At 45.7% G+C, this 57,671-nt stretch carries 54 protein-coding genes (1 of these 54 running past the window's edge); 34 read left to right on the forward strand and 20 right to left on the reverse strand.

What is annotated here, in order from left to right:
* Both R7M72_RS00910 and R7M72_RS00915 read left to right on the forward strand, forming a co-directional pair.
* Window positions 1–36: the final stretch of a hypothetical protein gene (locus tag R7M72_RS00910; RefSeq protein WP_228010135.1), read on the forward strand. It extends 402 nt beyond the left edge of the window; 36 of the gene's 438 nt are visible here — the last part of the coding sequence; its start codon lies off the left edge, out of view; its stop codon occupies window positions 34–36.
* A 251-nt stretch (window positions 37–287) separates the two neighbouring features.
* The gene (locus R7M72_RS00915) at window positions 288–698 is read left to right on the forward strand and encodes a hypothetical protein (RefSeq protein ID WP_262634413.1); all 411 of its coding nucleotides are present in this window, start codon (window positions 288–290) and stop codon (window positions 696–698) included.
* Window positions 699–812: 114 nt separating this feature from the next.
* Here R7M72_RS00915 and R7M72_RS00920 read toward each other — a convergent pair whose 3' ends face one another.
* Window positions 813–1,949, reverse strand: a complete 1,137-nt coding sequence (locus R7M72_RS00920) for a multidrug effflux MFS transporter (protein ID WP_053304701.1) — start codon at window positions 1,947–1,949, stop codon at window positions 813–815.
* A 99-nt stretch (window positions 1,950–2,048) separates the two neighbouring features.
* Between R7M72_RS00920 and R7M72_RS00925 the strand changes: the two genes are divergently transcribed.
* A complete protein-coding gene (locus R7M72_RS00925) occupies window positions 2,049–2,822 on the forward strand; it encodes an AraC family transcriptional regulator (RefSeq protein ID WP_053304702.1) in 774 nt (257 codons plus the stop codon).
* 90 nt (window positions 2,823–2,912) lie between these two features.
* On the opposite strand, the gene R7M72_RS00930 is transcribed toward R7M72_RS00925, so the two are convergent.
* Window positions 2,913–3,821: a LysR family transcriptional regulator gene (locus R7M72_RS00930; protein WP_005373334.1), complete on the reverse strand. Its 909-nt coding sequence runs from the start codon at window positions 3,819–3,821 to the stop codon at window positions 2,913–2,915.
* Window positions 3,822–3,956: 135 nt separating this feature from the next.
* Here R7M72_RS00930 and R7M72_RS00935 point away from each other — a divergent pair, with 135 nt between their 5' ends.
* The 9 genes from R7M72_RS00935 (at window position 3,957) to mnhG (ending at window position 12,023) form a co-directional block, all read left to right on the forward strand.
* Entirely contained in the window at window positions 3,957–4,676 is a 720-nt protein-coding gene (locus tag R7M72_RS00935) for an SDR family oxidoreductase (RefSeq protein WP_053307575.1), read from the forward strand.
* 393 nt (window positions 4,677–5,069) lie between these two features.
* Window positions 5,070–6,005 (forward strand): universal stress protein, encoded by a 936-nt coding sequence (locus tag R7M72_RS00940; RefSeq protein ID WP_318055990.1) that lies wholly within the window; start codon window positions 5,070–5,072, stop codon window positions 6,003–6,005.
* Between the two features lie 109 nt (window positions 6,006–6,114).
* On the forward strand, window positions 6,115–6,306 hold the full coding sequence (locus tag R7M72_RS00945) for a hypothetical protein (protein ID WP_005373328.1): 192 nt from the start codon (window positions 6,115–6,117) through the stop codon (window positions 6,304–6,306).
* Window positions 6,307–6,470: 164 nt separating this feature from the next.
* A complete protein-coding gene (gene mbhE, locus R7M72_RS00950) occupies window positions 6,471–9,140 on the forward strand; it encodes a hydrogen gas-evolving membrane-bound hydrogenase subunit E (protein ID WP_104980549.1) in 2,670 nt (889 codons plus the stop codon).
* Window positions 9,140–9,493 (forward strand): Na+/H+ antiporter subunit C, encoded by a 354-nt coding sequence (locus R7M72_RS00955; protein WP_104980551.1) that lies wholly within the window; start codon window positions 9,140–9,142, stop codon window positions 9,491–9,493. The genes mbhE and R7M72_RS00955 overlap by 1 nt, the downstream gene beginning before the upstream one ends.
* Window positions 9,490–10,986 (forward strand): Na+/H+ antiporter subunit D, encoded by a 1,497-nt coding sequence (locus R7M72_RS00960; RefSeq protein ID WP_258649760.1) that lies wholly within the window; start codon window positions 9,490–9,492, stop codon window positions 10,984–10,986. The genes R7M72_RS00955 and R7M72_RS00960 overlap by 4 nt, the downstream gene beginning before the upstream one ends.
* Window positions 10,983–11,459 carry a Na+/H+ antiporter subunit E gene (locus R7M72_RS00965; RefSeq protein ID WP_005373320.1) on the forward strand — a complete coding sequence of 159 codons (477 nt, stop codon included), beginning with the start codon at window positions 10,983–10,985 and terminating at the stop codon, window positions 11,457–11,459. Before R7M72_RS00960 ends, R7M72_RS00965 begins: the two co-directional genes overlap by 4 nt.
* A complete protein-coding gene (locus tag R7M72_RS00970; RefSeq protein ID WP_005373317.1) occupies window positions 11,452–11,730 on the forward strand; it encodes a cation:proton antiporter in 279 nt (92 codons plus the stop codon). Before R7M72_RS00965 ends, R7M72_RS00970 begins: the two co-directional genes overlap by 8 nt.
* A complete protein-coding gene (gene mnhG, locus R7M72_RS00975) occupies window positions 11,730–12,023 on the forward strand; it encodes a monovalent cation/H(+) antiporter subunit G (RefSeq protein WP_005373314.1) in 294 nt (97 codons plus the stop codon). The genes R7M72_RS00970 and mnhG overlap by 1 nt, the downstream gene beginning before the upstream one ends.
* A gap of 19 nt (window positions 12,024–12,042) precedes the next feature.
* Here mnhG and R7M72_RS00980 read toward each other — a convergent pair whose 3' ends face one another.
* Entirely contained in the window at window positions 12,043–12,750 is a 708-nt protein-coding gene (locus R7M72_RS00980) for a GntR family transcriptional regulator (protein ID WP_005373312.1), read from the reverse strand.
* A gap of 180 nt (window positions 12,751–12,930) precedes the next feature.
* On the opposite strand from R7M72_RS00980, the gene R7M72_RS00985 reads away from it, so the two are divergent.
* Both R7M72_RS00985 and R7M72_RS00990 read left to right on the forward strand, forming a co-directional pair.
* Window positions 12,931–14,259 (forward strand): 6-phospho-alpha-glucosidase, encoded by a 1,329-nt coding sequence (locus R7M72_RS00985; protein WP_170890155.1) that lies wholly within the window; start codon window positions 12,931–12,933, stop codon window positions 14,257–14,259.
* Between the two features lie 55 nt (window positions 14,260–14,314).
* Window positions 14,315–15,865, forward strand: a complete 1,551-nt coding sequence (locus tag R7M72_RS00990) for an alpha-glucoside-specific PTS transporter subunit IIBC (RefSeq protein ID WP_258649756.1) — start codon at window positions 14,315–14,317, stop codon at window positions 15,863–15,865.
* Window positions 15,866–16,043: 178 nt separating this feature from the next.
* On the opposite strand, the gene R7M72_RS00995 is transcribed toward R7M72_RS00990, so the two are convergent.
* The 3 genes from R7M72_RS00995 to R7M72_RS01005 all read right to left on the reverse strand — a co-directional run bounded on the left by R7M72_RS00995 (window position 16,044) and on the right by R7M72_RS01005 (window position 19,836).
* Window positions 16,044–18,074, reverse strand: a complete 2,031-nt coding sequence (locus R7M72_RS00995) for an acetoacetate--CoA ligase (protein WP_258649743.1) — start codon at window positions 18,072–18,074, stop codon at window positions 16,044–16,046.
* 86 nt (window positions 18,075–18,160) lie between these two features.
* Complete coding sequence (locus tag R7M72_RS01000) at window positions 18,161–19,087, reverse strand: electron transfer flavoprotein subunit alpha/FixB family protein (protein WP_054574671.1); 927 nt, start codon at window positions 19,085–19,087, stop codon at window positions 18,161–18,163.
* Complete coding sequence (locus tag R7M72_RS01005) at window positions 19,084–19,836, reverse strand: electron transfer flavoprotein subunit beta/FixA family protein (protein WP_005386149.1); 753 nt, start codon at window positions 19,834–19,836, stop codon at window positions 19,084–19,086. The genes R7M72_RS01000 and R7M72_RS01005 overlap by 4 nt, the downstream gene beginning before the upstream one ends.
* A gap of 156 nt (window positions 19,837–19,992) precedes the next feature.
* Here R7M72_RS01005 and R7M72_RS01010 point away from each other — a divergent pair, with 156 nt between their 5' ends.
* The 9 genes from R7M72_RS01010 (at window position 19,993) to R7M72_RS01050 (ending at window position 30,734) form a co-directional block, all read left to right on the forward strand.
* Window positions 19,993–21,630 (forward strand): electron transfer flavoprotein-ubiquinone oxidoreductase, encoded by a 1,638-nt coding sequence (locus R7M72_RS01010; RefSeq protein WP_053304706.1) that lies wholly within the window; start codon window positions 19,993–19,995, stop codon window positions 21,628–21,630.
* A gap of 242 nt (window positions 21,631–21,872) precedes the next feature.
* Window positions 21,873–22,673 (forward strand): ABC transporter ATP-binding protein, encoded by an 801-nt coding sequence (locus tag R7M72_RS01015; RefSeq protein WP_005373297.1) that lies wholly within the window; start codon window positions 21,873–21,875, stop codon window positions 22,671–22,673.
* A complete protein-coding gene (locus tag R7M72_RS01020) occupies window positions 22,673–24,625 on the forward strand; it encodes a long-chain fatty acid--CoA ligase (RefSeq protein ID WP_005382741.1) in 1,953 nt (650 codons plus the stop codon). The genes R7M72_RS01015 and R7M72_RS01020 overlap by 1 nt, the downstream gene beginning before the upstream one ends.
* Entirely contained in the window at window positions 24,625–25,518 is an 894-nt protein-coding gene (locus R7M72_RS01025) for a branched-chain amino acid ABC transporter permease (protein ID WP_005373295.1), read from the forward strand. Before R7M72_RS01020 ends, R7M72_RS01025 begins: the two co-directional genes overlap by 1 nt.
* An 11-nt stretch (window positions 25,519–25,529) precedes the next feature.
* A complete protein-coding gene (locus R7M72_RS01030) occupies window positions 25,530–26,597 on the forward strand; it encodes a branched-chain amino acid ABC transporter permease (protein WP_005382737.1) in 1,068 nt (355 codons plus the stop codon).
* Window positions 26,598–26,642: 45 nt separating this feature from the next.
* Window positions 26,643–27,887, forward strand: a complete 1,245-nt coding sequence (locus R7M72_RS01035) for an ABC transporter substrate-binding protein (RefSeq protein ID WP_033906430.1) — start codon at window positions 26,643–26,645, stop codon at window positions 27,885–27,887.
* Window positions 27,888–27,967: 80 nt separating this feature from the next.
* Window positions 27,968–28,789, forward strand: a complete 822-nt coding sequence (locus R7M72_RS01040; protein WP_005373283.1) for an ABC transporter ATP-binding protein — start codon at window positions 27,968–27,970, stop codon at window positions 28,787–28,789.
* Between the two features lie 9 nt (window positions 28,790–28,798).
* Window positions 28,799–30,001 (forward strand): phenylacetate--CoA ligase family protein, encoded by a 1,203-nt coding sequence (locus R7M72_RS01045; RefSeq protein WP_053349213.1) that lies wholly within the window; start codon window positions 28,799–28,801, stop codon window positions 29,999–30,001.
* 136 nt (window positions 30,002–30,137) lie between these two features.
* Window positions 30,138–30,734, forward strand: a complete 597-nt coding sequence (locus R7M72_RS01050; protein ID WP_047101308.1) for a methyltransferase domain-containing protein — start codon at window positions 30,138–30,140, stop codon at window positions 30,732–30,734.
* 288 nt (window positions 30,735–31,022) lie between these two features.
* Here the strand turns inward: R7M72_RS01050 and R7M72_RS01055 are convergent, their stop codons facing one another.
* Genes R7M72_RS01055 through budA form a run of 3 tightly spaced genes read right to left on the reverse strand, consistent with a single transcriptional unit; the run spans window position 31,023 to window position 34,296 of the window.
* Entirely contained in the window at window positions 31,023–31,781 is a 759-nt protein-coding gene (locus R7M72_RS01055) for an SDR family NAD(P)-dependent oxidoreductase (RefSeq protein WP_047101310.1), read from the reverse strand.
* Complete coding sequence (gene alsS / locus R7M72_RS01060) at window positions 31,778–33,481, reverse strand: acetolactate synthase AlsS (RefSeq protein WP_047101312.1); 1,704 nt, start codon at window positions 33,479–33,481, stop codon at window positions 31,778–31,780. The genes R7M72_RS01055 and alsS overlap by 4 nt, the downstream gene beginning before the upstream one ends.
* Before the next feature lie 29 nt (window positions 33,482–33,510).
* The gene (budA, locus tag R7M72_RS01065) at window positions 33,511–34,296 is read right to left on the reverse strand and encodes an acetolactate decarboxylase (RefSeq protein ID WP_047101315.1); all 786 of its coding nucleotides are present in this window, start codon (window positions 34,294–34,296) and stop codon (window positions 33,511–33,513) included.
* A gap of 97 nt (window positions 34,297–34,393) precedes the next feature.
* Between budA and R7M72_RS01070 the strand changes: the two genes are divergently transcribed.
* Together R7M72_RS01070 and R7M72_RS01075 are read left to right on the forward strand one after the other, a co-directional pair.
* Entirely contained in the window at window positions 34,394–35,275 is an 882-nt protein-coding gene (locus tag R7M72_RS01070) for a LysR family transcriptional regulator (protein WP_318055991.1), read from the forward strand.
* 178 nt (window positions 35,276–35,453) lie between these two features.
* The gene (locus R7M72_RS01075) at window positions 35,454–36,209 is read left to right on the forward strand and encodes a PhzF family phenazine biosynthesis protein (RefSeq protein WP_047101324.1); all 756 of its coding nucleotides are present in this window, start codon (window positions 35,454–35,456) and stop codon (window positions 36,207–36,209) included.
* 69 nt (window positions 36,210–36,278) lie between these two features.
* Here R7M72_RS01075 and R7M72_RS01080 read toward each other — a convergent pair whose 3' ends face one another.
* Genes R7M72_RS01080 through R7M72_RS01090 form a run of 3 tightly spaced genes read right to left on the reverse strand, consistent with a single transcriptional unit; the run spans window position 36,279 to window position 38,828 of the window.
* Window positions 36,279–36,407 carry a DUF2474 domain-containing protein gene (locus R7M72_RS01080; protein WP_005373267.1) on the reverse strand — a complete coding sequence of 43 codons (129 nt, stop codon included), beginning with the start codon at window positions 36,405–36,407 and terminating at the stop codon, window positions 36,279–36,281.
* A gap of 20 nt (window positions 36,408–36,427) precedes the next feature.
* The gene (gene cydB, locus R7M72_RS01085) at window positions 36,428–37,435 is read right to left on the reverse strand and encodes a cytochrome d ubiquinol oxidase subunit II (RefSeq protein ID WP_047101326.1); all 1,008 of its coding nucleotides are present in this window, start codon (window positions 37,433–37,435) and stop codon (window positions 36,428–36,430) included.
* A gap of 28 nt (window positions 37,436–37,463) precedes the next feature.
* Entirely contained in the window at window positions 37,464–38,828 is a 1,365-nt protein-coding gene (locus R7M72_RS01090) for a cytochrome ubiquinol oxidase subunit I (RefSeq protein WP_005373264.1), read from the reverse strand.
* Between the two features lie 136 nt (window positions 38,829–38,964).
* Here R7M72_RS01090 and R7M72_RS01095 point away from each other — a divergent pair, with 136 nt between their 5' ends.
* On the forward strand, window positions 38,965–40,398 hold the full coding sequence (locus tag R7M72_RS01095; RefSeq protein ID WP_080960072.1) for a PLP-dependent aminotransferase family protein: 1,434 nt from the start codon (window positions 38,965–38,967) through the stop codon (window positions 40,396–40,398).
* 22 nt (window positions 40,399–40,420) lie between these two features.
* Here R7M72_RS01095 and R7M72_RS01100 read toward each other — a convergent pair whose 3' ends face one another.
* A complete protein-coding gene (locus R7M72_RS01100) occupies window positions 40,421–40,753 on the reverse strand; it encodes a hypothetical protein (protein WP_235429160.1) in 333 nt (110 codons plus the stop codon).
* Between the two features lie 399 nt (window positions 40,754–41,152).
* Between R7M72_RS01100 and R7M72_RS01105 the strand changes: the two genes are divergently transcribed.
* A complete protein-coding gene (locus R7M72_RS01105; RefSeq protein WP_047101328.1) occupies window positions 41,153–42,019 on the forward strand; it encodes a mechanosensitive ion channel family protein in 867 nt (288 codons plus the stop codon).
* A 98-nt stretch (window positions 42,020–42,117) separates the two neighbouring features.
* Here the strand turns inward: R7M72_RS01105 and R7M72_RS01110 are convergent, their stop codons facing one another.
* The 7 genes from R7M72_RS01110 to R7M72_RS01140 form a co-directional block, all read right to left on the reverse strand.
* On the reverse strand, window positions 42,118–42,438 hold the full coding sequence (locus R7M72_RS01110) for a DUF1840 domain-containing protein (RefSeq protein ID WP_005373256.1): 321 nt from the start codon (window positions 42,436–42,438) through the stop codon (window positions 42,118–42,120).
* A gap of 173 nt (window positions 42,439–42,611) precedes the next feature.
* Window positions 42,612–43,514, reverse strand: coding sequence for a hydroxymethylglutaryl-CoA lyase (locus tag R7M72_RS01115; RefSeq protein WP_005382683.1), 903 nt, complete (start codon window positions 43,512–43,514; stop codon window positions 42,612–42,614).
* A complete protein-coding gene (locus R7M72_RS01120; protein WP_047101330.1) occupies window positions 43,495–45,543 on the reverse strand; it encodes an acetyl/propionyl/methylcrotonyl-CoA carboxylase subunit alpha in 2,049 nt (682 codons plus the stop codon). The genes R7M72_RS01115 and R7M72_RS01120 overlap by 20 nt, the downstream gene beginning before the upstream one ends.
* Complete coding sequence (locus R7M72_RS01125) at window positions 45,536–46,318, reverse strand: enoyl-CoA hydratase-related protein (RefSeq protein ID WP_047101332.1); 783 nt, start codon at window positions 46,316–46,318, stop codon at window positions 45,536–45,538. The genes R7M72_RS01120 and R7M72_RS01125 overlap by 8 nt, the downstream gene beginning before the upstream one ends.
* 105 nt (window positions 46,319–46,423) lie before the next feature.
* Complete coding sequence (locus R7M72_RS01130; RefSeq protein WP_047101334.1) at window positions 46,424–48,031, reverse strand: carboxyl transferase domain-containing protein; 1,608 nt, start codon at window positions 48,029–48,031, stop codon at window positions 46,424–46,426.
* Between the two features lie 114 nt (window positions 48,032–48,145).
* Window positions 48,146–49,315 (reverse strand): isovaleryl-CoA dehydrogenase, encoded by a 1,170-nt coding sequence (locus R7M72_RS01135; RefSeq protein ID WP_213967560.1) that lies wholly within the window; start codon window positions 49,313–49,315, stop codon window positions 48,146–48,148.
* Window positions 49,316–49,360: 45 nt separating this feature from the next.
* Window positions 49,361–49,747, reverse strand: coding sequence for a MerR family transcriptional regulator (locus R7M72_RS01140; protein ID WP_005373242.1), 387 nt, complete (start codon window positions 49,745–49,747; stop codon window positions 49,361–49,363).
* 209 nt (window positions 49,748–49,956) lie between these two features.
* On the opposite strand from R7M72_RS01140, the gene R7M72_RS01145 reads away from it, so the two are divergent.
* From R7M72_RS01145 to R7M72_RS01175, 7 genes are all read left to right on the forward strand, one after another.
* The gene (locus tag R7M72_RS01145; protein WP_005382666.1) at window positions 49,957–51,135 is read left to right on the forward strand and encodes a thiolase family protein; all 1,179 of its coding nucleotides are present in this window, start codon (window positions 49,957–49,959) and stop codon (window positions 51,133–51,135) included.
* Between the two features lie 70 nt (window positions 51,136–51,205).
* On the forward strand, window positions 51,206–52,699 hold the full coding sequence (locus tag R7M72_RS01150; RefSeq protein ID WP_005382664.1) for a CoA-acylating methylmalonate-semialdehyde dehydrogenase: 1,494 nt from the start codon (window positions 51,206–51,208) through the stop codon (window positions 52,697–52,699).
* 93 nt (window positions 52,700–52,792) lie between these two features.
* Entirely contained in the window at window positions 52,793–53,947 is a 1,155-nt protein-coding gene (locus tag R7M72_RS01155; RefSeq protein ID WP_005373226.1) for an acyl-CoA dehydrogenase family protein, read from the forward strand.
* 49 nt (window positions 53,948–53,996) lie between these two features.
* Window positions 53,997–54,773: an enoyl-CoA hydratase gene (locus tag R7M72_RS01160; protein WP_064354701.1), complete on the forward strand. Its 777-nt coding sequence runs from the start codon at window positions 53,997–53,999 to the stop codon at window positions 54,771–54,773.
* Between the two features lie 10 nt (window positions 54,774–54,783).
* Complete coding sequence (locus R7M72_RS01165; protein WP_213913555.1) at window positions 54,784–55,914, forward strand: enoyl-CoA hydratase/isomerase family protein; 1,131 nt, start codon at window positions 54,784–54,786, stop codon at window positions 55,912–55,914.
* A 19-nt stretch (window positions 55,915–55,933) separates the two neighbouring features.
* Window positions 55,934–56,830: a 3-hydroxyisobutyrate dehydrogenase gene (mmsB, locus tag R7M72_RS01170; RefSeq protein WP_064354703.1), complete on the forward strand. Its 897-nt coding sequence runs from the start codon at window positions 55,934–55,936 to the stop codon at window positions 56,828–56,830.
* Window positions 56,831–56,839: 9 nt separating this feature from the next.
* On the forward strand, window positions 56,840–57,598 hold the full coding sequence (locus R7M72_RS01175) for an SDR family oxidoreductase (protein ID WP_005373217.1): 759 nt from the start codon (window positions 56,840–56,842) through the stop codon (window positions 57,596–57,598).
* Window positions 57,599–57,671 lie beyond the last annotated feature (73 nt).

Below are 57,671 nucleotides of genomic sequence, written 5' to 3' on the forward strand. Positions count from 1 at the left end.
TGGTATGATACAACAGCTCCGTTTGGGCGTTATTAGAATAATTGCTTTTCCTTAACTGTAGAAGTGATGCAGGTGAGCCAAAAACGAACGTAAAACAAAGAATTAAGAGTATGTTCTGTGATTCCATCGCAAAAATTACAACTAACTTTTCCAATCTTTTGACGATAAAGTTGGCAGTGAACACGCTTATCAAAGATAAGTTATTGCTTTTATTATTTAAAAATAAAGTATATTCTCATCCTTTTTTTAGATGGTAAGTGTTGAATAATTATACAGTGGTTAGGTAAATGAATAAAATAACTAAACTCACTTTGGCTTTGTCCGTATTGACATCTGTTGTTGGGTGTCAACTGGTCTCAAATACGCCGATGCAATCGACAGCAACGAAGGAAATAATTGAAAAAGCAAAGGCAGAGTTTGATGGACAACGTTTTTATAAGTTGAATGAATATGATGAAGAAATCAACGTTTCAGATGACGGGGTCATTACCTTCAAGTCTTACTTACCACGCAGCGGCGGTTATGAATGGGTACCAATTGTTATACGCGATACTAGTTTTCGTGTTTCTTGCGATTATTTCAGTGAATATGTTGAAGCTGGAATGGTTGTTCAGGTTCAGTTTGTAGGTAAACGCGGGCGCATTGAAAATTACGACAAGCAACGTTGTGAAGAGTTTGGCGAGCCAACATGGCAATAAGATCTATGGATAATTAAAGCGCCGACAGGCGCTTTTTATTTACGTTTGAGTTAACCGTTAGAAAAGATGTAGACCAATCTTCGGAAGATTAGGCAAGCAATGCGTAGTATCTGGTCACAAGTTGGTATGAACTTGCCTTTTAGAAAACGCTAATAAAATCGCTAAACAGCTACATGCTAATAGAACGACACCTAAGTTTTGTGCTGTTCCAGCCATCGCTAGTCCCGTCCCGATCATGATGTAGTACATGAGCCCAAATAAAGCGCCTGCGCTACCTACCTGTTGTTTATAATCAACGAGTGCGTCACTGAGTATATTGGGTATCGCAATCCCATAAGACATGACGACTAACACCATTGGAGCAACAAACCAGATTGATTGGCTCAGAATCAACACACCGACTGATCCCAAACTAAGCAATACTGCTGAGAGCCAAAGTAGTTGGCTTTTTCGAACATTTTTAGACACTAGGGATTTGTTTAAATAACTCCCAAGCAGAGTGCCTAACCCCAGTACCATGCCACTGTATCCAAATTGTTCGGAGTTATACCCAAGTGCTGAGAAAGTAAATGCGCCAAGCTGGTAATAAGAAAATAGAGCAATGTTATACAAAGCAACCAATAATCCTGAGCGCCAAATTCGCGCGTCTCTTACCATTTCCCAGCTAAGTTGATGCAACCGCACTGGTGTCTGTTCCTTCTGTGTTTCAGGAAGCTTAATAACGTTATAAGCGAGTAATACTAACGCGATTAAAAACAAGGCAAAAAACACATAACGGTATCCACCGAACGCTGTAAGCTGCCCACCTAATAGCATGCCAACTACCGGGCTGATTGATATGCCCATCCCCATTAAGCTGAAGACTTTACTCAGTTCTTGGCCGTCAAACGCGTCACGAAGCATGGTCTGTGTGACAACGGATCCTACCGCGATACCAAATGCGCTTAGGGCTCGCGCGGTCATGACAACAGCAAAGCTTTCGGTTTGAGTTGCGAGTAAAGATGCGCAACCATAGATAAAGAGCCCAATAAGCATGGTGGGCCTTCTTCCCAGTTTATCTGCGAGAACTCCCCAAACTACAACGCCAATGGCAAAAGCTAGGAAGTAAATCGACAATGTTTGGGCTGCTTGTGCGTGGTTTACATCAAATGAAAGAGCGATTGAGCTCAGCGCTGGGCTATAAATAGTTTCTACAATTTGCGGAAACATCAACATAACCAGCATGAGCCATAAAGAGGGCTTAGTATTCATATTGTTACCCATCGTTAATGAAGTTGGCGGGCAGTATAAATGAGGCTATGATTGATCTAATAACAACATAAAAACCAAATACATCAACATTCGGACAAAATGGCGCTTATTAACGAAAAAACACAATTTGATGCAGACAAGATTACTAATTATGTAGTGGGAATTGCTGCTGATATTGGCAAGCACGACTCAGGTATGCATATGCACAAGAAAGGGCAGTTATTGTACGCACCTCAAGGTTGTATGAGTTTTGCTCTGGAAGACTCGATTTGTATTTTGCCACCGACAAAGGCGGTTTGGATCCCACCTAATACGCCGCATCGCGCACTAATGACGAATGTGGTGGCGTATCGATCTTTGTATTTTGATTGTGAGGAGTTTGCCTGTCCGAGTAAGATCACGATGATAGAAGTGAATAATTTGCTCCAAGCTCTTATTGATAAAATGTCATTTTGGGAGTGGGATAAGCCTAGCAGCGAGATGGTAAATACGACGGCGCTTTTTTGGGAGGAGTTTTATGCTGCGAAACGTTATTCGTTTCAGTTGCCTTTGCCATCGCATCGGCGCTTAACAACGTTTCGTCGAGAGTTGGTTGAACCTTCATTTCTGGCTCCTTCGCTTACTACTCTTGCAAGCAAAGTTGGGGCAAGCACCAAGACGGTAACACGATTATTTAAGTCGGAAACGGGAATGAATTATCAAGATTGGCGGCAACAGTGGAGGCTTTTAAAGGCAGTTGAATTGTTATCAACGGGCATGCCAGTCAGCGCAGCTGCCGATTGGCTGGAGTTTTCGTCAGACAGTGCTTTTATTGCATTTTTCAAAAAGCAAACTGGACAAACACCTCTGACGTTTATGAAAACCAAACCTTAAGCGTCAAAATGCTCACACTCTTTCTAGAACAATCCCCAGGTTCACAGGCTCAGCCTATAAAGCATACATAGACAGGTACCAACGTGCAGGTTACTTGTCTTTACTCTGCAGTTTGCGAAAGTATTGCGTAGTAAAATCAACAAAGGCTCGGATGCGTTTTGGTTGATGTCGGTCGTGATGATAAAGGAGTGAAAATTCCACACTCGGAATGCTCCAATTGGTAAACACTTCTTTTAGCTTGCCTGTCTGGAGTTCTTGTTGACAATAAAGTGCTGGCACACGGATGATGCCATTTCCCGCCAAGGCTGCTTTTATCATTACTCTGCCACTCTTACATCGTAACTGTCCACGTATCTGGTGTTCCGTTGACTGCTTTGTATTCGTGTTCTCAAATGCCCACCGTGTCACACTACCTGTCAAACAAACGTGTTTTTCTAAGTCCTTTGGATGCGAAGGATAGCCATATGTTTCTAAATAGTTTGGGCTTGCGTATGTCCCCATTTCCACATCGATCAGTTTGCGAGCGATAAAGTTGGAGTCGTCTAACTTTCCCATTCGAAAAGCGATATCGAATTCATCTGCGATTAAATCGACACGATGGCTACTAAAATCTAAGTTAATGCTCACTTGTGGGTGTTGGATTAGAAATTGAGCAACGATATCTGCGACAACGTCTTCTCCTAAATAGCCCCCCACACAGTTGATACGAATGTCACCTCTTAAGTCTTCTACATCATCAACCACTGCCATAACAGCTTGATCAATATTGTGAAGGGCAGTTTCACACTGTTTATACAGAACCTTGCCTGCTTCGGTGAGGTTCAGTGTTCGAGTGGTCCTTTGTAGCAAAGTGACACCAATCTGTTGCTCCAGATTTGTTATTTGACGTGAAACGTGTGAGCGAGAAACGCCAAGTTGCTCTGCTGCTTTCGTGAAGTTTCCTAGTTGAGCGATTAGGACGAAAGAGCGAATATCTGCAAGGTTGATGTGTGTTTGCATGATGACTTCTTCATAATTCAAAAAAGTATTGTTGCAGTATAACAACAGTGTTTCAACTAGGTCGGTATATATCAACAAACAAAGTTTTCTTAAACTTACCGCCACTGATGTAAACCGTTCGATTAAGGATTCAAAATGAAAAAGTTAATTGTTATTACAGGCGCTAGTTCAGGCATTGGTGAAGCGATTGCACGTCACTTCAGTGACCAGGGCCATGCTCTTCTTTTGTTAGCAAGACGTGTAGAACGTTTGGAAGCATTAAACTTACCAAATACGCTTTGTGAAAAGGTAGATGTGACCGACAAAGCTTCTTTCGAGGCTGCAATAGAGAAAGCTGAAGCGTTGTATGGTCCGGTAGATGCACTTGTAAATAACGCAGGCGTTATGCTTCTCGGTCAGATAGATACTCAGGAAGCATCGGAGTGGAAGCGCATGTTTGATGTGAACGTAATTGGCTTGCTCAATGGCATGCAGTCCGTCCTAGCACCTATGAAAGCACGTAACAGTGGTACGATCATTAACATCAGCTCTATTGCGGGCAAGAAAACATTCCCTGATCATGCTGCTTATTGCGGTACCAAATTTGCGGTTCATGCTATTTCTGAAAACGTACGTGAAGAAGTTGCGTCATCGAATGTTCGCGTTACGACGATTGCACCTGGTGCAGTGGAAACGGAATTACTTTCACATACAACGTCTCAAGATATTAAAGATGGTTATGACGCCTGGAAGGTGGATATGGGCGGCGTGTTGGCAGCAGACGACATTGCACGAGCAGTGCTGTTTGCTTATCAGCAACCGCAAGGTGTATGTGTTCGTGAAATTGCTTTGGCACCGACAAAACAACAACCTTAACATTGAGTTACGGCGATTTTAGGTCACTAAAGCCGTAAAACTTTGCATATCGATTCGTGATTGAGATGGCATCTTTAAACTAAGTTGCGTGAAAATTTAGGTCATCCATTTAAATCCGGACACTAAGTGTGTTATTGCTTATACCCAAGTTACTCAAGGTGAGAAAAAACTTTGAGTAATTTGGGTTTTTATTTGGTCTCAATTTTAGGTAGCGGAATTTATTTAGGTCGAAGGCGATAGTTGTGAAGAAAGGAGAGTGTGACGTAAAACAAAATGAAGCAATATCCGTCTCTTAATGAGAATTGATTTCATCAACGTCACAAGCCGTTACAATTATCCGTTAGGTATTATACTTTGTGGATGGTTAATATTTAACCAAACAAGGAGGTGTGTATGAAACGATTCGCAAACATACTTTTTGCAACACAAGGATTGCCAGGCCATAGTGACGCCCTCGAACAAGCGATGAGGATTGCATCTAGCAACAAAGTGCCTGTCTCAGGGCTAATAGCGTGTCCTGATTTCCCAACAGACATGATCCAGTATCAGCAAAGTTATGAGCAATCGCTGCAAGACTCCCTCAAACAAAGTATTCACGAATACAGACAGAAGCTGGGACTCTCTGAAGAGGATCTCGCATTTCCTCTTACTGTGAAAAGCAGTGAAAAGCCCGCTGTCTGTATTATTAAAGAAGCATTAGCTGATAACAAAGATCTCATCATCAAAGAAGCTGAACCGCTCGGTGAAGGTGCTGAGGGTTTCAAAGCTATTGATATGACTCTGTTACGAAAATGCCCTTGTCCGCTTTGGTTGCACCGACCAATTGATAAGCCAAGAGATAAGCGCCGTGTTGCTGTGGCTATCGACCCATTAACGGCAAGCGATGAACAGCACTCATTAGCCGTGCGTTTACTCGAATTATCGCGTTCGATAGCCGACACCTGCGATAGTCGTTTACACGTGATTTCTTGCTGGGAGTATTACTTAGAAAACTACCTTAATGGTAACGCTTGGATTCAAGTCGATGATGCTGAGTTGAAACATGAACTCGACAAAGCAAAAGCCGATCATAAACAAGCTCTGCAACAGCTGTTGGAGGAGTCTGGGATTACAGGTGAAATTGTGATTCACCACCTGCATGGAAAACCCGACGAAAAGATTCCAGATTACGTAGAGAGTATTGAGGTAGACGTGCTGGTAATGGGAACCTTAGCGAGAACTGGTATATCTGGCTATGTCATTGGTAATACGGCTGAAAATATTTTGCAATCGATTAACTGTAGTTTGGTCGCTCTTAAGCCCGATGGTTTTGTCTCACCGATTCAGTAATTGGGGTGTAACAAAGTTGGGTTTAAGTGATGTTTTAGGTAAAGGAGGGAGATGGATCTCTAGAACATGGAATTATCAATGTATCAATAAGTTATCAGAGGAGAGTGACATGAAAAACCTATGCCCGAAATGCCACACAGAAATGATAGAACGTTCGAATGTTTATGTTTGTCCGAGAAATGATATCGGTGACTGCACCTACGATGCATTCGAGTTAGCTGATGACGATAATCCATATACATTCAGCCAAGAACACGTAAGTAGTGACCTACGTTCTTATGCCGTAGCAGACAGCAAATAGCGGTTTGTATCGGCGTTCCTCTAAGTAGCACTCAGTGATTACTGTTTGCTACTTTTCCCTTGGTTTCATGATCGTTTTTGAAGCGCTTGGGCTAAAACAATACAGTGGAGTTTGTCATTTGCGCCGGATAGGGCGTATCTTCTTATAATAACGAATGGGCTGCGATGTTGAATAACATAACGGGTAAAGAAAACCTACCGAAAAACCTAGATAATCAGTTGGTCTTACTGATTTTCCCTGCGCTGCCAGTTTTAATCTTCTCTTTTCTCTTCTATATCTATACTCCTGCAGGCGTGAGCTGGAATGCGGAATGGATACCAAGCCTCGATATCAACCTTAGCTTTAGATTAGATGGTCTTTCATTTCTTTTTGCGGGACTGATCAGTGGGATTGGCGCACTGATTCAAATCTACGCTTTGGCTTATTTACGAGAAAGTGATAGCCGGTTTTCCTTTCATTTGTATCTAACCCTATTCATGCTTGCCATGCTAGGGATTGTGATGAGCGATAACATTCTGTTGTTATTTGTTTTCTGGGAACTCACCACCATCACTTCTTACTTACTGATCGGGTTTAATCACGAAAATAAAACGTCTCGGAAAAACGCCTTGCAGTCGCTGATTGTTACCGGTGCTGGTGGACTAGCGTTGCTAGCTGGTCTTATCTTGCTGGGAGCAATGGCTGGGAGTTATGAGCTAAATACCATTATCGAGCAGGCAGACACTATTGCGCAGCATGAATGGTTTATCCCATCTCTAGTGCTCATACTACTCGGTGCATTTACTAAATCTGCGCAATTCCCGTTTCATTTTTGGCTACCTAACGCGATGGCAGCTCCCACTCCGGTCAGTGCGTATTTACACTCGGCAACAATGGTAAAGGCAGGCATTTACCTATTAGCACGTTTATCGCCAGTTTATGCCCACAGCGAGATCTGGTTTTATGCTTTAGTCATCACTGGGAGTATCACGGCCATTTGGTGCACATTTGTCGCATTAAAACAAACTGACTTGAAGCTGATGCTAGCCTACAGCACGAATGTTGCTTTGGGTAAATTAACATTATTACTAGGTATGGGCACAGATTTGGCCGTTAGTGCGGTATTGATGTTTATTCTCGCTCACTCTTTCTATAAAGCTGCGCTGTTTATGGTGGTGGGTAATATCGACAAAGCGACAGGAACACGAGATATTGATCAATTGTACGGTCTGAAGTCAGTTCTCGTCATCAGCATGGTTGCGGGGAGTTTGGCTGCATTGTCTAAAGCGGGGTTCCCGCCGTTGTTAGGCTTTTTGAGCAAAGAATACATGTACAAATCCGCAGTAGAGCTCAATAACTGGATCGCCTTTGTACTTTTAATCGTGAATATACTGATGGTCGCGCTAACCATTATGCTTATTGCGAGACCATTCTTTGCTCGCCGTGATCTCGTGCCGATTGAAACTAAGCCAGTTGAGACAAAAAAAGCCATGTGGATCTCGCCTTTGCTCTTGGCAGTTGGCAGCCTCCTAGTTCCGTTATTCGGTTTGAATTGGTTAGATCGCAATATTATTTTTCCGGGCTCTGCTGACATTCTGCCCACAGCAACTCTTAAAGAGACATCACTATGGCATGGCGTGAATGTACCGTTAGTGTTAAGCGTTATTACGCTAGCGTTGGGGTATGTGGTGTACCGTGTTTATCCTACTGTGTCTGCATTTTTTCAGCGGTTACATCTATTCGTCCCCAAAGCGGAGAATATTTTTGAACGACTATTAGATGGCATGATGACAGTGGCGAAGTGGCAAACGGCGCGGTTACAGCAAAAGAAATTGAGTCGCTATGTCCTATTATTTTTCACGGTACTTGCCGTTGCGTTACTGAGTCAGGTAGCGCTTATTCCTCTGCCTTTGGTTGGCGAACTTTCAAGTGTCACTTTCTATGAGATTGGTATTGCCTTATTGTTGATTGGTGCTGCGCTCGTATGTACGTTGTCCCACGCAAGACTTCTTGCGATTTCTGCGCTTGGTATGATTGGCTTCATGACCACGCTTGTTTTTATGATTTATAGCGCCCCGGACGTTGCGAAGACTTTACTGTTAGTGGAAACATTAATGGTGGTCTTTCTTGCATTGTTAATGCGTCATATGCCACGTCTAACCACCGTGCCCAAGCATTCAATAAGACGTAAAGTAGCGAATATTTGCATAGCAGGTGTGATAGGAGTTTCGGTTACTTTACTTTTGTTAGGAATCACGTCTCAGCCGATGGACTCTTCGGTGTCAGATTTCTTTGCAGAAAACAGTGTCCCGGGTGGACATGGGCGAAACATTGTTAACGTTATTCTGGTCGACTTTCGCGCATTTGATACATTGGGAGAAGTTGTCGTCGTTGTTATTGCTGGGATTGCGGCAGTGAGCTTGCTTAAGACAAGAGCGAAAAAGCAAAATCGTATCCAATCATTAATTTTTGCAACCACGGCACACATCGTTTCGGCACTCATGCTCGTATTTTCAGTGTATCTGTTGTTACGTGGTCATAACGAACCGGGTGGTGGCTTTATTGGTGCGTTGATTGCCGTTATTGGTTTATCACTTCTCATGTTCGCGGAATCACCGAAATACGTTCGTTCTAGGTTGTATTTCAAACCGTTTCTCATTGCGTTATCTGGCATCGCATTGAGCTTAGTTTCTGGTGCTTTGAGCTTTGCGTTTGATAAACCGTTTTTGACCGGACTGTGGTGGAAAGACGTGATACCACTAGGGACGCCATTGGTTTTTGATGTTGGTGTTTACCTTGCCGTTATAGGTGGCGTGATGGGTATGCTGCTTCGTATTAATGAGGAGCTAGAGTGATGGAAATAGTCTGGAGTGTTGTCATTGGAGTATTTGTCGCAGCAGGTGTTTATTTAATGCTTGAAAAGCATATCTTGCGCCTTTTGTTCGGCATCATGTTACTCAGTAGTGCGGTTAACCTTGCTATTTTTACCGCTGGAAGGCTGACGCCTGGAGAGCCGCCATTGATTGGCGATAATGCTCTTTTACCACCAGATAGCGCGGCAAATCCTTTACCTCAAGCGCTTATCTTAACTGCGATAGTCATCGGTTTTGGACTACTTATTTTTTCTTTAATGCTGTTCTATCGAGCTTATAAAGACACTGGAACTGCAAACGTCGATGAAATGCAACGTTCTGAGGAGGGTCAATGAGTTCGATTTTGCTTACGTTACCGGTAGTTCTCTCGCTGAGTACGGCGTTGATTATCTTCTTCGTCCGTCGCTCAACAAAAAGTGTTGAGTGGTTGAGCGGTGTAAGTGCGACTTCGAACCTTTTCGTTGCGGGCTTTCTCACAGAAAACATCATAAATAATGGTATTCAAGCCGTTGCTTTTGGTCAGTGGAGTGCGCCATTTGGTATCGTGTTTGTCGCAGATTACCTCAGCGTTGCTATGGTGATGATCACGGCGGTGATTGGTGCGATATGTGTTTTCTACGCGATGGCGGACCTTCACCGAAAGCCCTCCTATAGCAATTACCATGCGTTAATGCACATGTTGCTTGCTGGCGTTTATGGCGCTTTCCTGACTGGAGATATTTTTAATCTGTATGTTTGGTTTGAGGTCATGCTCATTTCATCATTTGGTTTAATGGTGTTAGATGCAACGAAAACTCAAGTTGATGGTGCAGTAAAGTACGTGATGTTGAACCTGATTTCGACGCTGGTATTTTTGCTTGCTATCGGCTTGTTGTATGGCGCAACGGGCACCTTGAACTTGGCCGATCTCTACACCAAAGTAGGGGAAAATGAATTGAGCATCAACATGATGCTGTCCGCGCTATTTTTGTTTGCCTTTTCTATTAAAGCGGCACTCTTTCCTTTATTTGCTTGGTTGCCAGCTTCTTATCACACGTTACCAAGCGGTGTGGTGGCACTGTTTGCCGCGTTGCTTACTAAAGTCGGTGTATACGCGTTGATAAGAGTCTTTACCTTGGTATTTCCGCTCGCCGAGAGTGGTTGGCAACCGACGTTAATTTGGGTCGCAGGGCTAACCATGTTAACGGGCGTTTTAGGAGCGGCTAGCCAATTCGACATTAAGAAAATTCTTTCTTTTCATATTATTAGCCAAATAGGCTATATGATCATGGGGTTGGCTATTTACACTCCCTTAGCTTTAGCCGGTGCCATTTTCTACATTGTTCATCACATCATTGTAAAAGCGAATTTGTTCTTAATAGGTGGATTCATCGAGCGCAAATATGGCTCTAGTCAACTTGAACATTTGGGTGGGGTATACAAAGCTATGCCTTGGTTAGCGTTCTTGTTTCTTGTCCCTGCGTTTTCTCTGGCCGGTTTTCCACCGCTATCGGGTTTCTGGGGAAAGCTATTGGTCATCAAGTCGAGCATACAGGCTGAATATTACTGGTTAGCAGGTACCGCGTTATTGGTGGGGTTGCTTACCGTCTACTCGATGACGAAAATTTGGAGTGAGGCATTTTGGAAAAAGCCATTTAGAGAGAAGCCAGAACAGACTCTGCAGGCCAAAGTACATTGGTTGTACTGCGTTCCAATTATTGTATTGACAACGTTGACGCTAATCATTGGCTTAGTGGCGGAGCCTTTTTATCAATTTTCCGTTCAAGCTGCAGAACAACTGTTAAATCCGACTGAATACATCAGAGTGGTGTTAGGAGGAAATACATGATCTATCTATTCCTCAATTTTTTCTTAGCGTTAGCGTGGATGATGCTTAATGGCAGCTATTCGAGTCTGAATTTTGTCGTCGGATTTACGGTCGGTTTTTTTGCTTTAAGGTTGAGTCAACCATTTGGATTGAAAACGAGCTATTTTCAACGTTTTGCATCTGCATTGAAGTTATTGGTGTACTTCGCTTATGAAATGGTTATATCGGTTGCGAAAGTGGTGTGGGACGTCGTGACACCTACTCATTTGAGTCAGCCTGATATCGTTTATGTCCCTCTGGAGGTCGATTCTGATCTAGAAATCACATTACTGGCGAACATGGTTTCTTTAACACCGGGCACGCTTAGTTTGGATGTTACGGCTGATAAAAAGTATCTTATCGTTCATGCCATGTTTGCACCTGAACATGAAGAGGTTATTCGCGGAATTAAAGATGGGTTAGAGCATCGAATTTTGGAGGTGACGCGTGGATAGTTGGCTGCAAATAACGGTCACTTTTGCCTATTCTGGGCTACTACTCAGCTTTGTTATGGCTTTTGCTCGTTTAATTCTAGGACCAACGCTAGCTGATCGAGTTGTGGCGTTAGATCTGATTTCATTTATCACTATCGGATTTATTACGGTTTACACCTTAGACAGCGGTGAGGACGCTCTGTTAGACATCGCCATTACATTAGGTTTGGTCGCATTTCTCGGCACGATCGCATTTGCACGTTTGATCGTTAAAAGAAAGGAGAAAGAATAATGGACGTGTTGATTGGACTATTTTTATGCTTAGGAACATTGTTGACCTTGGTTGCAAGTCTAGGTGTCCTGAGGCTTCCTGATTTGTATACCCGAATGCATGCAGCGACCAAAGCTGGAACTGTCGGAGTGAGCTGCTTGTTATTAGCGGTCGCTTTCTCACTCCCTGAAGTTACCGTGATCTCTCGGGTTATCGGTACGATGTTGTTTATCGTTCTCACTGCGCCAGTCGCCTCCCACCTGCTCGGCAGAGCAATGCGAGAGGTCGGATATAAGATTTGGCGCAATGATTAACCATTAGCGTCGAATAGTACTACGTCCTAGTTGAAATAAACTCGAAGCTGTATTGATGAAGTCGGAAGTAATTGACGGTATATTCAAATGCACGACCATCTTCTAGGTAACCAGTGGACTCAACTTTTAGAATAGGGGAAGCTTCTGATTCATTCAGGTATGAGGCCGTCTCTGCATCTAACAAATACGGTTTGACAGACTGACTGCTTTTCGCAATTTTCAATCCTTTGCTATTTTCAATGTACTCATATTTAGAACCATTCATTATGGCTATGCTCAAGTCTGGAAATAACACTGCTGGCATATGAGTGACTTCGTAAATTTCAGGCTCATCATTAATACATCTGAGTCTATGTATTTCATATGTATCATCATTGGGCGAGAGATTTAACTGCTTAGCAACCTGCTCATTCGGCTTTTTAAGTTCGAACTTTATGACTTGAGAGCTAGGCGTTTTCCCCTGTTTACTGACTTCCTCGATAAAACCCAGCAAATGTAAGGCATCATGTTGGGCTTTTAGATCGTTTACATAAGTTCCACTACCTCTTGTCCGACTAATTAAATTATTGTCGACCAGAATTTGTAAGCTTTTTCTGATGGTTACGCGGCTTACGGAAAACTCTTCTTGCAAATCACTCTCTTTTGGAAGCATCGATTTAGGTTGTAGTTCCCCATCTTTGATCTTTTTTTCTAATCGTTCCGCAATGTCTATGTATTTGGGTTTCATAATACCTCGCTAAGTCTTGGATCATGATAGCAAGAATGTGATCTGAGATGTAGTTAATACTTTTCCTTAGGATCTTTGTGTGATTTTTATCTCGTATCTTTGTGCTTACACTTTAAATGTATCATAAAAGTATTAATACTTATTTTATACATTTGCAGGGTAAACATTTGAGGTAGCGGAATGAAACGTCAAAAATTAACGATTGTTGGTGCTGGCAGTACATACACACTTGGTATGATGAACAGCCTTATTGCTGAAAAAGATAACTTTCCACTCGCAAAAGTCGTGTTTTACGACATAGATGAGAAACGCCAAGAGTCGAATGCATTAGCTACTGAAATTCTATTGCGAGAACACTATCCAGAAGTTGAAGAGTTTGTTTATACAACGGATAAATCTGTCGCATTCTCAGATTCGGACTTTTTCTTTATCCAGATCCGCACTGGTGGGTTGGCCATGCGCGAGCGCGATGAACAAATCCCGCTATCCAACTCTTGTGTTGGGCAAGAGACATGTGGCGCGGGAGGAATGGCATATGGACTTCGCTCTATCGGCGACATGATCCAGCTGGTGAACGAGATCCGACAAACGTGTCCAGATGCGTGGATTCTTAATTACACCAACCCGGCGGCAATTGTCGCTGAAGCTTTAAATCGTGAATTTCCGCATGATAAGCGAATTCTAAATATCTGTGATATGCCAGCAGCGATTATGGTCAGCTATGCGCAATTGTTAGGATGTGAAATTTGGGACTTCGTTCCTGAATATTTTGGGCTTAATCACTATGGCTGGTTTACCAAAATTCGTAACAAACAGGGTGAAGACTTAACGGACAAAATTAAAAATATCATCCTAAAAGAAGGGATCAGTGCGGTTGATGCGGAAATAGCGGATGACCCATCGTGGCAAGCCACATTCAAAAACATGAGAACAATGCTTGCTGATAATCCAGAGTTTTTGCCGAATACGTATCTTCAGTACTATTTGTACCCTGAAAAAATGGTGGCGAAAGAGGATATCAACAACACCCGCGCAAGGCAGGTAATTAACGGCCGTGAGAAACGAGTGTTCGAATTGAACGCAAGAATAATTGAAGCGGGCACCACGAAGCACGAAACACTGCATGCCGATATCCATGGTCGATACATGGTGAGAGTCGCGGCTTCGCTAGCCTACAACTTGAGCGATGTGTATCTCGTCATCGTACCGAATAATGGTGCTATTACAAATTTACAAAATGACGCCATGGTAGAAGTTCCAGCTGCGCTAACTAGTGATGGACCGAAAGCTTTTACTGTAGGAAAAATCCCAACCTTCCAAAAAGCCATGATTGAAAGCCAACTTGGTTACGAGAAATTAGTCGTGGATGCTTGGTACGAAGGAAGTCAGCAAAAGCTGATTAATGCACTCACACTTAACCGTACCGTGGTTAATGTGCCAAAAGCTAAAGAAATAACAAAACAATTACTAGAAGAAAATAAAGCCTACCTTCCTCAATTTTTTCAATAACAACTGGACGTTCGGGGCCTACTTGTAGGCTCCGTGAATGAAACAAGAGGTTTATATGAAAGACATTATTCAAAGGTTCGGGGCCGCGATGTTTGTACCCGTTCTATTATTTCCAGCAGCGGGCATGTTATTGGGTTTCTCTGTTGTGCTGTTAAATCAAGAAGTGTTTCCTTGGGCACTAGAGGGGAGTGCTTGGGTTAAAGTCTCGACGATCATTTTACAGGCATCTCTCGCTGTATTTAAAAATATGGCACTTATTTTTGCCGTTGGGTTACCTATCGCTTTAGCTAAAAAAGCATCTGGTCGCGCTGTACTTGCAACACTTGTTTCCTACATTACGTATAACTACGTTATTGGTGGAATCCTTCAATTTTGGGGGCCAGAACTGGGCGTTAACTATACGGAAGGTGAGCGAGGTTTGACTGAAGTTGCTGGCATTCTAACGCTTGATACCAACTTGCTAGGTGCGATTTTAATTGCAAGTCTCTCTGTTTGGGTTCACAACCGATTCTTTGATAAAAAGCTACCGGATTGGGCGGCTGTATTTGGCGGAACGCCATTGGTTGTGATCATTAGCTTCCCAATTATGGTCGTGATGGCAATTCTAACTTGTTTGACTTGGCCAAGTATTCAGCATGGTATTAACAATCTGCAATCATTTTTGGTTTCTGCTGGATCGTTAGGGGTATGGCTATTTACGTTTTTAGAGCGAATCATGATACCAACGGGGTTGCATCATTTCGTATATGGTCCCGTTTTTTATGGGCCTGTTGCAGTCGATGGCGGAACGGTTGCCTATTGGATTCAAAATATACAGACATTCGCCCAGAGCTCGGAAAGTTTAACGACACAATTTCCTCAGGGTGGTTTGATGTTGACGGGAATGGGTAAAGTGTTTGGTTGTACGGGTATCGCACTAGCACTCTATTCAGTTGCGAAAAAAGAAAATAAAAAGATGGTGATGGGGTTAGTGCTCGGAGCCGCAATCACAGCAATTCTTACAGGGATCACCGAACCAATAGAGTTTACATTCTTATTTATCGCACCTGCGCTGTTTGCTTTGCATGCGTTGTTATCTGCGACAATGGCAACGATCGCCTTTATGTTTGGTGTTTCCGGTAACTTTCAGACTGGCTTGATAGACTTCATTTTCCAAAACTGGTTGCCTTTGGCTGGTAACCATGCAGGAACATACGTGATTCAGATTATTATTGGTCTCATGTTTACTGGTGTTTACTTTGTTACGTTTCGCGCGCTTATTTTAAAATACAACATACTTACTCCGGGACGTGAAGGTGCAGATAGTAAGTTGTATTCCAAAGCTGACTACAAAGAAGCGAAAGCGGTCCATAACAGTAGCGCAAGTCCGTCACAAGCTAGTGCCTTTATTGAAGGTCTGGGTGGAAAAGAAAACATTGAATTGTTAACTAATTGCGCGACGCGTTTGCGTGTTAAAGTTAAAGATGTCTCTCTTGTAAAGGAGAACGCATTTTTCACACAGCACGGAGCGGTGAATATTGTTAGAAATCAAGAGAGCCTTCAAATCATCGTTGGTTTAACGGTGCCACAAGTTCGCGAAGATATGAGCCAACTGATAAAAGCTTAACCCCCAAACTAATGCTCCAGCTCATATGGCTCAAAGGTGAGATATAATTATCTCACCTTTTTTGTGTACATGAAGCATATTTCGCGCAGTTTCCACGAAAGTGGGGAGGAGTTATCGAGCGAGCTAAAAATACAGTTAGGTTATACCCGTCTGTATTGTTGGAAGACTTGTTGAGTCTCTAATTGACAGTGGCGCCACTTTCTATGTTGAAAAGCGTTTTAATTTCTTCCAGCACTTCTGGGTTAGCAATAGCACCAATGTTTTTTACAGCTTGTCCGTTTACCAATTGTTTCACTGCTAGCTCAACCAATTTGCCTGAGCGCGTTTTAGGAATATCACTGATGGCAAAAATTTGTCGTGGGACATGGCGCGGTGAACATTTTGTTTTCAATGTTTGGCGAATTGAATCGGTGAGTTGTTGGGTTAACTCGACGTTGTGAGCGAGTTTTACTAGTAACCAGATTTCTTCAGACTGCTGGTTTAACTTGCCGACAGCGATGGAGTCTTCAACCTCGGGTAACGCGTTCACTTGCTGATAGATTTCAGCGGTACCGATGCGTACGCCGCCTGGATTTAAGGTTGCGTCACTACGGCCATAAAAAATGAAGCCGCCATGTTCGGTTTGCATCACATCGTCGCCATGGTGCCAGATATCGGTAAACTTGCTCCAATAAGCGTTGTGATAGCGTTCGCCGTTGTCGTGCCAGAAGCCAATAGGGAAGTTAGGTAGTGAGTTATTGCAAGTTAGTTCGCCGCGTTGCTGTGTAATGGTTTTTCCCTCGTCGTCCAAAACACGCACGTCGATTCCCAGCCCTGCGCCTTGGCATTCACCTTTGTAAACTGGTGAGATAGGGTTTCCCAGTACAAAGCATCCGCAAATATCCGTGCCGCCAGCGATAGAAGCGAGATGCAAGTCCTGCTTGATGTACTGATAGACATAACTAAATTGTTCTGGGTAAAGCACCGAACCAGTTGAGCAAAGAGTTTTGAGTGACTTCAGGTTATGTTCTAGTTTTGGAGAGCAGTTTGCCTGTTCCAGTGCTTCTAAGTATTTCGCTGAAGTACCAAACAGCGACACGCTATGTTCTTCTGCTAATTGCCATAAGACGGAGTGATCAGGGTAAACCGGACTACCGTCGTAAATCACTAAGGCTGCACCACTCGCAAGAGCGGAAACATGCCAGTTCCACATCATCCAACCACATGTTGTGTAGTAGAAAACCTTGTCTTGCGATTTGATGTCGCAATGCAGTTGATGTTCTTTGAGGTGATTGAGCAAGGTACCGCCTGCGGAATGGACAATACACTTAGGTTGACCTGTTGTACCAGAAGAATACAAAATGAATAACGGGTCATTAAACAGCGTTGGTTGATATTGAATTGATTGTGGAGAAAAGTGGTGAGTAATATCGGACCAAGAAACAAAGTCAGAAGTGCTAGCACTCTCAGCGTTTTGTAAATATTCGATTTGGCATACGCTAATAGTGGTCTCTTCGGAGGCACTGCTTAACTTACTACTAAGAGTGGTGTTCTTGTTCGTCATATCGAAAGCTTTGCCTCCGAACTGGTAGCCATCACAGCAAAAAAGAACTTTCGGTTTGACCTGACCAAAACGCTCTACGACGCTATCGATACCAAAATCAGGAGAGGTTGAAGTCCAAATGGCACCAAGACTGGTGGTGGCCAGCATGGCAATAACGGTTTCAGGAAGGTAGGGCAAATAACCCGCAACGACATCGCCTTTACCGACACCACAATTGAGTAGCCATTGTTGAATGGCAGAAACTTGTTCAAGCAACTGTTTACCGGTGAGTTGTCGGTGTTCACCGCTTTCATTGCTAAAAACAATAAACTCACGCTCTGGTGATTGTTCAGCCTGAGATAGGAGGTTCTCTGCGTAGTTCAGCGTGGCGTCAGCAAACCATACTGTGTCTCTATTTACATGATGATGATTAGAACCTGTTGGTGTCCATTTGGGACTGCCAAGGCTCTTGACTTGCGAACCCATATCTCCGATTACGTTGCAATACTGCCAAGTATGTCGCCAAAATTCATCATTGTGCTCAATGGACCACTGGTGTAGAGACGTGTAATTGTTGAGTACGGCACCTTCGGCTTTGTCTTTATTAACCTTTTCAATGAACCGTAATAAGTTGCTATTGCTGACGCGCTCAGCAGATGGTGACCAAATAGGTGCAGAATTTGGCATAGGTCCCTCTAATTTCAATTCTTTTGAATATGACCAAAACAAAATAAAGGGGCGAACATAGCAGTGTTCGCCCCTTATCTGATCGTTTAAAGTTGTTCGGCAAGCTGAGGTAGTACCTCAAATAAATCACCAACCAATCCATAGTCAGCAACTTCAAAGATAGGAGATTCTGGATCTTTGTTGATCGCGACAATCACTTTGGATTCCTTCATTCCTGCAAGATGCTGGATGGCACCGGAAATCCCAACCGCTATATAAAGCTTAGGTGCAACGATTTTACCGGTTTGACCCACTTGTAAGTCGTTGGCAACAAACCCGGCATCAACTGCCGCACGAGAAGCGCCAATGGCAGCACCTAGTTTATCGGCAACTTGTTCGATCAACGCGAAGTTCTCTTTGCTACCGACTCCGCGTCCACCTGACACAACCACCTCTGCCGCGCTTAATTCAGGGCGCTCTGACACGGTTTTATCGGCAGAAACCAATTCAACCATTGGAGCTGAGATAGTGACCTGCTGATGCTTAATATCAGCTTGGTTGTGACAAGTAACCGGCTCAAACGCAGACGCGCGCACGGTGATGACGCGAACCTTGTCGCTGGTGGTCACTTTGGCAAATGCGTTTCCTGCATAAATAGGGCGGATAAAAGTGTTTTCATCGATAACTTGGACAATATCGGAAATTTGCCCAACGCCGAACTTCGCTGCTACTCGCGGTGCAAGGTCTTTCCCTTTTGATGATGAGCTAGCCCAGATTGCGTCAAAGCCTTCAGCAATACTCACTACAATAGGTGCGATACTCTCGGCAAATTGATGCTTAAGTTGTTCATAATCGACACAAATTACGTTTGATATACCATCAACGCGACAAGCTTGCTGAGCGACTTCTTCACACTGGTGGCCCACTACGATCAAAACATTGTCTTGGCTGACTTGTTTTGCTGCATTAACCACTTTGAGTGTGTCCGCATGCAATTGGTTATTGTCATGTTCTGCTATGATTAAGTTCTTCATGAAATCACCTTCGCTTCGTTACGCAGCTTATCGAGAAGCTCTGAGACAGATTCAACCTTGATGCCACCTTTTCTTTGCGCTGGCGGTGTGACTTCTTGAATGGTTTGGCTAAATACCACTTCAACACCCAGACTGTCAGGTGTGATGGTATCTAACGGCTTGCGCTTAGCTTTCATGATATTAGGCAAAGAGGCAAAACGCGGTTCATTCAGGCGTAAGTCAGTACTGATCACCGCAGGTAAGTTCATCGCGACCGTCATCAAGCCGCCGTCCACTTCTCTCACGACCTGAACTTTTTGATCTTCAATCTTCACGTCGGAAGCGAAAGTTGCTTGAGGCCAGTCAAGTAGGGCGGCCAGCATCTGAGCCACTTGGTTGTTGTCCGTATCAATGGATTGTTTACCCGTAATCACAAGCTGTGCTTGTTCTTGCTCAACTAGAGCTTTGAGCAGCTTAGCAACAACTAATGGCTCTATTTTGTCTTCAGTATCGACATGAATAGCGCGATCGGCGCCTAATGCAAGCGCGGTACGTAGTTGCTCCTGACACTGGCTACCGCCGGCACTGACAACGATGACTTCATCTGCAATACCTTGCTCCTTTAGTCGTACGGCTTCTTCAACGGCTATTTCGCAAAATGGATTAATCGTCATCTTGACGTTATTGGTTTCAACATCGCTATGGTCCGCTTTCACGCGAACTTTAACGTAGGGATCAATGACCCTTTTGATTGGCACTAGTATTTTCACGTTAGATTCCTTTTTACAGTGAAGACTATGTGTTTACAGTGAAGACGATGTGATGACGTCTTTAAAATGATGTTAATTTACCTTTACGTTTGCGTCAACTTTAAATATATTGTCGCTTAACAAGTTGGCAACATGCAAAGAAAAAGGAATGCAATCATGGAAAGAGACTGCATGGAATTTGATGTTCTGATTGTAGGCGCTGGTCCCGCAGGTTTGTCTGCGGCATGCCGAATCAAACAATTAGCAGCAGAAAAAAAACAAGACCTCTCTGTTTGCGTGGTAGAAAAAGGTTCTGAAGTTGGAGCGCATATTTTATCGGGTGCGGTGTTTGAAACGCGGAGTTTGGATGAGCTTTTTCCCGACTGGGAAGAGAAAGGCGCTCCGCTCAATACCAAAGTAAACCAAGATAAAACCTACTATCTAGGCAATGACATCAATGGTCATGAACTGCCTTCTTGGGCGGTGCCTAATACGTTACATAACAAAGGTAATTACATCATAAGTTTGGGCAGTCTATGCCGATGGATGGCGTTGCAGGCTGAGAACTTGGGGGTGGAGGTCTACCCAGGTTTTACCGCCAGTCAAGCGATCATCGATGAAGATAGTCGTGTTTGTGGCGTGATCACGGGCGATATGGGATTAGATAAAAATGGTGAACAAAAAGGAAATTTCGAACCTGGTATTGAACTGCGAGCGAAGTTTACTTTATTTGCTGAAGGCGCACGGGGGCATATTGGTAAGCAGTTGATTAACCGATTTAATCTTGCTGAAGAGAAAACGCCTCAACACTACGCTATCGGTTTTAAAGAGCTGTGGGAAATCCCATCAGAGCAGCATCAGCAAGGTTTAGTAGTGCACGGATTAGGTTGGCCGTTATCAAATGAAGCTACAGGTGGCAGTTATCTCTACCATTTAGAGGGAAACCAAGTTGCCGTCGGGTTGATTGTTGACTTGAATTATAAGAATCCGCACTTGAGTCCATTTGATGAGTTTCAACGTTTTAAACACCACCCGTTGATTGAGCAATACCTCAAAAATGGGAAGCGTATTAGCTATGGCGCGAGAGCGATTACCAAGGGCGGCTTTCATTCGCTTCCCACGCAGCAGTTTGCTGGTGGCTTGTTAATTGGCTGTGATGCAGGAACACTTAACGGCGCTAAAATCAAAGGCACACACACCGCAATAAAATCTGGAATGCTTGCCGCTGAAGCAGTATGTGAAGCCCTTGAGAGTCAGTCAGTTACTGCTGATTATCAAAAGCATTTCAAACAGTCTTGGCTGTATGAAGAGCTTTATCAAGCACGTAACTTCTCAAGTGGAATCCACCGCTTTGGATCGTGGCTGGGCGGTGGTTTAGCGCTGCTGGAACATAACGTGTTAAAAGGTAAAGCTAAGTGGCATATCCGCTGTGATAAGCCTGATCATCAGTCTCTGTTATTGGCGGAAAACAGCAATGAAATTGTCTATCCGAAGCCTGATGGCGTGTTAAGTTTCGATCGCCTCTCTTCCGTTTATCTATCCAATATCTTCCATGAGGAAGATCAACCATGCCACTTACGACTGGAGAACCAGCGGATCCCTATTGAGCAGAACCTTGAATTATATGCAGAGCCAGCACAGCGCTATTGTCCGGCTGGCGTGTATGAAATCGTACAGGGGGAGCAGCAGCCAGAGCTGCAAATAAATGCGGCCAACTGTATCCACTGTAAGACCTGCGACATCAAAGATCCAAGTCAAAATATTACCTGGACTCCGCCAGAAGGTGGTGGTGGTCCGAACTATCCAAATATGTAAGCGTTTGAGAATAATTTTTATTAACAATTTATTTACTTAAAGTTTGCGTTAGTTCAAATCTTTCTCGATGAACTCGATTGCAACTTAATCTTTCAGGCACTATTCTGATTTTAAATTGACGTTTACGTAAACTGAATACAAAGTTGATGCATAGGTGTAAAAGCGGTTACCAGTATCAAAGTTAGGTTTGATCAAATAGTGCTCAATGGAACGCACTTAAAATAACGAAAGGGAGATCAACTATGGTATCGGAATCGCCTCTGTTGCAGGTAAACGATATTTCATTGGCTTTTGGTGGGGTGAAAGCTTTAACTGACGTGAGCTTCCATGTGAATGAAAAGGAAATTTTTTCAATCATTGGTCCAAACGGTGCAGGTAAAACCTCAATGCTCAATTGCATCTCTGGTCGATACACACCAAACAAAGGCTCTGTAATCTTCGCTGGAGATGACGTAACTAAACGTACACCAAGCCAACGAGCTGAGTTAGGGCTGGGAAGAACCTTCCAAAACTTAGCGCTCTTTTCTCATATGTCGGTACTGGACAACATCATGGTTGGCCGACACCACCTACTGAAAAATAACTTCGTCACGGGGCCACTCTATTGGTTCTCCAATGCGCAGAAAGAAGAGATGGCGCACCGCAAATATGTGGAAGACGTGATCGATTTTCTAGAAATCCAGCACATCCGAAAAGCGACTGCAGGCACGCTATCTTACGGCTTACGTAAGCGTGTAGAGCTTGCTCGTGCCATTGCCTTAAAACCTAAGTTACTGCTGCTTGATGAACCAATGGCAGGTATGAACTTGGAAGAAAAGGAAGACATGGCACGTTACATCATGGATCTGAATGAAGAATTAGATATCACGATCATCATGATTGAGCACGACATGGGCGTGGTCATGGACATCTCTAATCGCGTTTTGGTTTTGGATTTCGGGAAACACATTGCTACGGGTGAGCCTGAAGAAGTGATGGCCAACCCACATGTGAAACAAGCGTACTTAGGCGAAGAGCTACCGACATTAGAGGAGAGTGCATAATGGCACAGCAACATAATGATTGGGCAGATATAACCCGCTTAGATACCTTTCCAAAAGTGTTGCAACACAATGCCAAGAACTGGCCCGAACAAGTCGCAATGCGTGAAAAGGAGTTTGGTATTTGGCGAGAGTTCACTTGGAAGGATTACGAAAACCGCGTCAAGTGGATGGCACTGGCACTACAAGATTTGGGTATTGGTGAGCAAGATGTCGTTGGTTTGTTAGGTGATAACCGCCCGGAATGGGTATGGGGCGAGTTAGCGGCACATGCGATCAAAGGTTTCTCGCTGGGCATCTATCAAGATTCTATGCACGAAGAGGTGGCGTACCTTATCAACTATGCCAAAGCAAAAGTCGTGATTGCCGAAGATGAAGAGCAATGCGACAAGCTGCTTGAGCTTGGTGATGAAATTCCTAGCGTTGAATACATTATTTACTGCGATCCTCGTGGAATGCGTAAATACGATGATCCAAGATTGATTGATGTTGAACAGGTCTACAAAAAAGGTCAGCTGATTGATAAAGCGGACCCAGACAAATATCTCAATATGGTTGTTGAAACCAAAGGCAGCGATCTTTCAATTCTTTGTACAACGTCGGGTACGACTTCTAAACCAAAATTGGCTCAGCTACACAGTGGCACGTTCTTGGATCACTGTGCGGCTTACTTGCGTGCAGACCCTCGTTCCCCAGGCGACAACTACGTTTCTGTTCTGCCTTTGCCTTGGATTATGGAGCAGGTTTACGTGGTTGGTCAGGCGTTGATTTCTCGTCAAATCGTTAACTTTGTGGAAGAACAAGAAACCATGATGTCCGACTTGCGTGAAATCGGTCCAAACTTTGTGCTGTTAGCGCCACGTGTGTGGGAAAACATTGTGGCAGACGTGTCTGCACGAATGATGGATTCGACACCGTTTAAGCAAAAGATGTACAAACTGGGCATGAGCTTAGCCAACAAAGCGTTAGAGCAGGGCAAACGTTCTAAACTCGCCGAATGGATTCTTTTGCGTGCTTTGCGAGACCGTTTAGGCTTTTCGAACCTAACATCTGCTGCAACGGGCGGCGCGGCGATGGGGCCTGACACTTTCCGTTACCTACAAGCTATTGGTGTGCCACTTAAGCAGCTTTATGGTCAGACCGAAATGTGTGGCGCATACACCGTGCACCAAGCGGATGATGTGGATTACGATTCCGTTGGTGTTGCGTTTGATAATGCAGAAGTGAAAGTCATCAACCCAGACAGCAATGGCGTTGGTGAAATCATCGCGAAAAGTACAGGCATGTTTACTGGCTACTTAAACAACCAAGCAGCATATGATGAAGATGTTCAAGATGGTTGGATGCACACAGGCGATGCGGGCTATTTTAAAGATTCCGGTCACTTGGTCGTGATTGATCGTCTGAAAGATATGTCGGAAACCAGCCATGGCGACCGTTATTCGCCACAGTTTATCGAAAACAAACTCAAGTTCTCGCCGTTTATTGCAGAAGCCGTGGTGGTAGGTAAAGGTCGACCTTGGCTGTCTGCCATTATCTGTATTCGCTATGCGATCGTCGCGAAGTGGGCAGAGCAACGCGGCTTGGCATTTACCAACTACACCAACTTATCTGCTCAACCAGAAGTGTACCAAGCGATTCGTGAAGAAGTTCAAAAAGTGAACGAATCCCTACCGGATGCACAGAAGATCAGCAAATTCATTCTACTTTACAAAGAGTTGGATGCCGACGATGGAGAGCTAACTCGCACACGTAAAGTACGCCGTGGTGTGGTTGCAGAGAAATACGGAGACATCATCGAAACCATCTACAGCGACGATCCAAAAGTCGATGTCGATACAGTGATCACTTATCAAGATGGCACCAAAACACGCATTCAAACGTCGCTAGTTATTGAAACGCTTATTGAGCATGAGCCAACACTAGTGGATAGCGAACAACGGAGGATCGCATAGTGAATACGGATTTATTACTGCAACTCGTCATTAATGGCGTGATCGTTGGCATGTTGTATGGCGTTGTCGCCATGTGCTTTGTATTGATTTACAAATCGACCCAGGTGGTCAACTTTGCTCAGGGTGAGTTTTTGTTGATTGGCGCGTGGGTATGTTGGGCGGCATTGGTGCACCTACAGTTACCGTTTTTTATTGGCTTTTTACTCACGCTCGCGTTCATGATGATTTTTGGTATCGCCGTGCAAACCATTGTGCTCAGACCGTTGATTGGTGAACCGATTATCTCTGTGATCATGGTGACCATTGGTCTATCGATGTTTTTCCAAGCGCTGATGAAGTGGATATTCGGTGTCTCGGCTGTGTCGTACCCGCAAGTGTTCGAAACCAACGTGGTGAATATCGGAGGTTTGAATGTTGAGTTTGCTTACATTCTGAGCTTGATCTTCTCAATGCTCATCATGGGCGCGTTCTACTGGTTCTTCAAATTCAGCAAAATGGGTCTGGCAATGCGCGCAACGGCATTCAACCAGCAAGTAGCCCAGAGTCTTGGCATTTCCATCAAGAAAGTGTTCGCCATCAGTTGGGCCATTTCGGCAATGGTATCTGCAACAGCAGGGATTGTTATCGGTATCGTTAACGGCGTATCTGACGCGCTATCCATTATTGGTATCAAAGTTTTCCCAGCCGTTATTTTAGGTGGCTTAGATTCGGTAGTCGGCGCAATTGTCGGTGGTATCACCATCGGGGTGCTAGAAAACTTGGCTGAGTTTTTTGATAGCCAATACCTGCAAGTGGGTAACCTGTACAACATCGCACCATTCTATGTGCTGTTAATCATTCTTGCCTTCAAGCCATATGGCCTGTTTGGTACCAAAGATATTGAGCGTATTTAAGGAGAAATAACATGGCTCAACTTAGCATGCGCCCATGTGGGGATTTTCGAACCACATACAAAAGCGATACGCCAATTTTTGAAACCAAAACCATCAGAAGCCTTGCGATTGCTGGTGTCATCGCCATGCTGGCAGCACCGCTGGTCTTGGATATTTACTTCCTAAACCTGTTTATTCAGATTGCATACCTCGGTATCGCGGCATTGGGCTTAAACATTTTGGTTGGTTTTACCGGACAAATCTCGCTAGGTCACGGTGCGTTCTTTGGCTTTGGCGCCTTTGCATCGGCTTGGCTAAATAACCAGTTTAACATTCCAGTCGTGTTTGCGATTCCGCTTGCGGGTTACTTAACCATGATTGTGGGGATGCTGTTTGGTCTGCCAGCGGCTCGAATTAAAGGTTTATATCTAGCTATCGCAACGTTGGCGGCGCAGTTTATTCTAGAGGACTTCTTTGCTCGCGCAGATTGGTTCAGTGGCGGCTCATACGGTGCAAGCGCGAACCCAATTAATTTGTTTGGCTTTGAGTTTACGACTGACGAAAGCTTCTTCTACATCGCCCTGTTTGCGCTGATCTTCATGTATATGTGGGCATCAAACTTAATCCGTTCTCGTGACGGTCGCGCGTTTGTCTCAGTACGAGATCACTATCTGTCAGCAGAGATCATGGGAATCAACCTAACCAAGTATCGTCTGCTCTCATTTGGAGTGTGTGCATTCTATGCGGGCATCGGGGGCGCACTCTACGGACATTATCTAGGGTTTGTATCAGCAGAAGGCTTCACCATCATGATGTCTATCCAGTTTTTGGCCATGATCATCATTGGTGGCTTAGGCTCAGTTAAAGGTACGCTGATGGGGACGATATTTATCGTACTGCTGCCTGAAGTTTTAGAGTTTGGCGTAACGGGGCTTTCAGCGTTTGGTGATACCACCGCTTTCACTGATGGTCTGGCTTACTTCAAAGAGATGGCGATTGGTTTAGTCATCATGCTGTTCCTTATTTTCGAACCTCAAGGATTATCGCATCGCTGGCAACAGATTCGAGCATATTGGAAACACTATCCGTTCTCATATTAACGTGGAATTAAGTGGAATATACCTCAATAACAAGGACAACGAGTTATGAACAAAGGACATTTAGCGACAACGTTGGTGCTGTCATCTGCACTGTTTACTACCACAACTTGGGCAAAAGATTCTGTGTTTGTCGGGCAATTAGTCGACTTTTCTGGACCAACTGCCTATGTGAGCAAGCCCTATGGTTCTGGCGTGCGAGACGCATTGCGTTGGATTAACCAAAACGGTGGCATTAACGGTACCGAGCTCGAATTTGAAACAGTAGACATGGCGTACAAAGTACCAGTGGCGATTTCCAACTATAAACGTTGGGTGGCGCGTAAAGACATGGTTGCGCTGCAAGGTTGGGGTACGGCGGATACCGAAGCACTTATTTCGTTTGTTACCAAAGACAAAGTGCCGGTGTTCTCTGCTTCTTACTCTGGTCACCTAACTGACCCAACCGGTAAAAACCCAAAAACCGCGAAACCAGCGCCTTATAACTTCTTTTATGGTGCGTCGTACTCAGATGCGTGCCGTGCGCTAGTTAAGTGGGCGAAAGAAGATTGGGAATCTAAGGGCAATCAAGGTGCGCCGAAATTTACGCACATTGGCGATAACCATCCATTCCCGAATGCGCCAAAAGAAGCGTGTGCAGAGTACGCCAAAGAACTTGGTTTTGATGTGCAAAACCCAGTCGTTGTGTCACTAAAACCAGGGGACTTCAAAGCGCAATGTTTGTCGCTGAAAGAGTCAGGCACCAACTACGGTTACATTGCTAATATCGGTAGCTCGGTTATCTCACTAGTGAAGTCTTGTAACACGGTTGGGACAGAGTTCCAGTACATGGCAAACATTTGGGGCGGCGATAAGCCAGTGCTTGAAGCAGCAGGCGATGGCCTTAAAGATTACGTTTTCCCAGGTATGACTGCGTTTTGGGGAGATGATAATGAAGGCATGAAACTGGTCCGTGAGATTTCTAAGCAGTCTGAATCAGAGCCGGGCGAATTCAGAACTCACCATTACATTCGCGGTATTTGTTCTGCGTTCTATATGAAAGAAGCAATGGAGTGGGCGAAAGACAACGGTGGCATCACAGGTGAAAACATCAAGAAGGGCATGTATGTCCATGACAACTGGGTACCACAAGGCTTAGAAGGTGTTTGTGTCCCTGCGAACTGGAAACCGGAAGATCACCGAGGCACAACAACCGTGAACGTCTTTATGGGCAACAACGATGGCGGCGCAGTTGATATTAAGAAAGTATCTCAGGTGACATTGTCACGTCGTGACGATTGGCTAGGTTACTAATCTACGACTTATTAATAACAAAGCTTACTGAAAATAAGGATGGGTGAGAGAACACTCTCACCCTAGCAAGGAGTAGCTTGATGGCTGAATTAGCAACGAATATCGAACCGGCAGAAATACTGCTTTCAGTGAACAACATTGAAGTCGTCTACGACGAAGTAATACTAGTACTTCGCGGTGTGAGTTTAGAAGTTCCAAAAGGGCAGATTGTGACCTTACTGGGCGCCAACGGTGCGGGTAAATCCACAACGTTGAAAGCCATTTCTGGTTTATTGAAAACCGAAGATGGTGAAGTGACGCGCGGCGAAATCAACTTCATGGGCGAGCGTATAGACAACAAAAGCCCGGAAGAGATCGTCCGTTCGGGCATCTTCCAAGTTATGGAAGGGCGCCGAATTGTTGAAGATATGACGGTGATAGAAAATCTTCGCTTAGGCGCTTATACACGCACTGACAACGAAGTTGAACAAGACATCGAAATGGTGTTTGACTATTTCCCGCGACTCAAAGAGCGCACTGGCCTGGCGGGCTATTTGTCTGGCGGTGAGCAACAAATGTTAGCGATTGGCCGAGCGTTAATGGCTCGACCGAAGATGATTTTGTTGGACGAACCGTCTATGGGGCTTTCTCCACTGCTAGTTAAAGAAGTATTCAGCATTATTAACAAGATCAACAAAGAGCAAGGTATTACCATGCTTTTGGTTGAACAGAATGCCAACTTCGCTCTTCAAGCGGCCGATTACGGTTACATCATGGAATCAGGCAAAATCGTACTAGATGGCAGCAAGCACGAATTGCTAAACAATGAAGACGTAAAAGAATTCTACCTTGGCGGCGGCGATGAAGATCGCAAGAGCTTTAAGAATCTGAAATCTTACAAACGTCGTAAGCGTTGGTTGTAAGGAGCAAGGATGAACGAACTATTTGATGCGAAAGAATCGTTGTCTCTACAGGCGCGAGAAGAGTCGCTGTTTCAACGTCTGCCAGCGCTGATTGAAAATTCGAAAGCCAATAGCGAACATTACGCAGCGCATTTTTCTGAGTTTGATCCTATATTGGCAAACAATCGTGAAGGGCTTGCTCAGCTCCCGATTACACGTAAGTTCAATGTACCTAATCAGCAGCAACTTAAACCGCCGTTTGGTGGCTTAAATAGCGTTGCCATTGGTCAAATGGCGCGCGTATTCCAATCTCCTGGGCCGTTGTATGAGGCTCAAACGGATGAGGCCGATTTCTGGCGTATGGGGCGCGCGTTTCACGCTGCTGGGTTCTGTGCGGGTGATTTAGTGCATAACACGCTCTCTTACCATTTCTCTCCTGGCGGATTTATTATGGATGGTGGCGCAAGGGCTTGTGGCTGTACGGTATTTCCGGCTGGAGTAGGCAATACCGAAGCGCAAATAGAGGCAATTAAACAGCTTCAACCTAATGGTTACACTGGTACACCTTCGTATTTGCTGACGTTGCTACAAAAGTATCAAGAGAAATACAATGAGCTGCCTAGCTTTGAGAAAGCTCTGGTCTCTGGTGAAGCGGTTACAGCAGACATGGAACAGATGTTTGAGGAAAAAGGCATTGCAGTCTTTCAAGCCTACGCAAGTGCAGAGCTTGGTTTGATTGCTTATCAAGTGTCTGGTGAACAAGGATTAGTGATTGCCGAAGATATTATTGTTGAAATCGTTGATCCTGATGGTGTTCCTGTACAACCGGGAGAAGTCGGTGAAGTCGTTGTAACGTCGCTCGATGAGAAGTTCCCGCTGATTCGCTACGCAACGGGAGATTTATCGGCATACCTAGAAACGGGCTCGGATTCGCTACGCACGAATGCACGAATTAAGGGCTGGATGGGACGAGCAGACTCCGCGGTGAAAGTAAAAGGGCTGTTTGTTTATCCGCATCAAATCCAAGAAGTCTGTCGTCGCCACGATATTAAAGGCTCCTTGAAAATTGAGCGCGATGGCTTCAACGATGCCATTACTTTCTGTTGTCATGATGTGCATGTATCAGCAGAGGACATTCAAGCAACACTCCAGTCTGTCACTAAACTGAAAGGCAATGTCCAGTTTGTACCGAACCAAGCGGAGCAGCCGTTAATCAATGATCTTCGCAGTTAACTCATTGGTGGCATAAGTGCAGTAGAAAGTGGTTGTCATAAAAAACTAACAACGTCAGACAAAAGGCTAGAAAAGGGATACCACATTGCGCTGCGTATCCCTTTATTTTTTACTACCGCAATCAGGGAGCGGGTAAATGAAACAGGCACCAATGATTAACACACAATTCTGGGATGATTTGTTTATCCGAGGCACTATGCCTTGGGATGCCCAATCGACACCTCAAGAACTCAAGGACTATCTCGACAATTCACTTCATGTAGGCCAGTCAGTGTTTATTCCTGGGTGTGGTGCCGCTTATGAACTGAGCACTTTTATTCAATATGGGCATGACGTGATCGCGATGGATTACAGCCAAGAAGCGGTAAAAATGGCGCAATCAGCGTTAGGTAACTACAAAGATAAAGTCGTATTGGGCGATGTATTTAATGCCGATTTTTCTCACTCGTTTGATGTCATTTACGAGCGGGCCTTTCTCGCAGCACTACCGAGAGACATGTGGTCAGAATATTTCTCTATGGTGGATAAATTGTTGCCAAGCGGAGGTTTTCTAATTGGTTTTTTCGTCATTGATGATAATTACCTATCACGCTTCCCTCCATTTTGTTTGCGAAGTGGGGAGTTGGAGGGTTATCTAGAACCGGCGTTTAAGCTTGTGGAATCCTCAGTGGTGGCAAACAGTGTTGAGGTTTTTAAAGGCAGAGAACAATGGATGGTGTGGCAGAAACGTTAGTCGCTTTTAATCTTTTTGAAGAAGTATTCGCGGAAACTTTCTGGTTCTTTGTGAATCGCTGATATATAAGTCTTTACTCTATGCCTGATGGAATGCTCACATAGTTTGTCGGTTTGTGTGAAAAATTAATTTCTCGTTGCTGGTTTTAAGTTGTTGAGATATCTCTAACAGCGGTTGAGTGGTTGAGTTTATTGCTGGCACGGGTTATGTGCTCAGAGCGTAAAGCGACAGATCAGCATCGATCCGAAAGGTAGTAGAACGTCTCTTACTGATCTGTCTATTTCATGCTTATACTATTTTAGGTTGACCATCTGATGCGGTGGCACCGCCGTCTACAGGTAGGTTTACGCCATTAATGAAAGATGCGTCATCACTTGCCAAGAAAGTCACGACAGACGCAATTTCTTCAGGTTCGGCTGCTCGGCCAAGCGCAATGCGCTCATTGAATTTATCGCGGATGTCCTGCGGCCAGCCGTTTGTCATGTTGGTTTTTACTAAACTTGGGCATACGGCGTTAATTCTTACCCCATCCGCACCATGGTCCAATGCCATCGCTCGGGTAAGGTTCACCACTGCGCCTTTACTCGCGCAATAGAATGCGGCACCCCAGTCACCACCCAAACCGGAAACGGACGCGGTATTTACCATACAACCTTTCGTTTTTAAGAGTTCAGGTAAAGCAAATTTCGCGCAATAAACAACACCATCAATGTTTACACCAGAGATCTTCTTCCAGTCTTCCACACTACCTTCAATCACGGTACCAGGGACATGTACGCCAGCATTGTTTACTAAAATATCCAGTTTACCGAAACGGGTAACAACATCAGAAATCAGTGCTGCGACTTTGTCTGGATCAGAAACATCAATGGAATGCGCAGACACACGCTGTTTATCAAAGCCCTCAACGGCGTTTGCCAACTGCTCTTCATTCCAATCGGCAAGAGCGACGTTTGCGCCTTCTTCATACAAACGTTTTGCGATGGCCAAACCAATGCCATTGGCAGAGCCAGTCACGAGTGCGACTTTATTTTTTAATCCTCTCATGCGATTTCTCCTTCGAAACTTACAAAAACGGGATCTTGATTTTTCTCTGTGCGCGGCAACATCAGTTTGTCGTTGTCGCTGTAATCTACGGGGATAGCCACCACTGCTGGTCCTTCAACGTCCATGGCTTTATTCAATGTCGGTAGCAATTCGTGTTGACTAGTCACTGCGAAGCCTTTCGCGCCAAATGATTCGGCGTAGGCCTTGAAATCAATTGGTCCAAATTTCACACCAGAGCAGCGCTGATATTTGTTGATCTCTTGCATTTCTACCATGTTGTAGGCGTTATCAACCCACACAATATGGACGATATTGCAGTTCAGTCTAACCGCGGTTTCTAACTCCATGCTCGATTGCATAAAACCGCCGTCTCCCGATATCGATACCACTTTGCTACCAGGTTTTAGTAGGCTGGCACCAATGGCCCATGGTAGTGCAACGCCCATCGTTTGTTGGCCGTTAGACACCAGCATTTGGCGAGCTCGAAAACAGCTTAAGTAACGAGCGATCCAGATGTGGAAGCTCCCCATATCAAGGCATAGCGTGGTATCTGGTGTGATGATGGATTGCATGGCTTTAATTAGCGCCAGTGGATGAAACCCTTGCTTGTGATAGACATTGGGATAGGTCTTGATCACTTGCCGTTGCAGTGCTACCTCTTCCAGTACTGAAAGTGCCGTTGGGGAAAGGCGAGCATATTCAGAGATATAGCTGCCCATTTTGTCTAATGACTGCGCAATGTTTCCGACGATTTCAACACAAGGTTGATAATTAAGTTGGTATTCTGCTGGTTCAATATCGAGGTGAATCACTGGGTTGCGGTGGCTGTTCCAAAGCTCAGGGTCATACTCTATTGGGCTAAAGCCGATGGTGAGAATTAAATCGGCGTCCCGCAGTAAAACATCGCCAGGTTGGTTATTAAACAAACCGACACGCCCAGCAAAGTGATGATAGTAATTGATGTCTACCGTGCCGGCGGCCTGGTAAGTGCCGACAACGGGTAGCTGCGTATTTTGAAGAAACCGAGCGATAGCAGCAGCGTTTTGACTGCGGCTCGCGTGAAGGCCAAGTAAAACCACACAGCGCTTTGCTTTACTGATTCGACTGACCGCTTCTTCGATTGCTGCGATGTCTGCGCAACCAGGCTGTGTGTAAGGCGAGGGGACAATAATGTCCGTTTGGGTTTGCTCGAATAAGACATCTTGGGGGAGACTCAAAAAGCAAGCCCCAGGACGACCTGACTCTGCGATACGAAATGCGTTCGCCATGATCTCGCTTGCGGCGTCCACATGCTGCACTTCAGCACTGAACTTAGTTATAGAGCGAAAAATACTGACGGTATCCATGCTCTGGTGTGTTTGTTTTTGCTGGTCAGTTCGTTTCACCGCACCACCGATAGCAATCAGCGGATCGCCTTCGGAGTTTGCTGTTGCAACCCCCGTAACTAGATTTCCACAGCCAGGGCCTGACGTAACCATCGTGACGCCTGCTTTGCCGGTTAGTCTTCCCATAACGCCCGCCATAAATGCGCCGTTAGCCTCGTGACGTACAGGAATCATTTGGATTTTAGTGTCTTCAATCGCATCGAACAGTCGATCGATTTTTGCACCGGGAATACCGAAAATGTACTTAATGCCGAGAGACTCTAGCTGTTGAGCGATCAACTGAGCTCCATTTTTATTTGAAGGTTTGGATTGCATTTGTTGTCCTTATTATTTGCCTGACTTTGTTACTTTTCCGCCTTTTCTATGGCGGTATTTATATCTTCCGGAGCCAAATTGGCGTTGAGGAAGTCTGTCGATACCGGGGTATCAATCACTAGCCGCGAGACTTTGCCAATCTGGAGGAACCCTGACGAAATGCTGTAATCCTGAATATGACCACCTCCTTGGCGGTCATCGGTAATAAAGTGTTCGTGATAGCCGGGCACATTGATGCCAGTCGTATATTTAGGACTGCGAAAGCCGGCGACCACGCCTTGCTTATGCGTGAAGCGGAACGTTGGTTGTTCTTTGACCACTTCAAGCATTGGCCGATAAGGGCGTGTTTGTTTAGGTACGGTGCGAGTACGAACTGAATCGAAAACGCCATCAATGCGCACTGCGCAAAATAGGTTATCGCTTGGAACCATGTCGTCTATGAGGCTATGGACTTCATGACGTGACATGCGCGATGTCAGTGGCAGCTCGATATCAGGCTTAAAAAAAGTCATGACAGCAAAGGGCGTTTTTTGCGCCAGGTCTGCCGGGTTTGCGGAGCCATCCGACTTGAGTTGAAAAACTTCCTTATCAAACGCAATCAACTCACCATCCAATTCATTGAACGTACCTAAACCAAAATCCCCATGTTTCAGCAGTTCTTCTATGGTTGTTGAGCCTTCGTATACACCAGCGATCAAAGCACTCATTAACGAAGTCTGATAAATCTCACCATCTCCGGTAACGTAATGGTATTCAGAAAATTCTTTCGCTACTTCAAGCGAACAAGCACATAGAGGGTTATAAAATCCACGCATGAGTAAGACCAGTTATGCAATGAAGAGTATATTTAGATTGACTTCTACACGGTGCTAAATCCAATATAAAAAAGATTTATTTTGATATGGAAAATATATGAAATTTCGCTACCTGAAGTATTTTGTCGCGGTCGCCGAGACTCGTCACTTTACCCGAGCAGCTGAACAGTTAGGGATTGCGCAACCTCCTTTGAGTCAACAAATCAAAAAGCTAGAGCACGAGCTTGGCGTGGACTTATTTAAGCGCTTGTCTAGAGGAGTAGAACTGACCCATGCAGGGCAAGTCTTTTATACGGATGCGGTAAATATTCTTGCTGATGTGGAACGCGCTAAAGCAAAAGCCCGACAGATTGCCCGTGGTGAAAATACGCAGGTTAAAATTGGGTTCGCGACGTCAACATCAACCTGCATTAAGGTATTGGAGAGGATTGGGCGTATTCAAGAGAATGGGGTTCATTTACAGACGGCGGAACTATCAATGCCAGAGCTTGCCACTCAGTTAAAAAGCAAACAACTTGATCTCGCAATCATGCGGCTACCCTGTTACGCCAGTGAGCCTTTTGAGCATAAGGTGTTGTTTAACGACCCGTTTGTCGCAGTGATTCCGGCGGGCCACGAACTGGCAAAATATCCCTGTATCCAGATGAAACAGTTGAGAGGCCATAAAATTTTACTGTTTCCACGAGAGACGGGACCCGCATTGTTTGATGGCATGAGCACACTTTTTGCCGACGCAGGAGTAAGGCTCGAACCACAGTTCGCAGCACCGCAACTTCGTACGACGATTGCCATGGCGCAGGCCGGGTTAGGTATCGCTCTCGTACCGCGCTCACTGGCTGAACATCTCGATGATTCCGCGACAGTCGCCGAGATTGATGATATCCCTCTCACTAGTCGTGTTGTTGTTGCTTGGGAGGCATCTAATCTCAATAAACAAGCGTTAAAAGTAGCCATGCACATCGGTCATGTAGAGGCTTAAAGCTTTGTCATATAACCTGTCGATTGTATCCAACGAACAAAACTTACTGAAGATTGCGACTCTGTTGTCGTATATATTACCTACATCAAGTTGACTTGATAGCTGAACTCTCGTTTTTATCGAGATGATAATGACGAGGACCTTGATTTAATGCATGGTTAAACCGCAAGGATGATGGATGATTAAAGCGCAAACATTTGATGTATTTTGTGATGAGTTGGCTCAAGGTAACCCTTGTGGCGTTGTCGAACTAAATCACTGGCTGAGTGATTCTGAGTTACTTCAAATCACTCACCAGGTCGCTCAACCTGTCACATCATTTGTGGTTCAGTCTGGCAGTGACTACCACATTCGCTGGTTTAGCCTAGAAGGAGAGATCAACCTATGTGGACACGGAAGTTTGGGCGCAGGCGCTGCAATCATTTCCAACTATCATCAGAATGAGGTCATTCTAAAAAGCCAGTATGGCCATATTACCGTTACTGGACTGGATGGAATGTACAGGATCGTGATGCCAAGTTGGCAAGCCAAGCCTCATGCCATCCCCTTGGGTATTTCAGGCTTTTCCAATGACCCCGTAGATGCTTTTACAACGCGTGATTTGGTTGTTGTTCTCGAATCCGAAGATGATGTTGTTCGCTATCAACCTAACTTTGATGAGCTGATTAAAATTGATGAGTTTCATGCGGTCATCGTGACGGCTCAAAGTTCTGATAGTAGCTATGTGCTGCGTTACTTTGCACCTAAAATCGGTATTTCAGAAGATCTTGCCACAGGCTCGGCTCAGTGCTCATTAGCGCCTTATTGGTTTGAAAAGCTAGGCAAAGAAAAATTGACGGCTCGTCAGCTATCTCGTGCTGGTGGTTATTTTGAAGTGGCTCGCGGTTTAGAATCTACGATCGTATTGTCTGCACACGTGAAAAGTCGGACTTGAATGCAAACGCCTCTAGCTCTTACACAAGATCTAGAGGCATCCATTTTTTATTGACTTAAACGTGCCGAGCTAAGATTTTAACCCTGCAGCGGTCATCATGACGCGAAATAACATAGACACTAACCCTAATGCAGCGACGCTAACGACCCATATTCCAACCATCCAAGCCCATTGGCGGCACCAATTTTTGATTTTCATACTCACTCCTTATCAACTCGTTAATGGTACGCTTCGCCTTCTTTTACTTTTCCGGAGAAGACGTAGTAACTCCAAAAGGTGTAAGCCAGAATGATCGGGATGATGATCACTGCTCCAACGAGCATAAAGCGCTGACTGCTTGCAGGAGCCGCTGCTTCCCATATTGATATGCTAGGAGGAATGATATTTGGCCAGATACTGATGCCAAGCCCAGCGAACCCGAGAATCACGATCACTAACGCCATCACGAAAGGGCTGCGCTCTTTACGCTTTTTAACGGAGTCGGCAATCTTCAAACATACCAGCCCAGTAATGACAGGTACGGGCAGTAAGTAGAACAAATTAGGCAGAGAAAACCATCTTTCCGCAATGGCAGGGTAAGCAAGTGGAGTCCAAGCGCTCACAATGACTAATGCGGAGATCATCGCCAGTAGTGTTTTGTTAGTGAAGCGGTGCATCGTGTTTTGCAGTTCACCTTCCGTCTTCATGATGAGCCATGTGCTACCAAGCAGCGCGTACGTTGCGACTAAACCCAAACCACAAAAGATGGGAAAAGGGCTGAGCCAGTCGAGTTGGCTACCTACGAAGACGCGGTTTTCCACCGCAAAGCCTTGAATTACCGCGCCAACAACGATGCCTTGGAAAAACGTGGTTAAAATCGAGCCGACCATAAAAGAGCGATCCCAGAACTTTAAGTGGTTTTCCAATGCTTTAAAGCGAAACTCAAACGCTACGCCACGAAAGATCAAAGCAATCAACATCAACGTTAAAGGGATGGTTAGCGCTTCAATAATCACCGCGTAAGCCATCGGAAAAGCGCCAAATAGAGATGCGCCTCCAAGCACAATCCAAGTTTCGTTGCCATCCCAAACTGGCGCGACACTGTTGACCATGACGTCTTTTTGTTTTTCATCCTTGATGAAGGGCATCAGTATTCCAATACCCAAATCGAAGCCATCCATGATGATGTACATCAAAGTGGCAAAAACGATGATCGCGAACCAAATCACGGATAAATCAAAATGCATATTTTCTACCTTCACTTTGTGACAAATTCTAAATGCGACCTGAAACGGTCGTCATGTCGTGCTCATCGTGTTCGATTGCATCGGGGCCTTTCTTGATTTGGTGGATCATGTAGTAATAACCAAAACCAAATACCAAGCTGTATACAACAAGGAAACACAGCAGGCTGATGCTCATTTGTAGGTCTCCGTGTGCAGAAACCGCATCACGCGTTTTTTGTACGCCATACACGACCCAAGGTTGCCGACCAACCTCTGTCGTAAACCAGCCAGCGAGTATTGCGATAAGACCAGATGGCCCCATAAACAATGAAAACTTGAGGAACCAACGCGAGGTATAAAGCGTGTTCTTTTTTCGTAACCATATGCTGTAGAAGCTTTGAAAAATCATCAGAAGTCCTAGCCCGACCATGATTCGAAATGACCAAAAGACGATAGGTGAGTTCGGTCGTTCCTCTTTCGGGAAGTCTTTCAGCGCCGGGATTGGCTCAGTTAAACTGTGGCGTAGGATCAAACTTCCTAAAACAGGAATTTCTAAGGCATAGTCTGTGCGTTCTTGTTCCATGTTTGGCATGCCGAACAATATCAATGGGGTTGGTTTGCCATCGCTGTTATCCCAATGTCCTTCGATGGCAGCGATTTTGGCGGGCTGGTGTTCCAGAGTGTTTAGCCCGTGCACATCGCCAATCACGGCTTGGAGTGGCGCAAGGAACACTAAGATCCCGAGCGACATCGAAAACATGGTTTTTACCGCAGTCGATTGATTGCCTCTCAATAAATGCCAAGCGGCTGACGCGCCTACAAAGAGTGCTGAACTGACGAAAGCCGCGACGCTCATGTGCGCCAAACGATAAGGAAATGAAGGATTGAAAACGATAGCAAACCAGTCGGTTGGCACCACACGTCCGTCGACAATTTCATAGCCTTGTGGCGTTTGCATCCAACTGTTGGAGGCGAGAATCCAGAACGTCGAAATGATCGTTCCTAACGCCACCATCGAGGTTGCAAAAAAGTGCAGCTTTTCGCCGACGCGACGCCACCCAAACAGCATTACGCCAAGAAATCCGGCTTCGAGAAAGAAAGCCGTTAACACTTCATAAGTCAGTAATGGGCCTGTGATAGAACCAGCGAAGTCGGAGAAACCACTCCAGTTGGTGCCGAATTGATAGGCCATGACAAGACCAGATACAACACCCATTCCAAAGTTAACCGCAAAAATTTTCGACCAGAAGTGATAGAGCTTTTGGTAATCGGGATTACGTGTTTTTAGCCATAAGCCTTCCAGCACGGCGAGATAGGTGGCCAAACCTATGGTGATAGCGGGGAAAATAATATGAAAGGATACCGTAAAGGCGAACTGTATCCGTGCAAGCATAAATGCGTCGAGGCCAAACATTAAACTTCCTTTGATCTTTTAAGTTTTATGAGAGAGCTATTTTAAAAGGAGCGGAATGAGGGAAGTAGGTACAGACAGTGACTATAAACCTATAACAGATTAAATATTGAAGTGTTATTATTTTGAATTCGGCTTTATGGAAGGGGATTTGCGTTTGGCGAAGTATCAAGAGTTAGTGGAACAGCTTAAAAGGCAGATAAAATCGGGGATATGGCATCCGGGTGACAAGCTGCCTTCGCTGCGTCGCCAATCTGAACACTCGGATTTGAGCTTGATGACGGTGTTGCATGCGTATCAAATTCTGGAATCTCAAGGCTGGGTCACGTCACAGCCGCGATCTGGTTATCGAGTCGCGCCCAATATTAAGAGCTCAAATGAACCCCAAGCGCCAGCAGCAGTTTCGTGGACAGAGCAGGTAGACATCAATGAGTTTATCTTTGATGTTCTGCAGGCGAGCAAAAATCCATCCATGATCAATTTTGGCTTTGCCTATCCAGACCCAAGTTTGTATCCACGCTATCACGTGAATCGGGCGATGAGCGCAGCCGCTCGCAATATGCCGATTTCCACCACCTTTGATAACTTACCGCCGGGAAACGAACAATTACGCACCATCATCGCGAAGCGTTATGCTGCGAAAGGCATTGAAATTTCACCCGATGAAATTGTCATTACGGCAGGCGCGCTGGAGGCGTTAACGCTCAGTTTGCAAGCCTGCACAAGACCGGGAGATTGGGTGGTTGTGGAGTCGCCTGCATTTTATGGTGCATTGCAATCCTTAGAGCGGTTAGGCTTGAAAGCGCTCTCAGTAAGAACAGACCCAGTCACGGGCATTGACCTAGACTCATTGGAACGAGCGCTGCAAACACACGATGTGAAAGCATGTTGGCTGATGTCGAACTTCCAGAATCCTCTGGGTTTTACGCTCACCAACGAGAAAAAACAAAAGCTGATTGAGCTGACGCAGCGATATAACGTGCCAGTGATTGAAGATGACGTGTACAGCGAACTGCATGCCGAGAATGACTCGGTTTATCCACTAAGAATGTTTGATGACACGGGCAATACCATGTTGTGCTCCTCGTTTTCAAAATCATTAATCGCAGGGCTACGTATTGGTTGGGTTGCGGCGGGAAAGCGGGCGCTAGAGGTACAAAAGTTACAGTTAATGAGTACATTAGCGACGAGTGCCCCAGTGCAAATGACATTGGTACACTATTTAACAAGCCGCAATTATGAATCGCATTTGAAGCAGTTACGGAAAAAGCTGTTTGAACGTAAAAGTAAGATGACGGTTCTGCTTAGTGAGCTGTTACCTGAAGCAGTCAAAGTGTTAAGCCAAAGCGGTGGGTACTTTATTTGGTTAGAGCTTCCCAAGCATATTGATGCCTTGCAGATATATCGAGAAGCGCTAAAAGGTAATATCAGCATCGCACCGGGAAAGATGTTCAGCCTGACAGAACAATACGATCACTGTATTCGTCTTAACGCTTCTTTTGAGCTCAATGACAAATACGTTCATGCTCTCAATCTGCTTGCCAATATTATTCGCGATCATTTGGCGAAATAGCGACTTTCTTCAGTTTTTGGGTTTAATGGAGCGCGCCGGGTTTCCACCAACTCGATCGCCCGGCGCAACGTCTTTGTGTATCGAGTGAATGAGCGGCTGTGTAAATTTGCACTCTAGGCCCAATCATGACGTTCGCGCCAACCTCAACCTGCCCATTGTCCAGAATAATGGCATCCCAGTTGATGTAGGTGTTTTCTCCGATGGACAAGTGACAACCGTAGGTAAGTTGTAGCGGTGGCTCTATACAGGCGCTGTTTTTTAATTGGACGCCCATTTCCGCCAATAGTTGTCTACGGATATCTGGGTTTGGCTCGTGGTTAAATTGGAAGACAAGCTGCGCAGTTTTGGCGCGCATTAGCTTTAGTTCTTCATCCAGACAATTATAGGTTTCTCCAGAGCGCATCCGAGTCAGTTCTGACATAACAATCATTCCATCAATGTTATTTGCAATAAGGTGCATAATAGGTGAGAGTGATTCGAAGTGAAAATTTGATGCTTAAAAATCAGAAAGTTATCACTGATTTGCCTTGCGTATCCAGTTGGTTGATTGGCTCGTTTAGTTCACAAAGACGTATTCCCTAAATGGCTTAATCGGTTGAAGCCAAAGTGGGAAACCACTCGAAGCGTTTTACGTAGATTACAATATAGTTAATAAGAAGAACTTAATTGAGCCGCTGCGCTATCGATTGATCCAAAAATTTATGACTTATGCGCTCTGGCTTGCTGGCAACGATGAATCAAGAGTGAGCACTTTATGTTCGAACGGGTCATTTCATTTTTAGAAACAACACTGTTTACCTTTAACGAACAACCTATCACGTTGTGGGCGATATTGATGGTGCCGACATGGGTGATTGTCGCTTTATGGTTGTCCAAAATTTTAATCAAAACCGTTACGTCAAGAATGTCCTCATCGGGGAAAGATCCAAACGTTATTCATTTGGTTAAACGGATATTATTTGTCATCGCTCTAGCCATTATTTTTATGACCACACTTTCGATGATCAATGTGCCAATCACCGCGTTCGCCTTTCTGTCTGGTGCCATCGCTATCGGCTTCGGTTTTGGTGCGCAAAACATCATTAACAACTTCATAAGTGGCTGGATTTTGATTGGTGAAAAGCCAATCCGAATTGGGGACTTTTTAGAGGTTGAGGGCGCCAAAGGCACTGTCGAGCAAATAAATACACGTTCAACGAGAATCAGACGAACCGATGGTGTTCATATGCTCATACCCAACAGTCAGTTGATTGAGAACGTGGTGATCAACTGGACGTTATGCGACAGATTAGTTCGTGGCTCGGTCGTTGTCGGTGTCGCGTATGGGAGCGATGTCAAACAGGTTGCTGCCTTAATGGCGGAGGTGACTTCGCAGCAAGCGCAAGTTCTGAGTTCGCCAGCTCCAGACGTGTTTTTTCAAGACTTTGGCGATAATGCTTTGATCTTCGAATCTTATTTTTGGATTAACTCAACGGTTGAAGGCGGGATTCGATCGGTCGCAAGTGCCATACGTTTTGAAATCTATGAAGCTTTCGAAAAGCACGGTATTGAAATCGCGTTTCCACAACGAGATGTGCACATTGATGGGGAAATCAAGTTGTCTAGGGAGAGAAACGGATAGGGCGATAAGCGGTGTAGGTGCCCTTATCTTGGCTTCGAGTAGTGATAGCGAGGCGGTCACAATATGGATTCACCTCGCTAGAAACCAGTTTGAAGGCGTTATTGGTTGTCCCACATGACTTCGCATTCTTCTTTGATTGCTGATTTTAGCAACTCAATCAGTGGAAACGCTCTGCGTCCTAGGCTTACCGCGGGCTCTGCTTGTTCTTCCTCTTCGTCTACATCAGTAGGGAGGTTTTCTTCAGCTGCATTTTTCGCAGATAGAGCAGAAGTTAATCTTGATAGCGCGTCAGGAACATCTTGAGCGGAAATTGATCCCGGCACCGTGCCGCTGTGACCCATCATTTTGAGCATATCTAATGCAATATCACCAAACATTGTGACGTTTGAGTGGCTTCGACAACGAAATGTTATGAGCATTTACCTGATCCTGTTTTATATGTTCGGTTTGAAACTAAATTGTAGCTGAAATCAGACACTAATTAATGTGATGAAGACCGTTGAGCGTTAAGGTTTTTATGAGTAACAATAAAAAACGGGCACGTACGTCTGCATGCCCGTTGAAATACATTACCTGATTGGTTGTTGATGATTTACAAGCTATACGGATCGCCCAGAGCTAATGCGACCCTAGAAGCAGGAGACTTTCCTAACGCACGGCAAATTTGCCAACCCGCTTCATTGATGACGCTAAGATCAACGCCCGTTTCAATCCCAAGTTGCTCACACAGATAAAGTACATCTTCCGTTGCAACATTGCCACTGGCTCCTTTCGCGTAAGGGCAGCCGCCGAGCCCCGCTACTGCGCTATCAATGGTGTTGATGCCCATTAACAAGGCTTGATAGATATTGGCTAATGCTTGTCCATAAGTGTCATGAAAATGTACTGCGAGCGCGTCTTTTGGCAGTAGCGTTAACAACGAATCCAGCATGGCGATAACGCGATTAGGCGTTGCTTTACCGACAGTATCACCGAGCGAAATCTCATAACATCCCATATCAAACAACGTATTGGCGACCTTGGTAGTTTGCTCTGGCTTGATTACTCCCTCATATGGACACACCATGGTACAAGACAAGTACCCGCGTACAGGAATGTTGTGCTGGTTCGCCAATTCGATAACGGGTTCAAATCGAGCGAGACTTTCGGTAATGCTGCAGTTGATGTTCTTCTGGCTGAACGTTTCTGAAGCGGAGCCAAACACCGCAATTCGCTTTACACCGCTTTCCAGCGCACGTTCTAACCCTGCGAGATTTGGTGTGAGCGCGCTATAAACCACGTCAGGCTTTTTTGAGATACCAGCAAACACCTGATCGGAATCGGCCATTTGAGGCACCCACCTTGGAGAGACGAAAGATCCCGCCTCAATATGCTTTAAGCCACTGCTGCTTAGTTGGTTAATCAAACGGATTTTATCAACCAGCGTCACTGCCGTTTCATTTTGCAGACCATCACGAGCGCCGACTTCGACGATATTAACCTTCGCTGGTAGCATATTCGCGCTCCTTATCTTCACTGACGTTATCCGATATCAAAGACAAATTCAGCAGGATGGAACCGTGCTGTACTTGGTCCCCGTGCTGATAAAACAATTCGTCGACTGTTGCTGCGACCGGAGCCGTGATGGTGTATTCCATTTTCATTGCTTCGAGTACCAAAAGCGGATCGCCCGCCGCCACTTCGTCACCTTTAGCCACCATAACTGCTGAAATTATGCCGTTGAGTGGTGCGGTTGGACTTAGTTCATCATCTACGTCTTTTGCAGAGTCAAAGTTAGGTTGATGAGCGAACGTGCGCTGCTGACCAAGATAAAATAGTGTTGTCTTTTGTTCATCGCTAAGTGCATTAAAGGTGTAACGCACATTATCAATATCGACGATAAACTGGTTGTCACTTTCAAGCAGGATGACCTGATGCAGCTCCTCACCACATCGGACAGTGAAGTGAGATCCTGTATCTTGCGATGATTGTTGCAAACGTGCCTGATGGTTGGCATTGGCATCCGTGAAGTTAAATCGGTAAACGTTGTCAACTGACAGTCTAAAACCTCGTTTGGTTGGCGCGGGTAACGTTGAGCTGTCTGATTTTGAAATGAGATCATTCCAACGAGCAACCGCCGCCAATGTAAGCCAGATTGAATCCGACACGTCTTGCTGCTCATTTATGCCTTGTTGATGTGTTACGAGGAAACCTGTATCGAGCTCAATCTCGGCAAAGGCTGGCTGCGAAATAATACTGTGCAGATAACCAATGTTTGTCGTTACTCCACGTACGTGATATTGAGTTAACGCCTGCTTAATCTGCTTTAGAGCGATATCACGAGTTTGCCCCCAGACGATCAGTTTGCTGATCATTGGATCGTAATATTCGCTGATGCTATCGCCTTGGGTAACACCACTATCAACGCGTACGCACGCTAGGCGCACACTACTGTCTGATACGGGTTCTTTTAAGTAATCAATGCGGCCAGTCGACGGCATAAAGTCATTGTCTGTATCTTCTGCGTAAATTCGCAGCTCAATTGAATGACCGTTGTGGGTGATTTCAGATTGCGAAATAGGTAAATGCTCGCCAGCTGCGACTTTTAATTGCCACTCCACCAAATCAACGCCGGTGATCAATTCAGTAACAGGGTGTTCAACTTGCAGACGAGTATTCATTTCCATGAAGTAAAACTCACCGCGGCTATCGAGCAAGAACTCCACCGTGCCAGCGCCAACATAGTCGATCGCTTGAGCGGCCTGAACCGCAGCTTCACCCATTTGTTTACGCAGTTCATCACTAAGACCGGGAGCTGGTGCTTCTTCGACTACTTTTTGGTGACGGCGTTGAATGGAGCAATCGCGATCAGAAAGATAGACACAGTTGCCATGTTGGTCAGCAAATACCTGAACTTCAACGTGGCGAGGCTGCAATATACATTTTTCGATTAGAAGCTGCTTATCGCCAAAGCTTGAAAGTGCTTCACGCTGCGCACTGTCGATGGCCAGAGGCATTTCGGCTGCGCTATTGACCACTCGCATGCCTTTACCGCCGCCCCCTTGGGTTGCTTTAAGCATCACTGGGTAACCGATTTTTTCCGCTTCTGCTAATAAATGCTCTACGCTGTTGTCTGTGCCGTGATAGCCCGGAACCAATGGTACGTTCGCCTCTGACATGATGGCTTTGGCTTGCGACTTCGAACCCATTGCTTCAATTGCGCTGGTGGAAGGGCCAATAAAAACAATGCCATTTTCGCTGCACGCTTTCGCCAGTTTCGGGTTCTCGGAAAGAAAACCATACCCAGGGTGGATAGCATCGGCTTGCCATTTTTTCGCAGCGCCGATAATCGCATCGATATCGAGATACGATTCACTCGCCGGAGCGGGGCCAATGAATTCAGCGAAATCCGCTTGTTTAACATGTAAGCTGCTGCGATCCGCTTCGGAATAGACGGCAACCGTCTCTATAGCCATGCTTTTTGCGGTTTTAATGATTCGGCAGGCAATTTCACCGCGGTTTGCGATCAGTATTCTTTTAAACATGATTCCTCCAATTGGCGGCGCGCTTTTGAAAAAATGCAGCTAGTCCTTCTTGTCCTTCACTGGACACGCGAGCGGTTGCAATAGCTTGGCTGGTGTATTCAATTAATGAATGATCGATAGGTTGGTTATCACAGCGTAAACAAAGTGCTTTTGCAGCCTGCATGGCTTGTGGACCGTTGTTGAGCAGGTGATCAATGGTGCGATTGACGGCTTCACGTGGTTGAGCGTCTATCTGATGAAGAATACTCATCGATAGCGCGGTTTCGGCATCAATCAGTTCCGCGGTTAAAAAGTAGCGTCGGCTTTGTCGTTGTCCAATCGCTCGGATTACGTAAGGTCCGATGGTGGCGGGTAACAAACCGAGCTTCACTTCACTCAAACAGAAGCGGCTTTCAGGTGTACCAATAGCGATATCGCAGCAGCAGATAAGCCCAAGTGCGCCGCCAAATGCAGCGCCATGCACCATAGCAATAGTCGGTTTGCTAAAGGTATCCAGCGTATGCAAAAGTTTTGCTAGTTGCTGTGCATCTTGCAGGTTTTCACTCTCGGTTTTGGTGGCCATTGACTGCATCCAGCCAAGATCCGCACCCGCAGAAAAGTGTTTCCCTTGCGCCGTTAGTACCAATGCACGTAGAGAGTCGTCTCTCTCAAGTTTTTCCAAGGTTTCGATAAGTGAAGCAATTAATTCATCATTAAACGCGTTGTGTTTCTCTGGTCGATTGAGGCTCAACCAAGCAACGCCATTGCTGTCTTTTTCAAGCAGTAGTCCGGTCATGTGACTTCCTTTGTCTGACATTTCAGTCTCTATTCCAATGCTCGCTAACCGTTACTTGTATAAACATCGGTATTCGCGAGGAGTTAAGGTTTGCCTTGCATCCGGCTACATACGGAAGATGCCAAATTTGCTGTCTGGTATTGGCGCATTAAGCGCAGCAGACAGAGCAATGCCGACAACATCACGGGTTTTCGCAGGGTCAATAATGCCGTCGTCCCACAAACGAGCACTGGCGTAATAAGCGTGACTTTGAGTCTGATATTGCTCCGCAATTGGACGTTTGAACGCTTCTTCTTCCTCCGCGCTCCAGCTTTCACCTTTGCGAGTTTTGATATCGCGGGTCACTTGCGCCATCACGCCAGCCGCTTGCTCTCCACCCATGACGGAGATGCGCGCGTTTGGCCACATCCACATCATGGTTGGATCATAAGCGCGGCCACACATGCCGTAGTTTCCTGCGCCATACGATCCACCAATCACTACGGTAAACTTCGGCACGTCTGCACACGCAACAGCAGTTACCATTTTCGCACCATGTTTGGCGATGCCTTCGGCTTCGTACTTCTGACCGACCATAAAGCCCGTTATGTTCTGCAAGAAAAGCAGAGGAATTTTGCGTTGTGCGCACAGCTCAATAAAATGCGCGCCTTTTTGTGCTGATTCCGAAAATAGAATGCCGTTGTTAGCGACAATGCCAATCGGCATACCGTGAATATGGGCAAAGCCACAGACCAAGGTTTCACCGAATAACGCTTTAAATTCATCAAATTGTGAGTCATCAACAATTCGGGCAATGACCTCTTTAACATCAAACGGCTTTTTAAGATCGGTACCGACGATGCCGTACAGCTCTTGCGCAGGAAAGCGTGGTTCCTGTGGTGCTTTTTGCTTGAGTTGAACGGGTTTCAAGTGGTTGATTTGTGAAACCGCTTGTCTTGCCAACTCTAACGCGTGGTGATCATTTTCTGCGTAATAGTCCGCCACACCAGAGGTACGGCAGTGAATGTCTGCGCCACCAAGATCTTCCGCGCTGACTTCTTCACCTGTCGCTGCTTTTACAAGAGGTGGACCTGCCAAAAAAATCGTGCCTTGTTCTTTGACTATGATGGATACGTCGCACATGGCAGGGACATAAGCGCCGCCAGCGGTACATAGCCCCATGACCACCGCAATTTGTGGAATGCCTTTGGCCGACATACGGGCTTGGTTGTAGAAAATACGGCCAAAATGGTCTTTATCTGGGAAGACTTCATCTTGGCGGGGGAGGTTAGCACCGCCAGAGTCGACTAAGTAAACACACGGCAGTTGGCATTTTTCTGCAATTTCTTGTGCTCTTAAGTGCTTTTTCACGGTGAGTGGGTAGTAACTGCCGCCTTTTACCGTCACGTCGTTCGCGACGATCATGCACTCAGTGCCGTCAATCACACCCACACCTGCAACCACTCCAGCACATGGAACGTAATCTGGATACACATCCCAGCCAGCAAATTGACCAATTTCTAGAAAGGACGAACCAGGGTCGAGTAGGGCAAGAATGCGCTCACGTACCGGAAGTTTGCCTTTCTTCTGCTGATGCTCGCGGGCTTTCTCACCGCCACCATCTTCTATTTGGGCAGTCACGGTATAAAGTTGATCTACAAGTGACGCCATAGAGCGGTAGTTTTCCTGATACTGCTCTGAGTGGGTATTAATATTGGTCGTCAAACAAGCCATAAATAGCCGATCTCCATTCGGTAGACGGGTGACACCACCCGCCTTTATCTATGTTGAATAAGATTTAGGTTGAATAAGGAATTTATTTAGATTCAGAACGCCTAGGTATGTTGATTAGGCGCTTTCGTTAAACAATTCGCGACCAATAAGCATGCGGCGAATTTCTGAAGTGCCCGCACCGATTTCATACAGCTTGGCATCTCGCAACAAACGGCCCGTATCAAACTCGTTGATGTAGCCGTTACCGCCAAGTAGTTGAATCGCATCCAGTGCCATCTTGGTTGCCAGCTCTGCGCTGTAGAGGATCGCGCCAGCAGAATCTTTACGTGTGGTTTCACCGCGATCACAAGCGGCAGCGACGGCGTAAACATACGCTTTAGCGGCATTCATTTGTGTGTACATATCCGCGATTTTTGCTTGAACTAGCTGGAATTCACCGATGGATTTACCGAACTGTTTACGGTCGTGAATGTAAGGCACAACGATATCCATACACGCCTGCATGATGCCAAGTGGGCCGCCTGCAAGCACCACACGTTCGTAGTCGAGGCCGCTCATCAATACTTTCACGCCTTGGTTTTCTTCGCCGAGAATATTTTCCGCAGGGACTTCGCAGTTTTGGAAGACCAGCTCACACGTATTCGAGCCGCGCATACCCAACTTGTCGAGTTTTTGTGCTTGAGTAAATCCAGGGAATCCGCGTTCCACAATAAACGCCGTGATGCCTTTGGAGTGCTGGCTTGGGTCGGTTTTTGCGTAGACAACATAGGTGTGTGCATCAGGGCCGTTGGTGATCCACATTTTGTTGCCATTTAATAGGAAAATAGCGCCTTTACGTTCGGCTTTAAGCTGCATAGAGACCACATCAGAGCCGGCGCCGGGTTCACTCATAGCAAGGGCGCCGATATGTTCACCGGAGATGAGCTTAGGTAGGTATTTCTCTTTTTGCGCTTGTGTGCCGTTACGGTGGATTTGGTTGACGCAAAGGTTGGAGTGAGCGCCGTAACTTAACGCAACCGAAGCGGATGCTCGGCTGATTTCTTCCATAGCGATAACGTGGGCGAGATAGCCCATGCCTGCACCACCAAACTCTTCGCTGGTGGTCACACCTAAAAGACCCATGTCACCTAATTTGGACCAAAGATGGTTTGGAAAGTCGTTAGTTTGGTCGATAGATTGCGCTAGCGGCGCAATTTCTCTTGCAGCAAAACTATTGATTTGCTCGCGAAGCAAATCGGTATTTTCGTCATAAACAAAGTTCAGGGAAGAGTAGGTAGATTTCATTGCGTGTCCTTGCCTTTACGTCACCTACATCCCAGAGTTGAGGTGTTAGGTGACTTTTTCGCCTTTCATGGATCTCAGTGTGTTTTGGCATCGCAACTGCGCAGCATTTAACTCCATCATTACCGCTTGAATGTCGTTTGCTTGCTGTTGCAATGCTGCCTTCTTCTCTTCGATCAACCGAATCATATAGTTCAACTGCTCAGTACTTTGATCGGTATCGTAGAGTTCAAATAACTCTTTGATATCTGCAAGAGAAAAGCCCAATCGCTTACCTCGCAAAATCAGTTTTAGTCGAATTCGATCACGACCATTGTAGATTCGAGTGTTGCCTTTACGTTCTGGAGTTAGGAGACCTAAATCTTCGTAGAAGCGAATGCTTCGAGTAGTAATGTCGAACTCTTTCGCGAGCTCGCTGATCTTAAATGTGTTCATTCCTTAACCTTACGACTTTCGTATAACATTTACATGAATATACAATTCGTTAACGTTAAAGTAAACAAACAACATCCACTCTTGAGCCTTGATATCACTCGCATTTACTCGAAATCAAAGAATCACTCGAACAAACAATAACCTCAAACTTGACGTTAACGTAAATGTTAGTATAGTTATGACGTAAACGTCAACAAAAGGTTAATGGAATGAAAAATGAAACATGGATTGTTGCCGCTAAGCGAACGCCTATCGGCTCTTTTCAAGGTGCATTAGCTTCAACAGATGTCACGGAACTCGGTGCGAGAGCCATTCAAGGGGCGCTAGCCGAAAGCCAACTCGATGTGCACAAAATAGACGAAGTGTTGATGGGGTGCGTTTTACCCGCCGGTGTGGGGCAAGCGCCTGCAAGACAAGCAAGTCTTAAAGCTGAAATGCCACAATCGATTGGTTGTACGACACTGAACAAAGTTTGTGGATCGGGTATGAAAACCGTCATGCTGGCATATGACCTTATTCAATCTGGCAATGCGCATGCTGTCATCGCTGGTGGCATGGAAAACATGTCGTCTTCTCCTTATCTATTAAAGAAAGCGCGTGATGGTTTCCGTTTAGGTCACGAGCAAGTGCTTGATCACATGTTTTATGACGGTTTGCAGGATGCCTACCAAGGCGAGCTGATGGGTGTCTTTGCAGAACAGACGGCGCAAAAGTATCAGTTCAGCCGTGAAAGTATGGATGCCTGGGCGCAGCAGTCGGTGACTCGTGCGCAGCAAGCAATCGAGCAAGGTTTGTTCAAAGAAGAGATCGTGCCTGTTAACGTAAAAAGTCGGCGCGGCGAAACCTTGGTTGTAGATGATGAGCAACCGAGCAAACTCGACGTCACTAAAATTCCTACCTTACGCCCTGCGTTTGCCAAAGATGGCGGCGTAACCGCAGCAAACTCTAGTTCCATTTCGGATGGTGCGTCGGCAATGATCTTAGTCGATAGTGAGTTTGGTCGTCAGGAAAACCTTCAGCCTCTAGCCAAAATTGTCGCGTACAGCTCGCATGCAAGACAGCCTGATGAGTTCACCATCGCACCAGTCTTCGCGATTGAATCGCTGCTGGAAAAAACGGGCTGGGACAAATCGGACGTGGACCTTTGGGAAATCAATGAAGCTTTTGCTGTTGTGACTCAATACGCGGTGAAAGCACTCGAACTGGACGAGAGCAAAGTGAACCCTCGCGGAGGGGCTTGTGCGCTGGGGCATCCAATAGGCGCAAGTGGCAATCGAATCCTTGTCACTTTGATTCATGCGCTAAAACAAACTGGTGGTAAGCGTGGCGTTGCATCGCTTTGTATTGGTGGTGGTGAGGCTACCGCTATCGCGATTGAAATCTGCTAAATCACTCTCAACAAAGTTTCACTTACATAACAGTAGTCAGTAACAAGCTGAAAAATACAAGGATGTCATCATGACAGAACAAGTAAAGCAGTATATCGGTGGTGAATTTGCCATCTCCGATTCAAAACAATGGCTAGATGTAACCAACCCGGCAACCAACGAAGTGATTGCACAAGTACCTTGTGCCACGGAGTCGGAAATGAATGCGGCGATTGCCAGCGCAACAGAAACGTTCAAACGCTGGAAAGAAGTTGCAGCGCCGGAGCGTGCTAGATTGATGTTGCGTTACCAACATCTGCTAAAAGAGCAACACGATGAGTTGGCGATACTGCTTTCAAGTGAGACAGGCAAAACCCTCGCGGATGCAAAGGGTGACATTTGGCGTGGGATTGAAGTCGTAGAACAAGCGGCGAACATTTGTAGCTCAATGATGGGCGAAACGGTGGAAAATGTCGCGACCAATATTGATGGTTACTCTTACATTCAACCGCTCGGTGTTTGTGCTGGCATCACACCCTTTAACTTCCCTGCGATGATCCCATTGTGGATGTTCCCGATGGCGATCGCTTGTGGCAACACCTTTATTCTAAAACCTTCGGAACAAGTTCCGCTGACTGCAATGAAATTGGCAGAGCTATTTGAACAAGCTGGTGCACCAAAAGGCGTATTGCAAGTTGTTCACGGGACCAAAGAGCAAGTCGACCGCATTCTGACTGATCCAGTTGTTCGTGCGATCTCTTTTGTTGGCTCTGTGCCCGTTGGTGAGTACATCTACAAAACAGGTACAGACAACCTGAAACGCGTGCAGTCATTTGCAGGTGCTAAGAACCACATGGTCATCATGCCGGATGCAAACAAACAGCAAGTCATCAATAACCTAGTTGGCGCGTCAGTTGGTGCTGCAGGCCAACGCTGTATGGCTATTTCGGTTGCCGTATTTGTCGGCGAAACCAAAGAATGGATTCCAGAGCTTAAAGAGGCGTTAGCTCAGGTTCAGCCTGGCGCGTGGGATGATGAAACCGCTGGTTATGGTCCACTGATTAGCCCTCAAGCGAAGCAGCGAGTGGTGAATCTGATTAATGAAGGCAAAGCGTCAGGCGCGAATTGTGTTCTGGACGGGACAGATTGCCAAGTACCTGGCTTCCCGAACGGTAACTGGGTGGGGCCAACACTGTTTACTAACGTGACCACAGACATGTCGATTTATCAGGAAGAAATTTTCGGGCCTGTACTGTTAACTATGGAAGTGGATGACCTAGATGAAGCGATTGAACTGATCAATGCAAACCGCTTTGGTAATGGTACGTCTATTTTCACGGCGAACGGCGCTGCCGCGAGAAAGTATCAACACAATATCGAAGTAGGTAACGTAGGCATCAACGTGCCGATTCCAGTGCCATTGCCATTTTTCTCATTTACTGGGTGGAAAGGCAGCTTCTACGGCGACCTGCATGCTTACGGTAAACAAGCGGTTCGCTTCTACACCGAGACGAAAACTGTCACCGCGCGTTGGTTTGAAGATGACATTCCAAGCGGTCCAAACATGACCATTCAACTTAGCTAATTACTGGATTAGCGACACCTCCAGCCAAGCGCCACCGTTTAAGTGGGCTTGGCTCGGATACAAATGCAACGAATTAGACCTTAGGACTTCAAGATGGATTTTGAATTAAACGAAGATCAACTCGCGTTTGCCGAAGTAGCAAAGCAGTTTGCAGACCAAATGTTAGCGCCTCATGCGGCCGAGTGGGATGAAAACCATCATTTCCCTAAAGACGTACTGCGTCAAGCAGGTGAACTTGGTTTTCTGAGCATCTATACGCCGCCAGAGCATGGTGGCTTGGGGTTATCTCGTTTGGATGCGGCGATCATTTTCGAGCAGTTGGCTATGGGTTGTACCGCGACTACTGCGTTTATGACCATTCACAACATGGCGACGTGGATGATAACCAGCTTTGCCAAAGCCGAAGTGGCGCAGCAATTTAGCGCGGATCTAATTTCGGGTGAAAAGCTCGCTTCCTACTGTTTAACCGAACCTAATGCCGGCTCTGACGCCGCTTCTCTAACGACTAGCGCAGTGCGTGATGGCGATGAGTTTGTCCTCAATGGAGCAAAAGTGTTTATCTCGGGTGCGGGTGATACAGATGTTCTCGTCGTGATGGCGCGTTCGTGTGGTGAAGGAGCGGGTGGCGTTTCTGCATTCGTTGTTCCTGCTGATTGCGAAGGCATTAGCTACGGTAAAAAAGAAGCCAAAATGGGTTGGAACTGCCAGCCAACTCGCATGATTACCTTCGAAAATGTCCGCATTCCGGCTGACTATCTGTTGGGTGAAGAGGGAGAGGGCTTTAAGTTCGCCATGCTTGGCCTTGATGGTGGTCGAATCAATATCGCTACTTGTTCCGTCGGTACTGCGCAACAAGCACTGAACGAAGCCAAGCAATACATGAACGAACGCAAACAGTTCGGCCGTTCACTGGCGCAATTTCAAGCGTTGCAGTTCAAGCTTGCTGATATGGCGACTGAGCTGGTCGCTGCGCGTCAAATGGTGCGACTCGCTGCCGCTAAACTCGATGCCCAGCACGCAGAAAAAAGTGCGTACTGTGCCATGGCAAAACGCTTTGCTACTGATGTGGGCTTTAAAGTCTGCGATCAGGCGCTGCAAATTCACGGTGGCTATGGCTACATCAAAGAATATCCAGTCGAGCGCCATTTCCGAGACGTTCGTGTTCACCAAATCCTTGAAGGTACCAACGAAATCATGCGTCTGATCGTCGCAAGACGATTACTAACGGAAGGCGTTGAGCTGCTTTAGTCAGCGAGACACAGCCTTACCTAAAGAAATTAAAAAGGACTGAAAGATTATGACGGCACAAATCAAATTAGAGCGCGAAGCGCATATTGCCAAGCTCACGATTAGTAATCCGCCAGCGAACACTTGGACGCTTGAGTCTTTGAATCAGCTAAAAGAGTTGGCAATTGAACTTAGTAATGATCGCTCTATTTATGCGTTGGTTTTAACAGGCGAAGGCGAGAAATTCTTTTCTGCTGGAGCAGATCTTAATAACTTTGCATCGGGTGATAAATCACAAGCAGCAAACATGGCGTTCGCATTTGGTGAAGCGTTTGAAGCGCTTTCTGCATTCGATGGGGTTTCTATCTCAGCGATTAATGGCTATGCGATGGGCGGCGGTCTGGAAGTGGCGATGGCGTGTGACATTCGTATCGCAGAAGAACAAGTACAAATGGCACTTCCTGAAGCATCGGTAGGTTTGTTGCCGTGTGCGGGTGGGACGCAAAACCTGACCGCGTTGGTAGGTGAAGGTTGGGCGAAGCGTATGATTCTATGTGGCGAACGAGTGACGGCCGAGCGAGCGGAAAAAATTGGTTTAGTCGAAGAGGTGGTGGCGAAAGGTCAAGCACTCGAAGCGGCTATGGAACTAGCGCAGCGTGTTGCAGGTCAATCACCGAAATCTGTGTCAGCGTGCAAAACGCTCATTCAAGGTCGACGCAGCCAAACTCACGCGGCTGGATTGGTTTTGGAGCGTGAACTGTTTTTACAGCTGTTCAATACACAAGATCAGACTGAGGGTGTGAATGCGTTTTTGCAAAAGCGCAAGCCACAATGGACAAACAGCTAGCGGAGGCCAAATGACAGGTACAGTAAATGTTTCAAAACTTGAGTGCGCAGATGGCTCTGTTATTGGTGTGCTGGAGCTTGATAATCCAGCTGCTCTCAACGCGTTGAGTTACGTGATGATTGAGAAGTTGTACAAACAGCTTAATGAATGGCAAACGGACGACAGCGTCGTCGCGGTATTCTTGCATGCTCAAGGTGAAAAAGCGTTTTGTGCTGGCGGAGATATTCAAGCGATCTACCGTGCACTTGAAAACAAAGAGCAAGACTTTGATTCTGCGTTTTCAGCGATGGAAACCTTCTTTGACCTCGAATATCGCTGTGATCATCTTATTCATACTTATCCAAAACCGATCATCGCGTGGGGACATGGTTATTTGATGGGCGGGGGAGTTGGCCTGTTTATGGGCGCAAGTCATCGCGTAGCAGAAACCACCACCCGCTTTGCAATGCCAGAGATTAAAATTGGCCTTTACCCAGATGTAGGCGCGACGTACTTCCTAAACCAGTTGCCAAAACATTTGGCTCTGTTCTTAAGTTTGACGGCTTGCCAAATTAGCGCAACAGATATGAAAGCGTTGGGGTTAAGCCAATGGATTGCACAGCCAGAAAACAAGCAAGTGCTGCTGGATCTGCTTGCATCGGTAAGTTGGAAAGGTGAAGCGAACATCAACGAAAAAATCGCTACTACGCTGCGTTCGGTACACGTGGACGAGCCAAGCGAAGGGATGTTGATGCCCTATGCGGAATTGATTGAGCAGTTATGTTCGGGTGACTTAGCGTCAATTGTTGACGCAATCAGCAGTGCTAACGTTGATAACAAGTGGTTCGTCAATGCGCAGAAGTCACTGAACTATGGCAGTCCGTTGTCGCTCAGTATCACTTATCAGCAGTTAACGCAGTATCAAAATCTCTCTTTGAAAGCGTGTTTTGATATGGAGTTTAACCTAACACTACGTTGTGGCTTAGAAGGTGATTTTAGAGAAGGGGTTCGTGCGCTGATTATTGATAAAACCAATCAACCGACTTGGCAACATCGCACGGTTTCTGACGTAACGCCACAAGTTTTGGAGCGCTTCTTCTCGCCAATTGACTCAGCAGAATACCCACTGACCGCATCGTCGGTAGCTATAGCGGCACTTTAGTACAAGGAAGAAATACGATATGGACAAAATTGCATTTATTGGCCTTGGTAACATGGGTGCGCCTATGGCTAAGAATCTACTCAAAGCGGGCTTGAATGTCGAAGTATTTGATTTGAACCCAAGCGCAGTTGAGGAGTTGACCGCATTGGGCGCTTCAAGTGCCGATTCCGTTCAGCAGGCAGTACAAGGTGTTGACGTGGTTGTCACTATGCTGCCAGCGAGCCAACACGTTCAAAGCGTTTATCTTGGTCAAGATGGCATCTTAGATAGCGTCGAATCAGGTACCTTGCTGATTGATTCTTCCACCATCGATCCGGTGACTGCTCGTTTGGTTGGCGAAAAAGCATCGCAACTTGGTATCAGTTTTGTTGATGCACCAGTATCTGGTGGCGTTGCGGGCGCAGCAGCAGGTACGTTAACTTTCATTGTTGGCGGCTCGCAAGAGAACTTTGTTCAAGCCAAAGCGGTGCTTAGCCACATGGGTAAAAACATCTTCCATGCGGGCGATGTTGGAGCTGGTCAGGTCGCGAAGATCTGCAATAACATGATGTTGGGCATTTTGATGAGCGGCACCTGTGAAGCACTAAATTTAGGGATGGAAAACGGACTCGATCCCAAAGTGCTTTCCGACATCATGTTGCAAAGTTCAGGGCGTAACTGGGCGCTAGAGCTTTATAACCCTTGTCCAGGTGTGATGGAAAATACGCCTGCAAGCAATGGTTATCAAGGCGGCTTTATGAGCCAGTTAATGGCTAAAGATCTGGGTCTTGCGATGGAAGCGGCGGTTGCCAGTCAAACATCAACGCCAATGGGCAGCTTGGCTCGTAATCTGTTTAATTTTCACAACGGTCAGGGCAACGGGCAAAAAGATTTTTCAAGCTTGTTTGAGTTCTACCAAAAGCAAAATCAGGCCTAAGGAGCGCTTATGGAGTTAGCAAATAAGGTCATTGCGATCACGGGGGCAGGGCAGGGGCTGGGTAAACAAATGGCACTGTCACTGGCGGAAAATGGCGTTCATCTTGCGCTTATCGACCTCAATTCAGATCAACTGGCTGAAACGAAAGCGGAATGTGAATCTCTCGGCGTTACCGCTCGTTTTTATGTGACGAACGTGACTGACGAACAGCAGGTGTGCACTGCTTTTGAGCAAATTGAGGCAGATTTCAAGCAGCTCAATGGCGTTATCAATAACGCAGGTATTATGCGTGATGGTATGTTCATTAAAGTCAAAGATGGTCAGGTTAACACGATGTCGCTGGAACAATTTCAGTCTGTTCTAGATGTGAATGTAACAGGCACTTTCCTGTGTGGCCGTGAAGCGAGCAAGGTAATGCTGAACACCGATAGCAAAGGGGTTCTGATCAACATATCCAGCGTTGCGCGTGCCGGGAATATTGGTCAAACCAACTATTCAGCATCTAAAGCGGCGGTAGCCACCATGGCAACGGTGTGGGCGAAAGAGTTAGGGCGTTTCGGAATTCGCTCAGTGGCGATTGCTCCGGGTGTCATCAAAACTGCCATGACAGACCAAATAAAACCTGAAGCGATGGAACGTTTAATCGGAATGATTCCGGTTGGACGTTTAGGTTTGGCGGATGAAATTTCATCGACCATAAAATACGTGTTAACCAACGAATTCGTGACCGGACGAGTGTTCGAAGTCGATGGCGGAATGCGAATGTAACCCCCTCTGCAACATAAAAAAGGGGAGCGAGTTTGATTGTCCGCTTCCTTCCACTTTCTCCTTTCTTTTATTG

This window comes from Vibrio sp. YT-18, from assembly GCF_033337345.1.
In the GTDB taxonomy this organism is placed as follows: domain Bacteria; phylum Pseudomonadota; class Gammaproteobacteria; order Enterobacterales; family Vibrionaceae; genus Vibrio; species Vibrio alginolyticus.

What these genes read in the sequence shown, in the direction of transcription:
- R7M72_RS00995 (WP_258649743.1), bottom strand. Translation starts at nt 18,074, where the DNA reads ATGCCAAATTCTGCACCTATTTGGTCACCATCTGCTGAGCGCGTCAGC.
- R7M72_RS00935 (WP_053307575.1), top strand. Translation starts at nt 3,957, where the DNA reads ATGAAAAAGTTAATTGTTATTACAGGCGCTAGTTCAGGCATTGGTGAA.
- R7M72_RS01115 (WP_005382683.1), bottom strand. Translation starts at nt 43,514, where the DNA reads ATGCTACCAGCGAAGGTTAATATCGTCGAAGTCGGCGCTCGTGATGGT.
- R7M72_RS01045 (WP_053349213.1), top strand. Translation starts at nt 28,799, where the DNA reads ATGAACGAACTATTTGATGCGAAAGAATCGTTGTCTCTACAGGCGCGA.
- mmsB (WP_064354703.1), top strand. Translation starts at nt 55,934, where the DNA reads ATGGACAAAATTGCATTTATTGGCCTTGGTAACATGGGTGCGCCTATG.
- R7M72_RS01075 (WP_047101324.1), top strand. Translation starts at nt 35,454, where the DNA reads ATGATTAAAGCGCAAACATTTGATGTATTTTGTGATGAGTTGGCTCAA.
- R7M72_RS00980 (WP_005373312.1), bottom strand. Translation starts at nt 12,750, where the DNA reads ATGAAACCCAAATACATAGACATTGCGGAACGATTAGAAAAAAAGATC.
- alsS (WP_047101312.1), bottom strand. Translation starts at nt 33,481, where the DNA reads ATGCAATCCAAACCTTCAAATAAAAATGGAGCTCAGTTGATCGCTCAA.
- R7M72_RS00915 (WP_262634413.1), top strand. Translation starts at nt 288, where the DNA reads ATGAATAAAATAACTAAACTCACTTTGGCTTTGTCCGTATTGACATCT.
- R7M72_RS01125 (WP_047101332.1), bottom strand. Translation starts at nt 46,318, where the DNA reads ATGACCGGACTACTGCTTGAAAAAGACAGCAATGGCGTTGCTTGGTTG.
- R7M72_RS01145 (WP_005382666.1), top strand. Translation starts at nt 49,957, where the DNA reads ATGAAAAATGAAACATGGATTGTTGCCGCTAAGCGAACGCCTATCGGC.
- mbhE (WP_104980549.1), top strand. Translation starts at nt 6,471, where the DNA reads ATGTTGAATAACATAACGGGTAAAGAAAACCTACCGAAAAACCTAGAT.
- R7M72_RS01015 (WP_005373297.1), top strand. Translation starts at nt 21,873, where the DNA reads ATGGTATCGGAATCGCCTCTGTTGCAGGTAAACGATATTTCATTGGCT.
- R7M72_RS01000 (WP_054574671.1), bottom strand. Translation starts at nt 19,087, where the DNA reads ATGAAGAACTTAATCATAGCAGAACATGACAATAACCAATTGCATGCG.
- R7M72_RS01010 (WP_053304706.1), top strand. Translation starts at nt 19,993, where the DNA reads ATGGAAAGAGACTGCATGGAATTTGATGTTCTGATTGTAGGCGCTGGT.
- R7M72_RS00945 (WP_005373328.1), top strand. Translation starts at nt 6,115, where the DNA reads ATGAAAAACCTATGCCCGAAATGCCACACAGAAATGATAGAACGTTCG.
- mnhG (WP_005373314.1), top strand. Translation starts at nt 11,730, where the DNA reads ATGGACGTGTTGATTGGACTATTTTTATGCTTAGGAACATTGTTGACC.
- R7M72_RS00965 (WP_005373320.1), top strand. Translation starts at nt 10,983, where the DNA reads ATGATCTATCTATTCCTCAATTTTTTCTTAGCGTTAGCGTGGATGATG.
- R7M72_RS01130 (WP_047101334.1), bottom strand. Translation starts at nt 48,031, where the DNA reads ATGGCTTGTTTGACGACCAATATTAATACCCACTCAGAGCAGTATCAG.
- R7M72_RS01155 (WP_005373226.1), top strand. Translation starts at nt 52,793, where the DNA reads ATGGATTTTGAATTAAACGAAGATCAACTCGCGTTTGCCGAAGTAGCA.
- R7M72_RS01110 (WP_005373256.1), bottom strand. Translation starts at nt 42,438, where the DNA reads ATGCTCATAACATTTCGTTGTCGAAGCCACTCAAACGTCACAATGTTT.
- R7M72_RS00930 (WP_005373334.1), bottom strand. Translation starts at nt 3,821, where the DNA reads ATGCAAACACACATCAACCTTGCAGATATTCGCTCTTTCGTCCTAATC.
- cydB (WP_047101326.1), bottom strand. Translation starts at nt 37,435, where the DNA reads ATGCATTTTGATTTATCCGTGATTTGGTTCGCGATCATCGTTTTTGCC.
- R7M72_RS01105 (WP_047101328.1), top strand. Translation starts at nt 41,153, where the DNA reads ATGTTCGAACGGGTCATTTCATTTTTAGAAACAACACTGTTTACCTTT.
- R7M72_RS01175 (WP_005373217.1), top strand. Translation starts at nt 56,840, where the DNA reads ATGGAGTTAGCAAATAAGGTCATTGCGATCACGGGGGCAGGGCAGGGG.
- R7M72_RS00920 (WP_053304701.1), bottom strand. Translation starts at nt 1,949, where the DNA reads ATGAATACTAAGCCCTCTTTATGGCTCATGCTGGTTATGTTGATGTTT.
- R7M72_RS01055 (WP_047101310.1), bottom strand. Translation starts at nt 31,781, where the DNA reads ATGAGAGGATTAAAAAATAAAGTCGCACTCGTGACTGGCTCTGCCAAT.
- R7M72_RS01135 (WP_213967560.1), bottom strand. Translation starts at nt 49,315, where the DNA reads ATGAAATCTACCTACTCTTCCCTGAACTTTGTTTATGACGAAAATACC.
- R7M72_RS01020 (WP_005382741.1), top strand. Translation starts at nt 22,673, where the DNA reads ATGGCACAGCAACATAATGATTGGGCAGATATAACCCGCTTAGATACC.
- R7M72_RS00940 (WP_318055990.1), top strand. Translation starts at nt 5,070, where the DNA reads ATGAAACGATTCGCAAACATACTTTTTGCAACACAAGGATTGCCAGGC.
- R7M72_RS00990 (WP_258649756.1), top strand. Translation starts at nt 14,315, where the DNA reads ATGAAAGACATTATTCAAAGGTTCGGGGCCGCGATGTTTGTACCCGTT.
- R7M72_RS01035 (WP_033906430.1), top strand. Translation starts at nt 26,643, where the DNA reads ATGAACAAAGGACATTTAGCGACAACGTTGGTGCTGTCATCTGCACTG.
- R7M72_RS01160 (WP_064354701.1), top strand. Translation starts at nt 53,997, where the DNA reads ATGACGGCACAAATCAAATTAGAGCGCGAAGCGCATATTGCCAAGCTC.
- budA (WP_047101315.1), bottom strand. Translation starts at nt 34,296, where the DNA reads ATGCGTGGATTTTATAACCCTCTATGTGCTTGTTCGCTTGAAGTAGCG.
- R7M72_RS01090 (WP_005373264.1), bottom strand. Translation starts at nt 38,828, where the DNA reads ATGTTTGGCCTCGACGCATTTATGCTTGCACGGATACAGTTCGCCTTT.
- R7M72_RS00985 (WP_170890155.1), top strand. Translation starts at nt 12,931, where the DNA reads ATGAAACGTCAAAAATTAACGATTGTTGGTGCTGGCAGTACATACACA.
- R7M72_RS01150 (WP_005382664.1), top strand. Translation starts at nt 51,206, where the DNA reads ATGACAGAACAAGTAAAGCAGTATATCGGTGGTGAATTTGCCATCTCC.
- R7M72_RS01165 (WP_213913555.1), top strand. Translation starts at nt 54,784, where the DNA reads ATGACAGGTACAGTAAATGTTTCAAAACTTGAGTGCGCAGATGGCTCT.
- R7M72_RS01050 (WP_047101308.1), top strand. Translation starts at nt 30,138, where the DNA reads ATGAAACAGGCACCAATGATTAACACACAATTCTGGGATGATTTGTTT.
- R7M72_RS01100 (WP_235429160.1), bottom strand. Translation starts at nt 40,753, where the DNA reads ATGCGCGCCAAAACTGCGCAGCTTGTCTTCCAATTTAACCACGAGCCA.
- R7M72_RS01095 (WP_080960072.1), top strand. Translation starts at nt 38,965, where the DNA reads ATGGAAGGGGATTTGCGTTTGGCGAAGTATCAAGAGTTAGTGGAACAG.
- R7M72_RS00925 (WP_053304702.1), top strand. Translation starts at nt 2,049, where the DNA reads ATGGCGCTTATTAACGAAAAAACACAATTTGATGCAGACAAGATTACT.
- R7M72_RS00960 (WP_258649760.1), top strand. Translation starts at nt 9,490, where the DNA reads ATGAGTTCGATTTTGCTTACGTTACCGGTAGTTCTCTCGCTGAGTACG.
- R7M72_RS00955 (WP_104980551.1), top strand. Translation starts at nt 9,140, where the DNA reads ATGGAAATAGTCTGGAGTGTTGTCATTGGAGTATTTGTCGCAGCAGGT.
- R7M72_RS01070 (WP_318055991.1), top strand. Translation starts at nt 34,394, where the DNA reads ATGAAATTTCGCTACCTGAAGTATTTTGTCGCGGTCGCCGAGACTCGT.
- R7M72_RS01140 (WP_005373242.1), bottom strand. Translation starts at nt 49,747, where the DNA reads ATGAACACATTTAAGATCAGCGAGCTCGCGAAAGAGTTCGACATTACT.
- R7M72_RS01030 (WP_005382737.1), top strand. Translation starts at nt 25,530, where the DNA reads ATGGCTCAACTTAGCATGCGCCCATGTGGGGATTTTCGAACCACATAC.
- R7M72_RS01040 (WP_005373283.1), top strand. Translation starts at nt 27,968, where the DNA reads ATGGCTGAATTAGCAACGAATATCGAACCGGCAGAAATACTGCTTTCA.
- R7M72_RS01120 (WP_047101330.1), bottom strand. Translation starts at nt 45,543, where the DNA reads ATGTTTAAAAGAATACTGATCGCAAACCGCGGTGAAATTGCCTGCCGA.
- R7M72_RS01080 (WP_005373267.1), bottom strand. Translation starts at nt 36,407, where the DNA reads ATGAAAATCAAAAATTGGTGCCGCCAATGGGCTTGGATGGTTGGAATA.